A 56,582-nucleotide genomic window follows, 5' to 3' on the forward strand; every position below is an offset into this window, starting at 1 on the left:
ACTCTCGAGGTCATTCTTATTATTGCGGTGGTCATTATCATCGCCTTGCTGTTCAAGGACTGGATTATTGCACTTGTCGAGCGGTTGATGGGGCGGGCGGATGACCAAGCGGACCAGATCTTTTCATAAAGGGGAGGAGGGGAGCTTCACGCTGGAAGCTTCGGCTGTGTTCCCGCTCCTGTTCGGCGTCATCCTGCTGCTCATGCTGCTCGGCATGTATCTCTATCAGAATAATCTGCTCTATTATTCGGCATCTGCGACGGCGGAGCGGACGGCGTTCCGTTGGGACAACAGCAAGCGCGACGTCCGGTCGGGCATTGCTCCTGAGGGTGAGTATGATGGGCTGTACTGGCGGCTCGGAGACGATGCGATGCTGAAGTCGGTGTTCGGCCTGGGGAGCGGGGATGGGAATGGAGTCGTGGTGGAAGTTCCAGCTGTGAGCCAATCGTCGGACAACAACCTCCCCCAGTTGAAAATCCTCCAAAACACCGCCCCGCTCACCACCACCACCTTCCAAGGCGAAGCGGCTTATCGGCGGGCAGTGACCGCGCGTTCCATCGCGGTGAAGCTTCGCGCTCCGATGTCCATCGCGGCTCTGGAGCGGAGCATGGGAAGATCGGAGCCGCAGGCGATGGCGGCTGCCCGAATTGTCGAGCCTGCCGAATTCATACGGACGGTTGACCTGGCACGGTATTATACGGCGAAGTTCGGCTCAGCGACGAGTGCGGGTGGAGCGGCGAAGCGTTCTCAGGCGGGGGAGATTATGAACGGGAAGGGGGCTAAGTAGGCTCTGTAGTCTCTGTAGGCTATGTAGGCTGGGCTGGGTGGAATGACAAAATAGGAATAGAAGAAGGAGGGGGGCCTGTTGAAGAGAGTTAGTAGGTTGGTGTGGCGGTCAGACGGGTCTGTGACGATCTTCGCTGTTATTGTGATGGCTGCGCTCGTGCTGTTCTTCGGAGTCTTGATAGATTACGCACGTCTGGCATCCTTCCACAAGCTGTCGGAGAACGCTGCCCGTGCTGGTATTCGTTCGGTACTGTCGGCCTATGATGATCGGCTCTATGAGCGATATGGCTTGTTCGGGAGGGGAGGAACGCCGGCGGATTCGATCTACGAGCATGTGGTGAAGTCCAGTCTGGAGCATGAGGGTGGAGGGAATGGCAGTGGAGTTGGTGCTGGTGCTGGAGGAGGAGGCAGTGGCAGTGGCAGTGGCAGTGGCGGTAGCGGTAGCGGCGGTGATGGCTTCCGCGTCGTTAGGCCAAGAGTGGAGGAGGCGCATGTGAATGCGGCGGGTGTGCTTGGGTCACACCCTATATTCGAGCGTCAGCTGCTGGAGGAGATGAAGGTGAAGGCTCCCGTAGACTTCTCGCTGGAGCTGGCAGCGCGGTTCCTCCCCATGGCGGGAGCGATGAAGGAGGCTGCTGTGCAGGTGAATGTACTCGAGCAGCTTCGCGTGCTCTATGAGAAGCGCGAGCAGCATCTGCTGAAGGTATTGGAGCTGCAGCAGCTGGCTGCGGATGCAGTAGGCGGGAGCGGGATAGGCGGGGGCATACCCGTAACAGCGGCGGACCTCCAAGGGGGAGGAGACCACGCAGTAGGCATCGCGGCAGGCTACGCGGAGTATACCGGGTGGGTGAGGAGCGAGGCGGCGAGAGCTGCGGGAGCGGCTGGAGCGGCTGGTGCGCAGCAGGCAGCGGGTGCAGCGGGTGCTTCGCAGCAAGCGGGGAAGGCAGAAGCTGCGCAGCAGGCGAGGAAGGGAGCGGGGGAGATGGCGGCTGCAGCGCAGCAGGCAGGCGAGGCGAAGGGGAGGGCTGTTGCCCCCAGCTATGCCGAGGATATTGCTGCCTATGAGGAGCGGGCGCGATCGGTGGCGAACAGCCTCAGGCAGGAAGGGACAGCGGTCATGAAGCGGCATGCGAAGCTGATGGGACAAGCGGCGGATGAGCTGGAGGCTGCTCGCAAGGTGAATACACAGATGGAGCAAGTGGCAGACAGCGTTAATCAAGCGTCTGCTTCGGAGACAAGCGGATATGACCGGGCAGCAGGCAAGGCTGCTGGAGTTCCGGGGACGAAGGAGAATTCACTGCCGGGCGGGACACAAGAGCAGCTGAAGGATATTAGAGCGTCAGCTTCACGAATGCTGCTACAGGCAGGATGGTTCACTGCTTATGCACAGGAATTATCCGCTCAGACCGCTGCCTGCAGCTCGCTGGATCTTGAGCTTGGAGGGTTCCTGGCGAATGTGATGGACAGCCTTGCGAATCCTCGAGATGGATGGAATGAGACACTTACGGAAGCTGTCGCTTCCATGCGAATCGCCTATGAACAATATGAGGAGAGCTATGTGAAGCCGGGAACCGTGCTAGTGACCCGGAAGCAGAAGCTCGCGAATACGGAGCTGGACGCGAAGCGCAAGGAGCAGGAAGCGAAGGCAGGCTCGTTATGGACCCAGGCCAGGAGTATGCTGCATGGGCTGACGGCTGTGCCGCAGAGTGAGGAGCACATGAGAGTATGGCAAGACGTACAGCGTCACTTCAATGAGAGCATGGCCTTCAACCAGGCTGCGGTAGACAGTGAGCCGGACAGGCAGAGCTTCACGGATAAGGCTGAGGATGCGCATGATGCAGCTGAGGGAGCTTCTGCTGTTAGCGGCAAGCTTTTTCATGGAGTGGCAGATATGCTGGAGCAATCGAGAGATTCGGTCTACACCGGTGAGTATGCCCTGCATCGCTTCGCCTCCTTCACTCCGCAGCATCTCCGATCCTTGTTCACAGGCGGAGATCCGGGCGAGGTTACTCATGCGATAACGTTCAACAATCAAGAGGTGGAATACATCCTGTACGGATTCTATCACCCAACTGCCAATCTCGCTGCTGCCTACGGAGAGCTGTTCGCCATGAGGCTGGCAGTGAGGACGATGGAGGGACTGGTAGAGTGCCGGACGCTGGGGCATCCGCTGCTTATTCTAACAGGAGCCATTATATATGGATTGGAGCGGACGATGGAGGATCTCATTGCATTCAGTGAGAGAGGGGCTGCCCCCTTGTCTCGTTATGTGCAGGTGGATGTGACTTATGGAGATTACTTGCGGCTGTTCATCCTTATGCATGGAGGCGGCGGGGCTAGACTCTCTCGTATGATTGCGGTCATTAAGCAGAATACGGGACTGGAGCTGTCGCTCATCGAGACTGCAGTCACCGGGGAAGTCCGTACTTCGGTAGAACTGTGGTTCCTGCCAGGTGTGATGAGGTCGGTTACCCGTCTGGGAGGGCTGCAAGGAAGGGTTGTTGGAGACCGATATGAGACGACGAATACAATCGGGATGGCTTATTAAGAGGTGGTTGCGGGAGGACAGAGGCAGCATGGTGCTGGAAGCAGCTCTTGTCATGCCGCTGTTAATTATAGGCATTATCGTCTTCGTCTATATGATTAAGCTGGCGTCGGTGCAGATGGCTCTGGAGTCGGCTGCCTCTCAGACGGTCAGGCAGACCGCAGCCCACATTCGACCGATAGAGCTAGCGTTGCAAAAAACATCCACCGCCATAGGCCAGCTAGCACCTGCGCAGCAAATGCCGATGCCTATGGCAGATTGGACGGATGCTGCTGCGGAAGCGGCAGGATGGCTGCCCGCACCGGTAGGGCCAATCTTGTCCTCAGCGCTGCAAGGGAACTGGAAGCCGCTCCAGGATGCGGCGGCGACGGAGCTTGGCGCTTCCGTAGTAGAGCCGCTGCTCCGTGAGGTCGCCGACGAGCATGTGCTGGACAAGCAGCGCATGAAGCTTAGCAGGCTGCAGCTTCCCGATCTTCAGAGCAAGGAAGAGCCTTATCTCATGGTGGAGATTAGCTATGAATTCCCGCTAAGACTGCCTTGGAGGAAGGGGCCTCTCATCCTGAAGGAACGCGCAGAGGAGCGGGTGTGGGTAAGTGATGCCGCTCCTGCAGTGACGGACAGTGAGGGAGAGGGAGCTGCGGGTCTGCTGCAGATCGTCTCTATTCAACCCTCGCCCATCACGCGAGGCAGTCGAGCTACAGTCGTTGCCCGAGCAGCACCCGGGGAGACGGTATCGCTAGACGTGCTGTACAAGAGCGGGCACAGCACAGCCAAGCACCTCGGCCGTGCAACGGCAGATGCAGAGGGCTATGTGAAGTGGACATGGCTCGTGTCGGGCAACACGACGCCGGGGGTATGGGAGCTGACCGCCTCTGCCTCTGGCAAGAGCGTGTCCATGCACTTCACCGTCGAGCGCCCTCCCAAGCGGGGTGAGTGAGAGCTGACCGCCTCTGCCTCTGACAAGAGCGTGTCCATGCACATCACGGTCGAGCGCCCTCCTAAGCGGGGGGAGTGAGAGGAAGTAATAGAGGATTGCTTATTGAGCATTGGCCTGAGCTCCAGTTCACTCAGCTTGGATGAGACGTGCTTGGCTGGGAGAGAGAGCTACGGAGGTAGGGAGATAGGGAGAGAGGGAGGGGTTTGTGGGGTGGATTTTCACGAGTATGGGGGAGCGGTCCTGCTGCTAATTGCAGCTTACACGGATATTCGCGAGATGCGAATTCCTAATTCATTGACGGTCAGCTTCCTGGCTGCCGGTCTATTGCTGCAGCTCATAGCTGGCGGCTGGAGTGGAGGGTGGGAAGCAGCTATGGGCGCTGGTGCTGGATTCCTGCCTATGCTGATGCTGTATGTGCTGCGCGGGATTGGTGCTGGAGATGTGAAGCTCTTCGCTGCTCTCGGGGCATGGGTAGGCGCTGAGCTGGTGCTTCATGTCATGGTGTATTCGATTCTGTATGCCGGCTGTATCGGAGTGGCGTGGCTTGCTGTGAAGCATTCATTCGGACTAAGGCTAGCGGCTGTCATGAGTGCTTCGCTTGCTGCGTCGCTTGTTGATATAGGACCGAATCGAAGGAGCTGGAGAGATTGGATAAGGTGGGCGAGCTCGGGGACAAGATTCCCGTTCATGCTCGCGGTAGTGCCTGGGGCAGTTACGGTATGGTATGTCGTCTATTAGAGAAGGGAGCGATCGATATTGCACAAGTATAGAGTGGACTTCAGTATGAGGCATGGTCACGAGATGATCCTCGATCTGGAGGGAGGCATCAAGCGTGAAGAGCTGGATGGGCTGGAGCTGCAGATGCTGCAAGGGAAGCAAGCCCCTCATCTGCTTCCGATGGAGTGGACGGAGACGGACGGGAAGGTCACATTCCGCTACCGCTTAACCGGAGTGAGGATGCTTTCTCACAAGCTGCAGTTGCAGCCGTTGTCGATGCTCGGATTTTACACCCTGCTGCTAGCCGTGGTGGACGCGCTGGATGAGTGCAAGCACTATATGCTGAGGCCGGAGGGCTGCTTGCTTGAGGATTCGTTTATTTTCACAGGGGAGGGGCCCGGTCAGATTCGGCTTGCGTACGTTCCTATGCTTGACCTGGGAGTGAGCGGGACTGGCTCACAGGCTCATCGGCTGCTGCCCTGCGTCGTTCGTTGGTCGTCACATGTTACGAATATCGACGGGGAAGGCCTTCAGAGGCTGCTGCGCCAGCTGGACGGTACCGGACCGTGCACGTTCACAGAGCTCAGGAAGACTCTGCTGGAGTTAATCGGAGGTGGAGCAGACGGAGCGGGATTAGTATCGGCGTTAGCGGGAACAGGAGCAGGAGCAGGAGCAGGAGCAGGAGCAGGAGCAGGAGCAGGAGCAGGAGCAGGAGCAGGAGCAGGAGCAGGAGCATCAGTATCTGCATCAAGGACAGCAACATCTGCATCAGCAGCATTAGTATCTGCAGGACAGTTCTATCAGCCGCAAGCTGGCGGCTATTCGGAGCGCTATGATGGCAGACCGGCTGCATACTCGAGTGAGGCCCATCATCGGCTGCTGGACCAGCACCCGATGATGGGAGTGCCACCGCAGGTATCACGATTACAGTCGCAGGGCCAGATTCGGGGGCAGTCGCAGGCGCACATGCCGATGCAGTCGAGCTTGCAGCAGCAAGTACATATACCGGTGCAGCCGGGTGTGCAGCGGGGTGGACAGGTGTCTGAACAGCCGCAGCGTCCTTGGGAGCCGCAGGGCCAGTTGCCAGTGCAGCCACCTCTCCACTCACACATATCTGACCAGCCTCCCTATTTTTCTCCGTCCCCCGCTTCTATCGAGTCTAAGTGGTCAACACCGGTCGAGGATATGCCTGCCTATGCCGGAGGGCTGGAAGAGGGAGCGGAAGCCGATGGCAATCGCCGCATGGCGTGGATCTTGACCGCTGCCATTACGGTAGCTGTCGCAGCCGTGTGGCGGTTCATGTACTTGCCTGCCCTCAGCCGTAATGCGTTGCTCCTGTGCGCTGGCCTTACTGTGATGGGAATCATTGCGCTCATTGTCGTGTGGAAGCGTAAGGATGAAGCAGCCGAGGACAGTGACATTGAGGAGGAGCAGAATCAGAGTCAGTCCGATCCATTCATGCTAGAGTCGAGATTGCTGTCTAGACCCGTCCCACGTAACAAAAAAACTCCAAACCCCGAAGCAATTGCCGATCTTCAACAACGAGGCAATTCACCCATAGGGCACACGCACGGCTCTATTATTCATGAGTACATAGAAGATGAGCGTAATCATGAGCATGAGGCCTGGGCAGCAATGTCAGAGGTGCCTAGTTACCTATCTGAGCTGGGAAATGACAGGCATCATACAGGTGGCGGAACCAGGCCGGGGGATGCTACTGTTCTACTTCACTTGTCCAGCTCAGGGCAGGAGGAGGGAGATTTCAAGGTAGCATGGCTAGAGAGGGAGCTGGACGGGAAGGTGGAGCGACTGGAGTTGTCTGGGGGGATTTTCACCATTGGGCGGGGTTGTGAGGGGGACGGATATGTGGATCAAGCTCATGGAATTTCTCGTCTGCATCTGGAGGTAGAGCGGCGCGATGGTCGTTATTGTGCTAAGGATATGGGCTCGCGCAACGGCAGCTTCCTTAATCAAGAGATGATGATTGCCTACAAGACGTATGACTTGGAGCCTGGGGATGTGATACAGCTGGCTGGATCCAAGGGGCCTCGGTATACGTTGCACAGATAGCAGTGGCATTGCAGTGGCAGGGTCATAGAGAAGCTAATTCATTAGGAGGTATGAGTGGAATGAATGATGTGGAGAGATTCATAGAGGAACAGCGTGCTTCAGCCATTGGGCAGAGATTGGAGCTGCTGAAGAAGCCCTTATTGTCGGAGCGCAAGCTGCTAGAGACATTGGCATCTATGTTAGGAACGTTCGAGGGGTTAATTATGGAGTATGAGATTGTGAGCATTGGCGGCGCGAGGAATTATATCGACATTTACTATTATCCGCTTCGGATTGCGTTTGAGGTTTTGGGGTTTTTTTATCACGGGGAGAATCTTAGCAGGGATAAGTTCGATCAGGAGCAGGCGCGGATTCGGTCCTTGACGAGCCTTGGGCACATCTACTTCCCAATCAGCAGGGATGAGCTGGATAAGCGGCCCGATATGTGCAAGAGGGATATCTACCAGCTGCTGGGGCGGTTAAGTGCGTCTGGCGGCAGTGCCTATGAGGAGCTGAGCGTATATGAGCGGGAGGTCATCCGGTACGGACTGCGGCTTAATCGATTCTTGAAGGTCGAGGATGTCCAGTATTGCTTGCAGATGGGTTACACCTCTAGCAGGACTATACTTAATGGAATGTTGAAAAAAGAGCTCTTACTCGCTGTAAACAAAGACGCACAACGAGTTCATTACTATCAGCTATCTGAGAAAGCTATTAGATATATGATGTAGTGGCAGTGCGTACGGCGGAGTGACTTGACCCATGGCAATAGCGCCAGATTTTGGCGTTGCAGGCGAGCGGAGCGGTGTGTTGGGAGCAATAGCGCCAGATTCTGGCGTTGCAGGCGAGCGGAGCGGTGTGTTGGGAGCAATAGCGCCAGATTCTGGCGTTGCAGGCGAGCGGAGCGGTGTGTTGGGAGCAATAGCGCCAGATTCTGGCGTTGCAGGCGAGCGAAGCGGTGTCTTGGGAGCAATAGCGCCAGAATCTGGCGTTGCAGGCGAGCGAAGCGGTCTGTTGGGAGCAATAGCGCCAGATTTTGGCGTTGCAGGCGAGCGAAGCGGTGTCTTGGGAGCAATAGCGCCAGAATCTGGCGTTGCAGGCGAGCGAAGCGGTCTGTTGGGAGCAATAGCGCCAGATTTTGGCGTTGCAGGCGAGCGAAGCGGTCTGTTGGGAGCAATAGCGCCAGATTTTGGCGTTGCAGGCGAGCGGAGGGGTGTGTTGGGAGCAATAGCGCCAGATTTTGGCGTTGCAGGCGAGCGGAGGGGTGTGTTGGGAGCAATAGCGCCAGATTTTGGCGTTGCAGGCGAGCGGAGCGGTGTGTTGGGAGCAATAGCGCCAGAATCTGGCGCTGCAGGCGAGCGGAGCGGTGTGTTGGGAGCAATAGCGCCAGATTTTGGCGTTGCAGGCGAGCGGAGCGGTGTGTTGGGAGCAATAACGCCAGAATCTGGCGTTGCAGCAGCCTAGAGCAAGCCCCTTCTCCACAACACATGGAGAAGGGGCTTAACTAACATATGCTTACTTGGTAAACATCGCCTGCATGGCGGCGTTGATGGTGGGGTGGCGGAATGTGAAGCCGCTGTCCAGCGCCTTGCGAGGCAGGGCGCGCTGGCCTTCGAGGAGCAGAGCGGACAGCTCGCCGAATGCAGCCTTCATGAGGAAGCTGGGGACAGGGAACCAATGCGGGCGTCCCATGGCCTTGCCCAGCGCCCGGCCGAACTCGTCATTGGTGACCGGTGTCGGAGCAGAGGCGTTGACGGGGCCGCTCATCCTGTCCTCGTCCACACAGAACATGATGAGCCTGACCATATCCTCCAGGTGAATCCAAGAGATCCATTGCTTGCCGCTGCCAACCGGGCCGCCTCCGAATAGCCGGTAAGGCATGGCCATCTTCGGGAATGCCCCTCCCTCGCGGTCTAGCACGAGCCCCACTCGCAGCTTCACGAGCCGATCGACTGGGATGCGGTCTGCAGCAGCCTCCCACTTGCGAACGACTGAGGCGAGGAAGTCTGTCTCCACTGTCCTGCTGCTCTCATCGAAGGTCTCCGATTCCGAGAATCCATAGGCAGATATGCCTGAAGCGTTCACGACAACCTTAGGCTTAGCCTCCAACAATGCGACAGCACGAGCCAAGCCCTCGGCCGCATCCACTCGAGAGCCCAGTATCCGCGCCTTCGCTTCGTCTGTCCAACGCTGATTAATGGACTCGCCCGCGAGATTGACAATCGCATCAACCCCCGCAAGCTTGCTCGGTTCCTCCACTAATTCATGCCAAGTGACCGTCTGCACACCCCGTCTGCCTCCGCCATTCGAGTTCCGCGGAGCAGAACGGGATATAATCAACACTTCATCCCCGCGCCGCAGCAGGGAAGCCACTAATGCTCTACCTACGAACCCTGTCCCACCAGTTACCGCTATCCGCATCCTCCACACTCGCTTCCATAGTCTCTGTAACCAACATAGGGTCAGCTAGAAGCCGCAACACGCGTCGTCCAGCCAACCCCTAAGCTTCCTCTACAAGCATCAACTCGAGCTACCTACAGGCAAGTGCGCCACACCAGCCAGCTTAGCCACTGCATCCTTCAGCCACCAGCGTCTCAAGAGCAACACGTCTTGGAGCGAGAGTTTTTTTTTTGCTCAAGCAGCCTCTTAGTGCTACTTCACTTCCTTAATCTGCGTCAGCCAAGGCTGCTTAATGACACCGCTGTCGCCTTGAACTTCCTTCTCTACATATTGGAACTCCACCTGAGCACTCTCACCGAGTGCGTCGATATCCTTCTGAAGCTCTTCTTCAATCTGATAAGCGACGATGCCCTTGTCTGTCTCAATCTCAACCGAGTGGGAGTCAATCTGCCCAGTATACTTACCTTCACCATGCAGATATTTCGTTACGGTCTCGACCGGTTCAGAAGGCTCCTTGGAAGCTTCCGGCTCCGCCGTACCAGTATCTACGACGCCGATGTCTGTCGGCGCCTCACTTACTTCAGGCGTAACCTCCGCCTCGTTCCCGTTCTCTGTCACAGCTGCGTTGCCGCCGCTGCCTAGTTGTCTATTGCCGTTGTCGGCTGATCCGCCGCATCCGGCTGCTGTGAGCATGAGCGTTAACAGAATGACGCTGGCTGCTGTTGTTTTGCTTTTTCTACGAATAGTTAATCGATTCATTATGGATTCGCCTCCTGTACTCTATAACGCAGCTGGACCTATCTTGGTTACAAGTTAGTTACCCCAGCCTCCCCCGGAATAAACAGAAAACCGCGTCAGACGCGGCTTCTGCTTACATATTAACTTACTTATTGAGCAGATGCTTGTAGGGGGAATAATCGATGCCTCTCTTATCTAGAAAGCTAACCAAGCTCCGGTAATCCCGCTTAGGCGTAGCTCGTATGTAGCCTTCGATGCAGTGTTCCCTCGTCACGGCGGTGTCGCCCTTCTCAATGGCCACTTGTCCAATCTTGGCCGCGATGGAATGCTTCGCAATGTCCCGGAATGCCGTTGGAACCGGAGATACCAGCTCGTCGAGCAGCTGCTTCGCTTCCTCACTCCACATGCTGCGGCTGCGATCCACCCAATAATTCTGCCAATCGAGCTTGGACTTGCCATCGCGCATCGGTAGCACCTTCAAGAACTTACGGAACATGAAGAATCCGCCGATACACATGAACCCGACCATGACAACTGCCCAGAATACGATGAAATACATGAACCAATCAGGGGCTGAACTCATCTCTAATGTCACCTCTGCTGCCAATTATATCGTATTCCTAGATTTATTTCGACATTCCTTGTAAAATAAGGGTTGATCAACCGAAAGGGGACGTTATGCTCATGTTAAAAATCGGTTCTCATGTATCGTTTTCGGACAAGGGGTTGCTAAGTGCAACCAAGGAAGCGGTCTCGTATGGCTCCAGCTCATTCATGATCTACACCGGCGCACCGCAGAACACCAGGCGCAAGCCGATAGACACGCTATATATTGAAGAAGGTAAGGAAGCGATGGCGGCGGCGGGCATTAACGAGATCGTCGTGCATGCTCCTTACATTATTAATCTAGGCTCTTATAAGGAAGATACATTCGAGCTTGCAGTTCGTTTCCTCCAGGAGGAGATTCGCCGTACTCATCAGATCGGGGTGCGCAATATTGTGCTGCATCCAGGCGCTTATACAGATAAGGATGCCGAATATGGCATTGCCCGCATCGCCGAAGGCCTGAACGAGGTGCTGGACGGGACGCAAGAGACGGATGTGAACATTGCACTCGAGACGATGGCTGGCAAAGGGACCGAGATCGGACGTTCGTTCGAGGAGCTCGCTCAGATTATTGATAAGGTTCGTTCAAATAACCGTCTGACCGTCTGTATGGACACTTGCCATATGCATGATGCCGGTTATGATCTCGTCGGTGATCTTGATGGCGTGCTGAAGCAGTTCGACCAGACTGTCGGACTGAACCGCGTCGCGGTTGTCCATGTCAACGACAGCAAGAACGCGCGCGGAGCGGGCAAGGATCGCCACGCCCCAGTGGGCGCTGGCTATCTCGGACATGAAGCGATTCACTCGATTATTCATCATGAAGCGCTTGCTGGACGGCCTTTCATACTAGAGACGCCTTGGATTGGCAAGAGTGACAAGACTGAGCGTCCGATGTATGAAGCGGAGATTGCACTGCTGCGCGGTGACGCGAGTGAGCGGTTCGGCCAGTCGTACTTCGACCACGTCGAGCGTCTGCATCACTTCTATGGGAAGCAAGAGATTGATCCTCGCACCTTCGTGCTCTCCACTTGGGAGCTGCTGAAGAATGATGCGAAGGCGAAGAAGGCGGATCCGCGTGAACCGATGGAGCGCCTGTTCGATCTTGCTGCAGCGGGCGGCGTGTTCCCAGAAGAGTTGACGGAAGAGCAGATTAACCAACGCATTACCGGGTGGTTCGCGGGCAAGCAGCTTCTGGTTAATGCTTAGTAAATATAGACAAACTAGCCTTAGGAAGGAAGTCAATCGTCGATGCAACCACCAGTAACCTCTCCACAGCGCAGCGGCCGGGCTCGTATGCTCATCTCCTGTCCGGACCGTTCCGGCATCGTAGCTGCCGTATCGCACTTCCTGTACGAGCATGGCGCGAATATCGTACAGTCTGATCAATACACGATGGATCCGGAGGGAGGCATGTTCTTCATCCGGTTCGAATTCGACCTGGCGGACCTTGAGAAGGAGCTGCCTGTTCTTGTCGAGGACTTCGCCAGAGTGGCGGATCGCTTCGATATGAAGTGGCACATCTTCCGCGCCAGCCGCAAGAAGCGGCTCGCCATCTTCGTCTCCAAGGAAGACCATTGCCTGATGGAGCTGCTGTGGCAGTGGAAGGCAGGCGATCTGGACGCGGACATCTCCATGGTCATCTCGAATCATCCGGATATGAGGGAGATGGTGGAGTCGTTCGGCATTCCTTATCACCACATCCCTGTCACCGCAGACACGAAGCCGGAGGCGGAGCGCAAGCAGATGGAGCTCGTAGCCGACAAGGCGGACATTATCGTGCTCGCGAGGTACATGCAGATCATTCCGCCTAAGTTCATTGAGCAATTCCCTAATCGCATTATCAACATCCATCATTCCTTCCTGCCGGCGTTCGTTGGGGGCAAGCCTTATGCCCAAGCCTACAAGCGTGGGGTGAAAATCATCGGAGCAACCGCTCACTACGTAACCGAAGAGCTCGACGGCGGTCCGATCATTGAGCAGGACGTGCAGCGGGTGAGCCATCGCGACAATGTTGATGATCTGAAGCGAATCGGCCGGACGATCGAGCGTGTGGTGCTTGCGCGCGCAGTGAAGTGGCATATTGAAGACCGTGTCATTGTTCATCAGAACAAGACGGTTGTTTTCAATTAGGGACGGGAATGGTACAATGTTCAGAGCCATTGCGCTACAACTCGCGCTGATTCTTTAGTATAGAGAGAGAGAAATTTGCAAGCCCTAGAACGGCAAGGCAAGAATGGATATTAGGAGGAATATTAGTCATGGCAGTTACACAGAAGTCAATTGATCAACTCTCCATTGACACGATCCGCACACTAGCGATCGATGCAATCGAGAAGGCCAAGTCGGGTCACCCAGGTATGCCGATGGGTGCGGCTCCGATGGGTTACCAGCTTTTTGCGAAGAATATGAACCACAATCCTTCCAACCCAACCTGGGTGAACCGGGATCGCTTCGTCCTGTCTGCTGGACACGGCTCGATGCTGCTCTACAGCTTGCTGCACCTGTCTGGATACGATCTTCCGATGGAGGAGCTTAAGAACTTCCGTCAGTGGGGTTCCCTCACTCCAGGTCATCCGGAATTCGGCCACACGGCTGGTGTTGATGCGACGACTGGTCCGCTTGGACAAGGGGTTGCAATGGCGGTAGGTATGGCGATTGCGGAAGCTCATCTTGCGGCTACATATAACCGTGAAGGCTTCAATGTGGTTGATCATTACGTATACTCAATCTGCGGCGACGGCGACTTGATGGAAGGTATCTCCCATGAAGCGGCTTCTATGGCTGGTCATATGAAGCTGGGCAAGCTCGTTGTGCTGTATGATTCCAATGATATCTCGCTCGATGGCGAGCTGAACCTGAGCTTCTCCGAGAGCGTGCAGAAGCGCTTCGAAGGCTACGGCTGGCAAGTGCTTCGCGTCGAAGACGGCAACGATCTGGATGCGCTGGCGAAGGCAGTAGCTTCTGCTCAGAAGGAATCCGACAAGCCGACGCTTATCGAAGTCAAGACGGTTATCGGCTACGGCAGCCCGAACAAGGGCGGCAAGGGCGGACATGCTGGACCTCACGGTTCACCGCTTGGTGCGGATGAGACGGTACTGACGAAGCAATTCTACGGCTGGGAGCATGAAGCATTCACGGTTCCTGCTGAAGTACGTGCACACTTCGATGAAGTGAAGAAGAATGGCGAAGCGGCGAATGACAAGTGGAATGCGCTGTTCGCTGAATATAAGAAGGCTAACCCTGAGCTTGCAGCTCAGTTCGAGACAGCTATCTCCGGCGACCTGCCTGAGGGCTGGGACAAGGATCTTCCTGCTTATACAACGGAAGACAAGCCTTTGTCCACTCGCGTAGCTTCAGGTAATGCTCTGAATGGACTAGCAGCTGGCGTGCCGAACCTGTTCGGCGGTTCTGCTGACCTAGAGAGCTCGACGATGACGCATCTGAAGGGCTTGCCAGTGTTCAAGCCAGGCAGCTACGACGGCCGCAACATCTACTTCGGCGTACGGGAATTCGGTATGGCTGCAGCGATGAACGGGATTGCGCTTCACACAGGAATCAAGGTATTCGGAGGCACGTTCTTCGTCTTCACGGACTACCTGCGTCCTGCGATTCGTCTGGCTGCACTGATGGGTCTGCCAGTGACCTATGTGCTTACGCATGACAGTATTGCGGTTGGTGAAGATGGTCCAACGCATGAACCAATCGAGCAGTTGGCTTCGATCCGAATCATTCCAGGTCTGACTGTCATTCGTCCTGCAGACGGTAATGAGACTTCTGCAGCTTGGGCATATGCAGTAGAGAACAAGAGCAACCCGGTTGCACTCGTCCTCACTCGTCAGAACCTGCCGATCCTAGCTGGTACCGTAACTGGTGCACGTGAAGGCATTCGCAAGGGTGCTTATGTCGTATCTGAAGCTGAGGGCGGCAAGGCTGCGGCTCAGATTATTGCGACAGGCTCCGAGGTTCAACTGGCGGTTGCGGCTCAAGCAGCTCTAGCTGCAGAAGGTATTGCCGTGCGCGTCATCTCCATGCCGAGCATGGATCTGTTCGAGAAGCAATCGAAGGAATACAGAGATTCCATCGTGCTTCCTGATGTGAAGGCTCGCCTCGCTATTGAGATGGCTAGCTCATTCGGCTGGGAACGTTACGTTGGCGACAACGGCGCAGTGCTCGGCATCGACAAGTTCGGAGCTTCAGCTCCTGGCGACCGTGTCATCAAGGAGTACGGCTTCACCGTTGAGAACGTAGTGGCTAAGGTGAAGGCACTTCTGTAACAGCGGACTTTGACCTCCGGCTGTAACATTGAGTTGGCTGGAAGAGCAATCAGACTGGTTGCTCATTGAGTTAGTTGTGTGGAATAGATTAGCTGCAGTTGGTGGAAGTACAACAGGCGCCGCTCCTTGGGGCGGTGTTTGTTGTATATACATATATACACTTACTCGTAGGGGGAACTTAGGGATATGTCACAATTCGATAATGTATCTGTAGTGAAGCAAGCCAATGTGTACTTCGACGGCAAGGTAACGAGCCGCACGGTGCAATTCGCAGACGGAACGAAGAAGACGCTGGGCATTATGCTGCCAGGCGACTATGAATTCGGTACCGATTGCGTAGAGATTATGGAGATTCTAGCGGGCGAGTTGAAGGTGCTTCTGCCTGGTGAGACCGAGTGGTTGAACATCAACGGCACTGGCGAGTTCACGGTTCCAGCGAACACCAAGTTCAAGCTTCAGATTTCCACAGTAACGGACTACTGCTGCTCATACCTGTAATAATTGCTTGTCGAATAGCACTCTTTCGTATATTTATGCGAAAGAGTGTTTTTTGTTTGGAGCGGGAATTATAGATGTCGTCATCTGTTGTTAAGTTATTCATATTAACTCACCCGTCAGGGCTAGGGCTAGGACTAGGACTAGTACGGGTTGATACCTCTCATTTTTCCTTTTGTTCACTATCCCCTTCGCTCAGGAACAGGATTTCCCGGACAATCAACTCGCTAGGTGTTTTTTTTCACCGCTCAAGCAGTCCTTGATATAGATTAAAAAATTCCAACACCAATATGTCTATGTATATTAACCAGTAACCGAGCAAAGAAATTAGGCAGCCTTAACCCCAATATTATTTGATCCGTTTTCTCTCCTATAATCTCTAACAACAAAATCCTTGTAAGTAGGACATTTATGAACCATGCAAGCCTGAACTAAGGTGCTGAATGAGGATGCAAGCTGTGCAAATCTGTTAAATCTAAAGCAATATTCATGGAGGTAGGCTTGCAGATGCTTGCCGCCGATTCCGTGGAATCTCCTGTTCATCCATTGGAAGGAGTCCGATGCATAGTGGTATAGAAGAGGTACTCTTTTAAGTACTCCGTATCTGGGTACCATAGTAACCATGGTTGCAGAAGGCTCCATGTGTCGTTCTCTGAAATCAGCAATACCATACCTCGTCGGTATAGTCCCTCTCAGATCGGAGGCTGCTAACTGGAGAAGCTTAAGATGCATGAGACGGTCCTCTTCCTGATCGATATGACTAGCTCCAATCATAACGGGATGCTCATGAGGGACGCGGTCTAAGGTCGGCTTGAACCTCTGATATCCGTAAACGTGATAATCCATTCGCACCTGACCCGCGAGTTGCTGCCCTTCCTCTACCTGGGACATGGCGTCCCGAAGCTTATGCAGCATGAGCCAAGCTGTCTTGTAGGTGACTTCAATCACATCCGCGAGACGTACTGCGTTAACGCTCTCCGGCTGGGAGACGAGATACATCGTGTGGATCCACTTCTTCAGTGAGGTGCGGCTATTGTGCATAACGGTCCCAGCGGTCAGCGAATTCTGATGACCGCAAGAAGCACATTCGTATAGGGGGAGTCGGCGAGTCCGGATGGTATAGGCTTGAGAATGGTAGCACTTCATGCACTTGAAGCCATTAGGCCACTTCTGCTCGAATAACCAGGTGCAGCAGACCTCTTCATTATGAAAAAACTGATTAAATGCGTCAAAGCTCATCATCTCAAAATGAATGTCCAGTGCTGATAAACCTCCTCTTTTAGGAACATTTGTTCTTACTTAATATTAGCAAACATACGTTCTTATTTCAATAGAAAAATATAAAAAATGTAAAATTCTGAGTGAGCGGGATAGCGGTGCAAAGGTAGAAAAAAGAGCAGCTACAAGCCCTGAACGAAGGGGATAGTGGAGCAAAGAGAAAGAAAGGCATGTTGCCATGAACGAAGGGATAGTGGAGTAAAGAGAAAAAAAGGCATGTTGCCCTGAACGAAGGGGATAGTGGAGCAAAGGAGTGTGAAAGCCGGCCTGAATGCCGCTCGCATCGGATATCCATACATGCAAAAAGACCGGGGAACCCTCCCGGTCTTAGAGCTACCCTTGCTGCTTGCATGGGGTCGAGCTATCCGGCGTATGTCGGTGAGGTCGGCTTCTCGAGCGGTAAGCGCTACGCATCGGCGAGGTCGGCTTCTCGAGCGGTAAGCGCTACGCATCAGCGAAGCCGGCTTCTCGCTCGGCAAGCGCTGCGTACCAGCGACGCATGCTTCTCGCGAGGCTAGCGCAGTGCACTAGCCTCGCGAGGCTAATCCACCGCACCGGCGAGGGAGTGTTGCTGCGGGCTGCGTGGCGCGAGGCACGAGTGCTAATGCGGCGCTTAAGCCGAACGCTCGTCGGCCAGAGCCTGCGCATCCTGCAGTGAGCCGAGTGAAGTCTGCTCGCTGCGCGGCACGGTGCGGGTGCTGCTGCGGCGGCCGTCGATGCTGACGGGCACGTCCCCGTCAACCGTGACGCGGCGAACGATACGCTGCTGGTCGCCGTAGTCGTTAATCGCGTAGTGCTGCGTAGCGCGATTGTCCCAGATGGCGACATCGCCGGCTTCCCAGCGCCAGCGTGCGGTATTCTCCAGACGGGTGACATGTCCTTGCAGGAGATTGAAGAGCTGGGCGGAATCCGCAGCGGACAAGCCGACGAACTTGCGGAGGAAGTGACCCAGCACCAAGGTGCGCTCGCCTGTCTCCGGATGAACACGCACCACAGGATGCTCTGTCTCATATATGGTGGAGGCGAACACGTCGCGATGGCGCTTCACATCCTCCTCGGATACCTTCTGCCTATAGGAGGCGTAGTCGTAGTTGTTCGTATGAACGGCCCATAGACGGTCGGCAAGCTGACGCAGTTCCTCAGGCAGATTATCGTACGCAGCAGCTGTATTCGCCCACACGGTATCACCGCCAGACTCCGGAACAATGACTGCCCTTAAGATTGAGGCTTGCGGATAGGCATCGACGAAGGTGACATCGGTATGCCAGGAGTCTGCTCGGCCGCCATGGTCGGAGTTCAGCTCCAGAATGTACTCGGTACCTCCCTTGATTGGTACTGTTGGATGTGCCACCGGCGCACCGAAGAGGCCAGCGAGCGCTTCCTGCGCGGCGTCGTCCAAGTGCTGCTGTCCGCGAAAGAAGATCACCTTATGTTCAAGAAGCGCCTCGCGAATGGACTTCACCGTATCGGAATCCAGATCCGATGCCAATCTCACTCCTGTAATCTCTGCACCAATTCTGCCTGCAATCCTACGCACTTCTACTTGCGCTGCCGTCTGATTCGCTTCTGCACTCATGTGTAACGCCTCCTAATAGTTTTGATTGTACTCAGGGAACAACAAAAGCCGGAGCATAGCCCAAAGGCATCTGTCCCGGCTTCCAGTTATCTGGTCAGCTTCAGTATATCCAAGTAAATCGGTGTGAATGGTTTTGATTCTAGCGCATAGACTGGATTAGAGTCAAGAGGGCGTTTAGACCTAAGTTTTAGTTAAGAATAGATCTGAGGTAGGCCTGTATACAGCGCTGAGTTAAGTCTACATATAAGGCTATTTTGTCGAGATTTATCGATTCACCACCCTCTGAAAATAACGCTTGACGCCACTTAAAAAGCCGTGATAATATTCAAAACACACTAATCCAATCGGAATAAACTAATTGGAATTAGGAAATCCAAATACGACCGGACCACCGGAGACGAGGACTGCACCTTGCAGAAACTTTGTCTCCTTTTTGTGTTCAACCGGCGATCCAGGGGAGAGAGAAGCTTATGACCACTCTATTCAACTTAACAAGAACAACGGTGCGGGCAACAACTCTGCTATCCATCTTATTAATTGGTGCAGTCATCCTATTAGCAGGCTGCGGCCAAGAGGAGACGGGGGGAGGCAATAAGTCGGGATCGTCAGCAGCGAAGGACGGGAGCAAGGATACGGCGGCATCGTCAGCAACGAAGGACGGGAGCAAGGATACGGCGGCATCGTCAGCAACGAAGGAAGACGGCAAAGGTGCATCGGGTGCAGCAGAGAAGGAAGACGGCAGCGGGACAGCAGCTGCAGCAGCTCCCGCAGGAGGAGAGCCAGAAGTGCTTGAACTGAAGTATCAAGGATGGACGGGTTCGGTTACAATCGCCGAGCTTGCAGAGAATCTGGGCTATCTTGCACCAATTAAGCTGAAGTGGATTGGCAATACGATTAGCGGCCCGCAAGATATTCAAGCGGCAGCAACGGGAGACGTCGACTTCGGGGGAGCCTTCAACGGAGCAGTCGTGAAGCTTGTTGCGTCTAATGCACCTATTACCCCGGTTGTCTCTTATTACGGAACCAACGACAAGCGTTGGAATGGCTTCTTCGTCCTTGAGGACAGCCCGATCAAGACAGCTAAGGACTTGATTGGTAAGAAAGTCGGCATGAACACACTCGGTGCCCACGGGGAAATCGTACTGAAAAACTGGCTTCAGAAGGAAGGGCTAACGAAGAACGAGATTAAGGATGTAACGCTAGTAGCACTGCCGCCAGTTAATCTAGAGCAGTCGCTGCGCGGTGGTCAGATCGACGTTGCTGTTATTGGAGATATCGTCAAGGATAAGGCGTTAGAGCGCGGAGGCATTCGCAGTCTGGCTTCTGATTATGATCTGTTCGGGGCCTTCAATGCTGGTACTTATGTGATTCGCAAGGAATTCATTAAGGAGAATCCGAACACAACGCGGAAGTTCGTAGAAGGTGTTGCTAAGGCAATTGAATGGCTGAAGGAGACGCCAGTAGAGGAGTCCAGAGCCCTGTTCGAAAAAATCATTAACGAACGCGGCCGGAAAGAAGATGCCTCAGCTGTCAAATACTTTAAAAGCTCAGGCGTAGCCGGCAAAGGCGGCTTAATCTCCGATCAAGACTTCCAAATCTGGATCGATTGGCTGGAGAACGAGGGCCAGCTCGAGAAAGGCAAGCTGAAACCGTCCGAGTTCTATACGAATGAATTCAATCCATTCTTCGAGAAAAAGTAGCATGACCCACGATTAGGAGGCGATGCCGTATGGCAGGGAACAGCACTAAAATAAGCTTTCAACAGGTCAATAAGGTGTTCAAGGTTAGGAGTACGGGCTGGCTGCGCAAGACTGAGACAGAATTCACGGCGCTGAAGGACATAACCTTCGATGTGAATACAGGAGAGTTCGTCGTTATCGTTGGCCCAAGCGGCTGCGGGAAGTCGACGCTGCTTGACCTGCTGGCTGGGCTGACTAAGCCGACCTCCGGACAAATTCTTATTGATGGGAAGCAGATTGCCGGCCCTGCCTTGGATCGTGGCATTGTTTTCCAACAGTATGCCTTATTCCCGTGGAAGACCGCGAAGGGCAACATCGAGTTCGGGCTAGAAGCGAAGGGGATTACCGGCAAGGAGAAGGTGGATAAGGCGAGAGAATATCTGGCCTTGGTAGGCCTCAGCGGCTTCGAGGACCGATATCCTCACGAGCTGTCGGGAGGGATGAAGCAGCGGGTGGCGATTGCAAGAAGCCTGGCCTATGACCCGGATGTGCTGCTCATGGATGAGCCGTTCGCCGCACTAGATGCCCAGACGAGGGAGACGCTGCAAGGTGAGCTCGTGCGAATCTGGGAGCAGACGAAGAAGACGATTGTGTTCATCACTCACGGTATTGATGAAGCGATCTACTTGGGACAGCGAGTGGCTGTGATGACGTCTAAGCCAGGACGAATTAAGCAGATTATTGACATCCCTCCTAATCTAAGAGGAGCTGGGGAGTCGCTCAGGGCGGAGCCGGAGTTCGGTCGTATTCGGGGTGAGATCTGGGGACTGCTGCGTGATGAGGTGGTTAGAGCGGAAGAGAATGAACGTGAGCAAGCACTGCGGGCGGCCGCAGCCAAGTCTAAGCATGAAGGAGCTGTATAACGATGGCTAGTCTAGAGAAGAGTATTGTCCTGCCCGTTCATGATTCCGCTGAGCTGAACAAGTCGCGCCTGGATCTGCTCACGATTCCTGTCAATATTGCTGCCCAAGTATTGAAGCGAATCATCATTATCGCAGCGCTGCTTGGTCTATGGGAAGTTGCTCCTAGAATTGGTCTGGTTGAACAGGCGTTCCTGCCGTCATTCTCAGTGGTGCTGGCGTCTTGGTGGCAGCTGCTGTTAAGCGGAGACCTGTGGGATCATACACAAGCCAGCTTGGTGAGGTCCTTCGCTGGATTCGGGCTTGCACTAGTCATTGCCATTCCGCTAGGTCTGCTGATCGGCTGGTATAAGAGGCTGTCCGATCTGCTGAATCCGCTGCTGGAGCTATTCCGTAATACGGCTGCGCTCGCTCTGCTTCCTATGTTCGTCCTTATCCTCGGAATCGGAGAGACGTCGAAGATCGCACTGGTCGTATACGCGTGCTCATTCCCTATCTTGATTAATACGATAAGCGCGGTTCGTTACGTCGATCCGCTGCTCATCAAGTCGGCTAAGTCGATGGGCCTGTCCCCCTTCCGCTTATTCCAGAAGGTTATCCTTCCTGCAGCTGTACCGCCGATCTTCACAGGCATACGGATGGCTGGAGCGAGCTCTATCCTCGTCCTCGTTGCGGCTGAGATGGTAGGAGCGAAGGCCGGTCTTGGCTACCTCATTAACTATGCGCAATTCAGCTTCATGGTGCCGGAGATGTATGCAGGCATCATTACGATATCGGCGCTCGGCCTGCTGGTGAATCATATTCTGGTATCGCTGGAGCGCTACTTCACCGCCTGGAAGCCTAGCTCGACGGAATGACGTATAGGGCTGAGGGGAGCTTGACGGCAAGCTTAAGTGCAAATGCAAGTTCAAGTGCATGTGCAAGTGCATGTGCAAGCTATTACCACAATCAGTCTCTGGTGTCAGTCGCAGTGGTTAGGCAGCTGTTCAGGTAATAGAGCAGGGATAAGTTGGATCATTACCTTTTACACTAGGAGGGTTATATAATGAGCAATCAAGCGCAGCAGCGTGAACGTCAGTTAAGTCTTGGTCTATTCCTAATGACACCCGGTCATCATGTGGCGGCATGGCGTCACCCCGATGCAGCCGCATCGGATGTGCTGAACTTCAAGTGGTATCGCAAGCTGGTAGAGGATGCTGAGCGCGCGAAGTTCGATATGGTATTCCTGGCAGATGGTCTGGCCGTCTCTGAGAAATATCCGGAGGCGGTGGAACAGACTGTATCGGTGCGGCCGGAGCCGCTGACACTGCTGTCCGCCTTGTCGGCGGTCACGGACAAGATCGGGCTGGCTGCGACGGTATCCACGACTTACAACGAGCCGTTCCACGTGGCTCGGAAGTTCGCTTCCTTGGATCATCTATCTGAGGGCAGGGCAGCATGGAATGTCGTGACTTCAGCGAATGTGTCCGAGGCGTTGAACTTCGGTCAAGACAACCATCTGCTGCATGATCTGAGGTATGACCGAGCGGAGGAATTCTTGAATGTGGTGAAGGGGCTGTGGGACAGCTGGGATGATGATGCCTTCCTGTATGACAAGGATGCGGCCAAGTTCGCGGATAAGACGAAGTCTCATACGCTGAATCACAAGGGCAAGTGGTTCTCGGTACGCGGACCGCTGAACGTGGCTAGACCTGTGCAGGGCTACCCGGTCGTTATCCAGGCGGGTTCCTCTGAACCGGGGAAGGAGCTGGCTGCCCGCACAGCGGAAGTCATCTTCACCGCTTGGCAGACGCTGGAGGAAGCCCAGCGCTTCTACAGCGATGTGAAGGGGCGTCTGGCCAAGTATGGGCGAAGCCCGGATGAGCTGAAGATTATGCCAGGTGTGTTCCCCATTATCGGCCGGACTGAGGAGGAAGCGCTGGAGAAGAAGGCGCTGTTCGAGCAGCTCATTCCTGAGCAGGCTGGAGTGAGCCTGCTGTCGCAGATGATCAGCGTTGACCTGACGCCGTATCCGCTGGATGGTCCGCTGCCGGAGCTGCCTGAGCTTGCGCAGGTGAACGGTGGGAAGAGTCGGTTCACGCTGCTGAAGGATCTGGCGGAGCGCGAGGGACTAACCATTCGCAAGCTGTATCAGCGAATTGCCGGTGCCCGCGGTCACCGCGAGATCTGGGGAACTCCGGTGCAGATTGCCGATCAGCTGGAGGAGTGGTTCGTCAGCGGCGCAGCCGACGGCTTCAACATCATGCCGCCTTACTTGCCGGGCGGCCTGAATGACTTCGCTGAGCTCGTCATTCCAGAGCTGCAGCGCAGAGGGCTGTTCCGTACGAAGTACAGCGGAAGCACGCTCCGCGACCATCTTGGCCTGAAGCGGCCGGTCAATCCTCGTACGAGGGTGGCGGCTCTGAGCGAGGGGTAAGGCGGTTTTGATTGAACAGCAAGGCAGGATCGTTCCTGGGAACGATCCTGCTTTGTTGTTATTTTTTTATTAATATCAACTGCTGGTTGGGGCTGTATGGTCTAGGTTGAGATTCATAGTCTTAGCCCTCCGATTATAGACAACCCGGGATAGGACGACGCTAATCTCATAGAGCAGGACGAGGGGGACGAACACCATCAGATGCGAGATGAATTCAGGAGGAGAGATCAAGCTCGCAACGACGACTAGAATAACGTAGGCGAACCTGCGCATGCGGCTCAGCCCTCGCGGATTAAGCAGCCCAATGCGGGTTAAGAACATAACGATGATAGGCAGCTCGAAGGCGACCGCCAGCGGCAACACGATACTAAGCATGAATCCGAAGTATTGGGCAATGCCATAGGTCTCCACGAGGTTCATGCTGTGCGCGATGCGAGAGGTGAAGGAGAAGCTCATCGGGAAGACGACGAAGTAAGCGAAGGATAAGCCGGTCAGGAAGGAGATGACGCTGTAGGGAATGTATCTCAGAGTGGCCGATTGCTCCTCCTTGCTTAACCCATGCTTGACGAACAGCCACAGCTGATATAAGGCGAAGGGCAGGGTAATAGCGGCAGCGATGACGAAGGCAATCGACATATACATACGAAGAGCATCCCACGGAGAGAACACATTCCAGGTGATGGCGGTTGCCGGCGGTACGCTCTTCAAGTAATTGAGCAGCTCTGGAGATAGGAATAAGGCGGCGATCATAGCCAGCACGAAGAGGGTGAGCGTGAACAGAATGCGTCTCCGCAGCTCCGTAATATGGTCGATAAGCGGCATGGTAAGGGGAAGATGCTTCATGATTGCATCATCTTCCGAAGCTCGAAGGTATGATAGCCGTCCTTCAGCTTCATATGTATGTCCTTAATGAGCTCCACATCCTCTAACGAATATTTGCGCGCGCGCCCCTTCGAACGATGAGGGAAGACAAGCTCGCGTTCCTCGTAGTAACGAATCTGCCTCTCGGTTAGTCCTGTCAATTCCTTCACTGTCCCAATCGTTATGACCTTGTTCGTCATAGGCTGTCGCCTCCTCGTGTCATGATATCTAACATTAACAGAGGCTCTATGAATCAACAATGGTCATATATGACTATGATTATACTCTAGTTTTTTCCATATTTATGAATGTGGATGACTAATTTCCTATCTATGTCGTTGTACTCGAATAGATATCTAGTAATTAAGGGGCTGTTTATAGATATTGCTCTAGCAATAGAAATAATTTATGTTAGAAAAACTCACACATTAATAGAGTCAGCTGTATTCCCTGTGCTACAGTCTCGTTGTAGAGATGTTCAACCGACTTGTACCTGGGGAAAAAAAGGAGCTGAGGGAAGTGGACACGAAGGAAATGCCGAAGGAAATGTCCAGAAGACAGTTCATTACAACAGTAGGTAAACTGGGCGGGACCGCAGCCGTTTTCAGTGTAATGGGCACAATGGGGCTGCTGTCGCCGGAGACGGTGAAGGCCGCTGATTACACGCCGCCGGGAAGGAATGATCTGGCAGGAACGAAGCGGAATGGTAAAAAAATCATTATCTTAGGGGCTGGTGTAGCAGGAATGACCGCTGCCTATGAGCTGGGACTGGCAGGCTATGACTGTACCATCCTAGAAGCGAGAGCCAGATCGGGCGGTCGTATCTGGTCCGTACGCAGAGGGACATCTGTGGCAGATGTTGGAGGGATGAAGCAGGTTGCGAGGTTCGATGACGGGATGTACTTCAATGCGGGTCCGATGCGAATTCCTCAGTTCCATGTGACGATGGAGTACTGTCGCAAGTTCGGCATTGAGATGGAGCCGTTCAACAACGTTAATGAACAAGGCTTCTATTATAACGAGAATGTTGGAGCGCTATCCGGCAAGAGGGTTAGGAAGCGGGAAGCGAAGGCCGACGTTCGCGGATATGTTGCGGAGATGCTGGCCAAGGCGGTGAATCAGAGCTCACTCGACTTGCCGCTCAGTCCGGAAGAGAAGGAGAAGCTGGTGAACTACCTGAGAGTGGAAGGGGATCTGAATAAGGACCTGTTCTACAAGGGATCTTCGAGGGGCGGTTACAAGGAAGAGCCTGGCTCCCGGCTGGATGCCGGTGTGATCAGGGATCCTTTTGACATGAAGGCGATTATCGGGTCTGGCTTCGGGAACTTCTTCAGCGGGGAGTACGGCTATGATCAGCAGATGATGATGTTCCATCCGGTTGGCGGCATTGATGCGATTGCGAAGGCGTTCGAGAAGAAGGTCGGCCATCATATCAAGTTCGGCTCTGAGGTGATGGAGATTAAGCAATCGGATTCCGGTGTGACGGTTGTGTACAAGAATCTGGATACGGGGGACGTGAAGGAAGCTTCAGGCGATTACTGTATCTGTACGATTCCATTGTCGGTGCTGAAGGACGTGAAGAGCGACTTCTCTCCCGAGATGAAGAAGGCGATCTCCAGCATTAACTATGCCTCTGCGGGCAAGATTGGTCTGCAGTTCAAGAGGCGCTTCTGGGAAGAAGATGAGCATATATACGGAGGCAGCTCCTTAACGAACATGGATATTTCCTCGATATACTATCCTCCTACGAAGTATTTTGCGAAGAAGGGGCTCTTGCTCGGGTATTATGCCTTCGGGTCGAATGCGGACAAGCTAGGCGCGATGAGCTACCTGGAGAGGGAGCGGCATGCGCTGATGCAGGGGGCGAAGATTCATCCACAGTACCATCAGGAGTTCGAATCGTCATTCTCCGTCGACTGGAAGCGGGTGAAGTACAATCTCGGGGGCTGGGTGTCCTATTCGGCGGATGACCGCAAGACGTATTACCCGACGCTCTGCAAGCCGGACAGGAGAGTGTATCTGGCAGGGGAGCATATTAGCTACATTACGGCTTGGATGGCCGGGGGCATTGAGTCGGCTCGCTCTGTCGTAACGGATATTCATCAGAGAGTAATGAAGGAATAATTCATTCGCGGGAGGCGTGATTGGTTATGGTGAAGGTGAAGTTAAGCAAGACAAGAGTCGTATTGGGAACGGCATTAGCATCCTGCTTCGTCTGTGCGAGTGTGCTCTATGCAGCCCAGGCCGGTACACCTAATAAGTATCCTCTCAAGCCTATTCATGAAGTCGAGTTCTACGGTAATCCGGCGTCCTCTATATCTAGTGCAGTTGCTGTACCTGCGGGGACGGCGACCTTCTCCACCAGCGGCACCGTTCCTCCACTCTTGAACAAGGAGGGCAAGACGGTGTATGAGCGCTATGGGGATACGCAGAAGCAAGGGGAAGGCGTGCTGAAGGAGATCGAGCGGCAACTGACGGAGCAGGGGCTAGGGATGAAGGACGTCATCTATCTGCGAGTCTATGTGGTAAGTGATGCGGCGAAGGGCGGCAAGTTCGACTATCAAGGCTGGTTCAGCGCGTATGGCAAGTTCTTCGGCACGAAGGACAATCCGGTGAAGCCTGCTCGCTCGACCGTCGGTGTCGGCGGGCTGGTTAGCCCGGACTGGCTCATCGAGATTGAAGCGGTGGCCGCTTATCCGAATAAGCATGGGCAGGATTAGGCGCTGAGTTGGAGCAGACTGGGAGAAGAGCTGGGAGAGGGCAGGGAGAGGACAGGGAGAGGACAGGGAGAGGGCAGGGAGTAGAGCAGGATTAGGGCGTCCTCCAGTCCCCCCTGTTGCTTGTTGGATGGATAGGTGCAGCCGCAGTGGTGCAAGCAAGAGGTGCTGCCGGAAGCAAGGGCATACAGGCGGGCAGTCAAGGAGCAAGCATGGGGCGAATTGGCCGCTGTGCAGCTAGGATAAGTGATAATGAGAGGGAGATGAATCTATCATGTTGCAAAATATCGGCTTCCCAGGACTAATGATGATTCTAGTCGTTGTATTAATCGTGTTCGGACCATCTAAGCTCCCGGAGCTTGGCCGCGCCGTTGGGCGGACGCTGCATGAGTTCAAGGCCTCGGCGAAGGAGCTCGTCTCCGACGGGAAGGAAGAGGCTTCGGAGAAGCAGGGGTAGGGGGGGAGGAGCGGTCAAGGGGATGAGTAATCAGTACGGGAAACCCGTAACCGGACCCCGTGACCCGTGACCCGTGACCCGTAATCGGACACCCGGACACCCGGACACCGGACACCCGGACACCCGTAATCGTACAACGGACACCCGTAGCCCGAAACCGTGATCGCAAACCATAAATTAAAATTTGTACCAGCAACCAGAAAATAGGTTGATAGTTTGATAGCAGTTTGCTATATTGTAGTAAATTATTAGTTTGATACAGCGTGAAGCACACGCCATTTAACTCCTACACGGTAGGGGCTAAGTGGCGTTTTTTGTTTTCACCATACTAAGGAGGAGAACGTTATGTTCGAGAATGAGTTCGAGAAGTTCCTGGAGAAGCAGAAGAGTTCGGCTAAGGGGATGCGATTGGAGCTGCTGAACAAGGATATGACGGGGGAGAAGAAGATGCTGAAGGAAGCATTGTACCCGGTGTTCAGGAGCTTCGATGGAATGATATTGGAGCATGAGGTGATTAGTTCAACAGGCGTGAAGATCTACGTAGATGTATTCTACGAACCGCTGAAGCTGGCATTTGAATGTGAGGGATTTGCTGTGCATGGCGAGAATATAACGCGCGAGCGGTTCGCTTTTGAGAAGATGCGGGTACGGACGCTTGTCATCATGGGATACAAGTATGTTCCGTTCACCTGGGATGAGCTCGACAAGAAGCCAGACGCCTGCCGCCGCGCCGTGTATGAGTTGATTGGGAGGTATGGCGGGGCTAAGGAAAAACAGAGTGAAAAGCTGACTCTGCAAGAAAGAGAATTGTTGCTCAGCTTCATTCAGCTTAACCGCCCCGTCAAAGCTTCAGATGCTTGTCAATGTCTAGGAATACGGCGTAAAGCGGGTAGTAACTTGCTTAGAAAGATGGCAGCAAGGGACCTGCTTGTAGCTGCTGAAACGAATAGAGCGAGAGTTCATTCATATTTACTGCATGAACGTATATGGGACTTAATCTAATACGGTTGGTAATTCGCGTGGAGTGTGTGTAAGGGTCGTGAGGACCCTTGCAGGAGGGGATTAGGTGGTTGGATGTGTCTGTAAGGGTCGTGAGGACCCTTACAGGGGGGAATTAGGTGGTTAGAGGTGTGTGTAAGGGTCGTGAGGACCCTTGCAGGAGGGAATTAGGTGGTTGGGGTTGTCTGTAAGGGTCGTGAGGACCCTTGCAGAAGGGAATTAGGTGGTTGGAGGTGTCTGTAAGGGTCGTGAGGACCCTTGCAGAAGGGGATTAGGTGGTTGGAGGTGTCTGTAAGGGTCGTGAGGACCCTAAATTAAGAGGCACGAGACTGAGCAGCTATAGCCAGCTGTTGGTCTCGTGCCTCTGTTAGCTAGTGTGTTGGTCTCGTGCCTCTGTTGTTAGTGAGTCGGTCCTTGACCGCCGCTTAGCTTGCGGCCTATCCATTGCTCATAGGCCTGAGCAACGCTGGCCATGTCCAGCTCGCGAAGGCCGAGCGCGTCGCCGACTTGGAACAGGCTCTTGGACGCCTCCAGCATCGGCGTCGGAACCTGCAAGGAGTCGGACAGCGCTGATGCGAGACGTAGGTCCTTGAGCATAAGTCCCAGCGAGAACTGGACATCGTAGTTACCGCTCAGCAGCTTGTCTGCCTTGAGCTCAGCTGTGCGGCTCGCGGCTCCGCCGGATTGCACCAGCTCTAGGAAGGCGCTGCCGTCAATTCCACCGCTTGCAGCAATAGCCATTCCTTCTGCCAGCGCAGTCATGTTAATGCCAACTATTGTGTTGTGTGCAAGCTTCGCTACTGCCCCGCTGCCACTTGCACCCATTGGGATGACCTTACGGCCCATAGCCAGCAGTACGTCCTCTACTGAAGCAACAGCAGTAGAGTCGCCTCCGACCATGAAGACGAGCGTTCCGCCTTCCGCCGCGGGCTTGCTGCCCGTCACCGGAGCATCCAGGAAGGTTGCTCCCTCAGCAACGGCTTGTGCAGACAACTCCTGTACAAGAGCAGGCGAGATGGTACTGCTATCAATCAAGATGGAGCCTGCGCGCACACCTTCGAATATCCCATTCTCACCAAAGTAAACTTCACGAACAGCCTCATCATTACTAATAATCGTAATAATAACATCGGAAGCCTCTGCTGCCGCCGCTGGACTCTCCGCTTGCTTGGCGCCTAACGCGGCCAGTTGTTCCGCCTTTCCAGGGGTACGATTATATACGGTAACCTCGAATCCCTTCTTCAGCAGATTAGAAGCCATGCCGAAGCCCATCACGCCAAGACCGATAAAGCTAACTTTACGCATCGCATTACCCTCCAACTCATCTCTTTATTTATGACTACATTTTAGCACAAAAAGCTTGGGAGGAGAGAGGATAGGGGAGAGTTGTGCTCGTAGGCTAGGGTACGGAGAGGGGGAAGTTACTAGTCGGCCAAAGGAGAGTTGAGGAGTAGGGCAGCAGTTGTGAAACATAGTCGGCTACCAGGTAAGTTGAGGAGACAAGGGCAGCAGTTGTGAAACATAGTCGGCTACCAGGTAAGTTGAGGAGACAAGGGCAGCAGTTGTGAGACATAGTTGGCGATAGGGAGAGTTGAGGAGTAGGGCAGCAGTTGTGAGGCGAAGTCGGCGATAGGTGAGTCGAGGAGAGGGCAGTAGTTGTAAGGCACAGGCAGCGACAGGTCGAGGCGAGGCTGGCTGTGACGAGTGGCAATGGGAAGCGCAAGTCTGAGCGCCGCGCGATCCATAAGCAGAAGCTATGGGGATTATAGATAAAAGCGATGGCAGACGAGGCGCGGCTAGTCGGTTGTTCCCTTGTTTTATGAAGCGGAATCCGATATCCTAGAGGCTAGGTTAACACGCTCGATCATGAATACATAAGTGGTCATTCAAGCTTCATCACCCATTCTAAGGAGGCTTCTATCTACATGAGTGCAACTGTTAAGTTCGATTACACGAAGGCGCTGACCTTCCTCGGCCAGCATGAGATTGACAATCTGACGGATGCCGTGCGCCTCGCGCATGATCAGCTCCACAACGGGACAGGCGCAGGTTCAGACTACCTGGGCTGGATCGACCTGCCGAACAACTACGACAAGGAAGAGTTCGCACGTATTCAGAAGGCTGCGGACAAGATCAAGTCGGACTCCGAGGTGCTCATTGTCATCGGAATCGGCGGCTCCTACCTGGGAGCGCGCGCTGCGATCGAGATGCTGTCGAATTCCTTCTATAATATTCAGTCCAAGGAGGACCGCAAGACTCCTCAGGTGCTTTTTGCCGGGAACAACATCTCCTCGACCTATGTCACGCATCTGCTGAAGCTTATTGAAGGCCGCGACTGGTCCATCAACGTCATCTCCAAGTCCGGAACGACGACTGAGCCGGCGATTGCGTTCCGCGTCTTCCGCGAAGCGCTGGAGAAGAAGTACGGCAAGGAAGAGGCGCGCAAGCGCATCTATGCAACAACCGATCAGGAGAAGGGTGCCTTGAAAAAACTCGCATCCGAAGAAGGCTACGACTCCTTCATTATCCCTGATGATGTAGGCGGACGTTACTCCGTCCTGACGGCAGTAGGCTTGCTTCCGATTGCAGCAGCCGGCATTGACATCGAGTCGATGATGAAGGGCGCAGCGGACGCTTCCCAAGAGTACAGCAATCCGAACCTAGCAGAGAACGGCGCTTACCAGTACGCTGCTGCACGCAATGCACTCTACCGCAAAGGTAAGACAACGGAGATTCTCGTCAACTACGAGCCGGCTCTTCACTTCGTATCGGAGTGGTGGAAGCAGCTGTACGGCGAGAGCGAAGGCAAGGACTTCAAGGGAATCTTCCCGGCTGCCGTTGACTTCTCAACCGACCTTCACTCCATGGGCCAATTCGTCCAAGAGGGCAACCGCAACATCTTCGAGACGGTCATTCAAGTGAATGAAGTGTCTGAGCATATTACGATCGGGCATGACCCCGCTGACCTGGACGGCCTGAACTTCCTGACGGGCAAGACGATGGACTTCGTGAACAAGAAGGCGTTCGAAGGTACACTGCTCGCTCACACGGACGGCCAAGTGCCGAACTTCATCGTGAACATTAAGGATATGTCCCCTTATACATTCGGCTATCTGGTGTACTTCTTCGAGAAGGCATGCGGCATCAGCGGCTACCTGCTCGGCGTGAATCCATTCGACCAGCCTGGTGTCGAAGCGTACAAGAAGAATATGTTCGCTCTGCTGGGCAAGCCTGGCTATGAGAAGGAGAAGGCCGAGCTGGAAGCTCGTCTGTAATCGACCTTGAATCTGGCACGTTACCGGACGGTTCGGCAGCAGGGAAGTCAAGAGATTACGATTAAGCGGTCCCGATTCATCGGCTATGCGAAGCCAGTGCAGAGTGAGGAAGAGGCTGTCGCCTTCATCGAGGAGATGAAGCGGCAGCATCGGGATGCTACCCATAACTGCTCGGCCTATATCATAGGGGAGCGGGATCAGTGGCAGAAGGCTTCGGATGACGGGGAACCAAGCGGCACAGCGGGGAAGCCTATTCTCGAGGTCATTAAGCATAAGGGTCTGAAGAACGTCGCGGTTGTCGTGACGAGGTACTTCGGCGGCATCATGCTCGGTGCAGGCGGACTCGTTCGTGCCTATACGGACGGGGCTGTCGCAGGCATCGAGGCTGCTGGGGAGATCGAGTATGTGCTCCACAGAGAGGTAGTGGTCGATGTGGATTACACCTGGTACGGCAAGCTGGAGAATGAACTTCACTCACGCGGTGTGCGTGTGGGCGGGACAGACTTCACGGATCGCGTCGTGCTGACTTGTCTGCCGGTGGCGGGCGAAGCGCAGTCGTTCATCGATTGGATGACCGATGTGACGCAAGGCCAGGCGGCAATCACCGAAGGCGAGACTAGGTACTATATCGATGGGGAATAGACGAACGAGCTTTGGCCAACATACCGGCCAGAGCTTTTCTTTTTTTTGAATATAAGAAATCGTGATTCGCATCATCATCAAATGTTAATTAACCATTGACGATAGGAGGTAATGTCTGCTACATTTATAATACCAAGTAACCTAATAGGAATTATGATCGGTCTAAGGTTAAGCCAAGCAATGCATCGACCTACGGCACGAGCCGAGGCCTGGAGGTATTAGACACCGTGAATCTCATGTTACGCAATCGAATGTGGAGCTTCGGCTTCCGCAGCGCTATTATGCTCTACTTCATCATTCTTATTGTGCTCCCAATCATTGGCATCTATTCACAATCGATTACGCTGGGTGTCGGTCCATTCTGGGAGAGCATCACGAATCCGCTCGCTTGGAAGTCTGTCCTGCTGACCCTTCGGTTAGCGATCGTGGCCACCTTGCTTAACATGCTTCTCGGTACGATGATTGGCTGGGTGCTTATTCGCTACCGGTTCCCCGGCAGGCGGATCCTGAACAGTCTAGTTGACTTGCCCTTCGCGCTTCCAACAGCGGTTGGAGGACTGATGATATTGCTGCTGCTAGGCCCGAACAGCTTCGTCGGCAATCTGGCCGAGGAGTTCGGGATTGAGATTGTATTCCACGAGCCTGCTATTGTCATTGCTATGCTGTTCGTCACCTTCCCCTTCGTCATCCGTGCCATCCAGCCCTTGCTGGAGGAGCTAGACAAGTCGGAGGAGGAGGCTGCTTACACGCTGGGTGCATCCCGGAAGCTTACCTTCCTGCGTGTGATACTCCCGTCGATGATGCCAGGCATACTGAGCGGGGCGATGCTAGCCTTCTCTCGCGCACTTGCAGAGTTCGGCGCCGTCGTACTGGTTGCAGGCAATATTCCGGGCAAGACGTTAATTGCATCTGTATACATCTTCGGAGAGATTGAGAGTGACAATCCGCAAGGAGCGGCTGCAGTATCCGTATTGCTGCTGACGCTGTCCTTCCTCATCTTGTTCACCGTGAACCTCATTCAATCGAGGAGGGTGCAAGCGTGAAGAAGCTGTGGATTACTCTAACCTATCTAGTATTTGTACTTCTATTAATAGCACCTCTTGTCAAGATATTCACCGGAGCATGGGAGGACGGCTGGAGCGGACTAGTTGATGGTCTGACGACACCGGAGGCACTTCATGCCTTGATGATGACAGGGCTGATCGTTATTGTGGTGACGGCTGTCAACACGCTGTTCGGAGTGATGCTAGCGCTCTATCTCGTTCGTGCCAAGTGGATGGGGGCTGGGCTGAAGCGGCTGCTTAACAGCATCGTGGATCTGCCGTTCGCCGTCTCTCCTGTCATCGGTGGACTGATGATTGTGCTCATCCTCGGACCGAATACGGTGCTGGGCTCCTTGCTGGAGGATGGCGGAGTCAAGGTCGTCTATGCCCTTCCCGGCATGATACTTGCAACGCTGTTCGTCACCTTCCCGCTCATGATTCGCGAAGTGATGCCTGTGCTGCAGGAGATTGGAGCTCAGCAGGAGGAAGCGGCGTCTACGCTTGGAGCGTATTCCTGGTATACATTCTGGCATGTCACGTGGCCAGCGATTCGGTGGGGCGTCATCTACGGTGTCGTCCTGACGGTTGCCCGCTCCTTGGGTGAGTTCGGTGCGGTGCTCGTCGTGTCAGGCAACATTATGAACAAGACGCAGACAGCGACGACCAAGGTGTATCAAGATGTGGAGAATTTCAATGTTGTTGCGGCTAATGGAGTAGCGCTCGTGCTTGCTGCTTTCTCGGTAGGCCTGCTGCTGCTCATGGAATGGGCGAAGAAACGAAAGGAAGTGCATTAACGATGCATATCGAGGTCCGGAACCTGAACAAGAGCTTTGGTGATTTCCATGCGGTGCAGGACGTTAGCTTCCAGATTGAGAAGGGTCATCTCATCGGCCTACTCGGACCAAGCGGCGGTGGTAAAACGTCCATCCTGCGCATGCTGGCCGGTTTAGAATCGCCTTCTTCTGGCGATATTCTGTTCCACGGCAAGCGAGTGAATGATTTGCCTCCGCAGGAGCGGGGAATTGGATTTGTTTTCCAGAATTATGCCTTGTTCAAGCACATGACGGTCTATGATAATATAGCGTTCGGACTTAAGGTGAAGAAGCAGTCGAAGGAGCAGATCCGTGAGCGGGTCACCACTCTGGTGGAGTTGACGGGCCTGAAGGGGTTCGAGCATCGTTACGCTCATCAGCTATCCGGTGGACAGAGGCAGCGCGTGGCCTTCGCTCGTGCGCTCGCACCTGAGCCGCAGCTGCTGCTCCTTGATGAGCCGTTCGCTGCGATTGATGCGAAGATTCGGACGGAGCTTCGGACGTGGCTGAAGGAGATGATCGAGCGCGTAGGAATCACCTCGATCTTCGTGACGCATGACCAAGATGAGGCGATAGAGGTTGCCGATGAGATTATGATTATTAGCAAGGGGAGACTGGAGCAGAAGGGCTCTCCGTGGGATATCTACAAGAACCCGCAGACGCCATTCGTAGCCAGCTTCATCGGAGAATCTACGATTGTAGAGGATATTAGTCTACTGCGAGGCTTCGAGGATGCTTCGGAATGGCCGGGCACGAAGGCGCTCATTCGCCCTGAATATATTGAGATTGGCAAGCCGGGTGAGATTAGGCTCGCATCGGCCACGATGGACGCCAGGGTGAAGCATCTTCACTTCCGCGGAAGTGAATGGATGGTTGAGCTTGAGGCAGGCAGCGCAGGAACGAAGCTGATTACGTATCGTTCACTGGAGAAGGAAGTGCTTCATCCAGGCGAGGAAGTCAGTGTGCTTGTACACCGCGCGTATCTATTCAACGATAATGACAGCTGGGTCATGGAGAACAAGCTTAAGGTAGACCCGATGCCGATTCATATCTAACAGCAGGGATGTGCACTCATTCATATGATAGCTAATAGGACAATACGCTGGCGGAAGGCCCTCGTCGTCGTCTTGGCTGCAGCGCTGCTGCTGAGTATTACGGCAGGGTGCAGCAACGGGGCGAACGAAGAAGGGACTCCCTCCAGCTCTACCGGACCAACCGGAGATGTCACGCTGGTCATAGGCGCTTATTCGGTGGTGAAGGACGCCTTCGCCGAGCTGCTCCCGAAGTTCCAGGCTTATTGGGAGCAGCAGTCGGGGCAGAAGGTTGTTTTCCAGGAATCCTATGAAGCCTCTGGTACCCAAGCTCGTGCGATAGCGGGCGGGTTCGAAGCGGATGTAGCGATACTGGCTATGGAAGGCGACATGAACAAGGTTGCGGACGCGGAGTTCATCACCCATGATTGGAAGGCGCTCCCTCACTCCGGAATGGTGACCCGCTCGATAGTAGTGATGGGCACTCGTGCGGGCAATCCCCTTGGCATTAAGGATTGGCAGGACCTCACCCGTAAGGGGGTTAAGGTGCTCTATCCGAATCCGAAGACTTCGGGCGGAGCCCAGTGGGATATTAATGCGATGTACGGAGCCGGGTTGAAAAGGTCAGAGCAAGAGACCGGTGCGAAGGATCCCGCCGCAGCGAAGGCGTTCCTGAAGGCGATTCACAACAATGTGGAATCGCTTGATAAGAGCGGCCGGGCCTCAATGGCAGCGTTCGAGTACGGGGTTGGTGACGTCATAGTCACCTACGAGAACGAGCTGCTCGCCCGGATTAAGAAGGGCATTGATTATGACATCGTCGTGCCTGAGGATACGATATTGATAGAGAATCCCGCTGCTGTCGTCGATCGGAACGTGGATAAGCATGGCACGCGTGAAGTGGCGGAGGCCTTCATCGCTTATCTGCAGAGTGACGAAGCGCAGCGGCTGCTGGCGGACCATGGGTTCCGGCCGGTGAACGAAGCGGTCGCTGCAGAGCTTGGCGACAAGTACACCGTGCCGCCAGGGCTGTTCGATATTGGATATCTCGGCGGATGGAAGCAAGTGAAGAAGGAGCTCTACTCGCCCAAGGGCATCTGGTATCAGGTGCTTGCAGACTTGTAGCGGAGCAGGGCTAGACGAAGTGAAGAACAGGCAGCAGAGGCGTAATCAAGCCTCTGCTGCCTGTTCTGTTGTGTGCCGGCTCTAGCGAGCGTATACGCGCGGTGGGGCTGGTTAGTGTGTGCGCGTACGCGGGGCAGGTTAGTATGCGTGGTGCTGGTGAGCGTGGACGGGGCTGGTAAGTGTGCGAGGAGCTGGTTAGCGTGCACGGGGCTGGTAAGTGTGCGAGGAGCTGGTTAGCGTGTGAGGGCAGCATCGGCATCGGAGCTTAGGCGCCGCCGATGGCGCGCGACGATGGGACGCGGGTGCGGCTGGCACTTAACGAGGAAAATCCTCGTTAAACCCTCCAATCGCCTATGACCAGACTGACTTAACACGGATTATCCGTGTTAAAGTGTCTCCGCACCTCCAACTAACTAGCTTCTAGGGCACTTAACGAGGAAAATCCTCGTTAAACCCTCCAATCGCCTATGACCAGACTGACTTAACACGGATTATCCGTGTTAAAGTGTCTCCGCACCTCCAACTAACTAGCTTCTAGGGGACTTAACGAGGAAAATCCTCGTTAAACCCGCCAATCGCCTATGACCAGACTGACTTAACACGGATTATCCGTGTTAAAGTGTCTCCGCACCTCCAACTAACTAGCTTCTAGGGCACTTAACGAGGAAAATCCTCGTTAAACCCTCCAATCGCCTAGGACTAGACTGGCTTAACACGGTTCATCCGTGTTAAAGTGTCTACGCAACTCCAACTAACTAGCTTCTAGGGGACTTAACGAGGAAAATCCTCGTTAAACCCGCCAATCGCCTATGACCAGACTGACTTAACACGGATTATCCGTGTTAAAGTGTCTCCGCACCTCCAACTAACTAGCTTCTAGGGGGCTTAACGAGGAAAATCCTCGTTAAACCCTCCAATCGCCTATGACCAGACTGACTTAACACGGATTATCCGTGTTAAAGTGTCTCCGCACCTCCAACTAACTAGCTTCTAGGGCACTTAACGAGGAAAATCCTCGTTAAATCCTCCAATCGCCTATGACCAGACTGACTTAACACGGATTATCCGTGTTAAAGTGTCTCCGCAACTCAATCGCAAGCGCATTGCGCAGCGCGAAGCGCTTAAGCACGCGGCTGCGAAAGCCGCTTACTCAGCGGCTTCGAGCACGAACTTCTCGATGACGAGGCGGACGCCTTCGTCATTGTTGGAGGCCGTCACGTAGTCGGCCACGTCCTTGAGGGCCTGGATGGCATTGCCCATGGCAACGCCGAGCCCGGCAGCCTCGATCATCTCATGATCATTCCACGCATCGCCTAGGGCAATGGTCTGGTCGATCGAGCAGCCGATGTGCTCGGCCATGAACCGCAGGGCATGGCCCTTGGTCCCTTCCTTGTGCATGAACTCCAAGTAATGCGCCTTGGACTTCGTAATATGGACGCGGTCGCCGATGAGCGGACGAAGCTGGTCTGCTAGTTCATCGAGGTAGGCGGGGTCGTCGATGATGAGCATTTTCGTAAGAGGCTGTTCAATCAGCTTGTCGAAGTCAGGCTCCACTACATAGGGGATGTTGGACAGTCTGGAGTAATCTCGAATCTTGTCATTGTCTTCCTTCACATACAGAATATCATCGACATACAGCTGCAGATGGAGCTCATGGACGTCACAGAACGATCTTAGTTCCTTCGCCGCATCGGTTGGGACATTGCGCTCATACAGAATTCGACCATCCAGCAGCGTCTTCACGAGAGAGCCCTGGTACGTAATGATTGGTACGTTCAGATTAATCTGCTTCGCAATCTTCTGGGCGGAAGCGAACATACGGCCGGTAGCCAGCGTCACAGTCACGCCTTGTGCAATCGCAGCCTCCATGGCGCGCTTCGTTCCCTCAGTAACAATCAAGTCATCCGTGAGCAGGGTGTCATCTACATCAATAGCAATCAGCTTGTAAGTCATGTCGCAGGTTCCTCTCCATTCTCTCTTCTCTTCATATCTTCAGATCTATCTGTAAGCTAGGTTGATTGTAGCTCACACCTCACCTATGGTTCAAGCCTATATTCCTCTGGATCCTCAGTAACCCTATGAGTTCCTATGATCACTCTGGATCCTCCTGAATCCCTCTTCATCCCTCTTAATCCCTCTCAGCCCGTCCATATTTGCTCCTGCCCCCTCGGTTAGGGTACATTGAATAGGCGAAGCTAACGGAACGGAGAGATGTGTAAGTGAGAATATGGGCAAGCGAGGCGGCGAAGCGCCGCATGGTATCGATAGGAATGATAGCAGCGATTGTCATCGCAGCACTAGGCTTCTTGGGCGGCAAGTGGTGGATGGAGCAGCGTTACCCGATGCTGAAGGAGCCGGTCTGGCAGCAATTCAATGCGTCTTATCATGAGATTATGAATGATTATCTGGAAGGCGCGAAGCCGCAGGATCTCATTAACGGAGCGGCCGTAGGCATGGTGGAATCATTGGAAGACCCTTACTCCAACTATCTGGTTGGTGAGCAAGGTGAAGCTTATACCCAAGGATACGAAGGCCGTATCTTCGGCGTTGGGGCAGAGGTGAGGCTGGAGGATGGCCAGTATATGATTACATCGCTGACGAAGGGTGCCCCCGCTGAGCGAGGCGGATTAATGCCGGAGGACGTCATCCTCGAAGTTGACGGTACGCCGCTTAAGGACAAGACCTTCCAGGATCTCATCGGCATGCTGCGCGGGGAGGAAGGGACGAAGGTGAAGCTGAAGCTGGCGCGCGCTGGTCAGGAGGAGCCTTATGAAGTGACCTTGAAGCGGGAAGAGATTCCGATTCATACGGTCACACACGAGATGCTGGAGGACGGTATTGGACATATCACCATCTCCAGATTCGGGGAGCAGACGGCCGAGGAGTTCGATGAGGCAATTGCTGCTCTGCGCAAGCAAGGGCTGAAGGGGCTGCTGCTTGATATGAGATCCAATCCAGGCGGACTGCTGAAGCCGACGATTGCGATTGCAGACAAGCTCATTCCGAAGGACAAGGTCATTCTGCAGGTTGTGTACAAGAATGAACGGCAGGTCATTACGTACAAGTCGAAGCAGAGAGAGAAGTGGGAGCTGCCGATCACCGTCCTTGTCAACGGGCAGTCAGCCAGCGCGAGTGAGGTATTAACGGCTGCGCTCAAGGAATCGGCTGGTGCCAAGGTGATAGGGGAGACAACCTACGGCAAGGGAATTGTCCAAGCCTTCAACCAGTTCAAGGATGGCTCTGTCCTAAGCTTGACGGAAGCGGAGTGGAAGACGCCTGGGGGAACATGGATTCATAAGAAGGGCGTAGTTCCCGATATCAAGGTTACCCTGCCGGCATATGCGAGCCTTCGTCCGCTTCCATCAGGCACACCGCTCAAGCAAGGCAGCTTCGGCGAGGATGTGAAGACGCTCCAGACGATGCTTGGGGTGCTTGGCTATCCATCCGGTCCGCAAGAGGGATTGTTCGATGATACGACGACTGCAGCGCTTAAGAGGTTCCAACGGGATGAAGGATTAACTGCGAACGGAGTGCTTAATGATAAGACCTCCTACGTACTTCTGAGTCAGCTGCGCGAGCAGTTGAAGAAGGACGACTCCCAGCTCAAGAGGGGCGAAGAGGAGCTCAAGAGCTTAATTAAGGGATAACAGAATATATGTGTCAAAAAAAAAAGCAGCCCCAAACGTCTCCATAACAAGACCGTTCGGGGCTGCTCTTATATTAGCTCACTATAGTGGCGTAGACGACTAGACGCTGTTCGTGTGTTGACTTGCTCCGATTATACTTGCCTGTGCAAGTGATAAGAATGAGCTGAGGGGTTGCAGATACTCCGAATATCTCATCTACAGGAGCCTCGTCATAGGGATAGGATTCCGAGCGGTCAACCTTGAAGGTCAGCTCTTCACCATTCGCCCCTGTCACCTTGACCAGATCACCAGCGGAGAGCTTGCGAAGGTTATAGAAGACAGCAGGTCCCGTCTTATTATCCACATGTCCGGACAGCACTGCCCTTCCCGGGGCACCGGGGTTAGTGCCGAGTGAATACCACCCCACCTTAGCATCATCGCTCGGTACATCCATCCGTCCTTGCTTGTCTAACCCAACTGGAAGGATGTCTGCGCTCACCTTAATGGACGTAATCTCTACTCGTACAGGCTCGATTCCGTTCTGAGCTGCAGTCGTAGTGGTCTTCAGAGGAGCGGTAGCAGGAGGAGCCTGGTCAGATGATGATGATGATGGAGCAGCCGGAGCAGCCGAAGCAGAAGGGACAGGAGCAGTTGCCTGATTAGGCACCTGCTCCTGTTCTTGTCCTTGCCCTTGTTCTTCACCTGCTCCACACGCCGAAGTCACAAGGACGAGGCAGCTAAGCAGCATGACCAAGGTAAGCTTACGCATGACTTATGATTGCTCAGCGCGGCGCTTGATCAGGATCAGTGCCCCGCCTGCAAGTGCTGCAATTGCGCCAAGTGCCCAAGGTGTATAGCCTGTGCCTGTTGTCTCACTAGCTCCGCCCATACCTGACTTCGGCATCTCAGCCGGCATTGGCGTGCTGTCTGTCAACAGCCATGCCTCAAGAGCTGGGGTACCTCCAGCCAGACCAACTGCGAACGCTGTATATACTGTACCGGGCTTCAGTTCAACGCCTGGAATAGCCAGCGCTACATCAGCTGTGCCGGCAGGACGAGCTTCTAGATCATACTTGGCAGGATCAACTTCCAAGTAGGCCGAAGCAGACTTGAAGGCTGCATTAGGTACGAGTACATCTCCGCCCTTGAGAGCGAGATCAACGTTCGGTGCATCTGGGGAGGCATGAACGAAGCGGATTTTGCTCTTGCCCTCTGATGCAGACAGATCGTCATTCAACACTAACAGCTCGATGGCTGCCACTTTATTGACTGCAGCTACTGTTACTTTTTTGCCAGCCTCAACGGGCAGAGTAGCACTTAGGACAGGGTCGCCTTCCCCATTCTTGCCAGCTGCGAACACTTTTACATCATAGCTGCCTGGAGCAAGGCTCAAGTAATCAGAAGCCGCTTTGTAGGGAACATCCTTCAGCACGGCATCGCCGTTCACATATACATCGACGTTAGGAGCATCAGGTGAAGCGTGTACAATTCGTACCCATCCTTTCGCTTCCGCAGCAGAGGCTGCGCTGCCGAACATCCCTAGCAACATAGTAATACCTAGCAGAATCAACAATAATGGCTTGCGTTTCATCATTTGTAACTCCTCCTCGTTTGGGTATGTATAATGATTGTATAACCTCGCACCTCTATATAACCACAACCCTGTACATGGTGTCAATAGTTTGTATTATGTTTGTATAGTGAAAAAATTGTGAAGCCTTTCTCCAGGTACGCGTAACCCTCCCACGTGAGCTATTCCACCTTGACATCTATATTGATAATCATTATCATCATATGTAGATGAAGCATTATGAAGCATTCGAGGTGCTCATGTGAAGAAGATTAAGAAGATCAAATATTGTACGAAGAACTTCAAAAATGACCTGAAGCCCGTCTACAAGGCGATGAAGGAGCGTTATCCGCACATTAAGCACAAGAAGACCGGCTGCCTGGGTGAGTGCAAGACATGCAAGCATGAATGCTTCGTTATGGTCAAGTCAGGCGCAATCTGTGCGAAATCTCCGGATCAATTGTACAAGCAGCTGAAGCAATTAATCGGTTAGAGACAGCGTTCACATGTTAATAATATAAGAGACAGTCGGCGACCGTGTTGTCGCCGTCTTTTTTGTGTTAAAATAACGCTATGATGTTGATCAATGGAGGAGGTAACGGAGTATGAATGATTCTTTGGTGGAAGCTCTGAACGACCAGATGAATTTCGAATTTTATTCTTCTCATGTGTATCTGGCTATGGCGGCCTATTGCTCGGGAGAGAGTCTAGACGGGTTCGCGAACTTCTTCATCGTGCAGGCGGAGGAAGAGCGGTTCCATGCGATGAAGATCTACAAGTTCCTGAATGACCGCGGGAAGCGGGCTACATTAGCCGGAATGAATACCCCTCTGAATGACTACAAGTCGATTCTCGATACGTTCGAGCATGGGTATGCGCATGAGCAGCTGAACACGAAGAAGTTCTATCACCTGTCAGATCTGGCTATGAATGATCGCGAGCATGCGACCATCCACTTCTTGAAGTGGTTCATTGACGAGCAGGTGGAGGAGGAAGCGCTGTTCGACTCCATTATTAATAAGCTGAAGCGTATTGATAAGGACAGCAACGCGTTCTTCATGCTGGACACGGAGTTCTCGCAGCGCAGCTTCACGCCTCCGGTAGCGTAATTACTTTTCTGGTTTCGCAAAAGAAAGGGATAAACACCAGCGTAAACAGCTGTGTTTATCCCTTTCTTTTTTTACAAGTTGAATATGGGGTGCTAGCCCTGGTCTGTCAGGATAAGCGGACCATCTGAGGTGATGGCTATTGTGTGCTCATACTGCGCCGACAGCTTGCCATCGAACGTCCTGGCTGTCCATCCATCCTGGTCAATCGTCATATGATACGTGCCTTCATTAATCATGGGCTCAATGGTGAGGACCATGCCCTCCTTCAGGCGGAAGCCTCGGCCAGGCTGTCCTGTATGGTTGAAGCTGGGCTCCTCATGCAGGTTGCGCCCTACACAGTGGCCGAGCAGCTCTCGAACGACCGAATAGCCGTTGCTCTCCGCATGAGATTGAACGGCATGCATGACATCCCCGATCCGGTTGCCCGGCAGAGCCTTCTCAATGCCTAGATAGAGGCATTCCTTCGTCACACGCATGAGTCTCTGTGCTGCTTCCGAGACCGTACCGACTGCATAGCACCAGGCCGAGTCGCCAATCCAGCCGTCTGCCTTCGCTACAATGTCCAGCTTGAGGATATCCCCACTCTTAAGAGGAGCTCGGCTTGGGAATCCGTGTGCAATGACATCATTCACAGATGCGCAGGTGGCAGCAGGGAAGCCCTTGTAGCCCTTCGTCACCTGCTCGCCGCCGAGCCTCCTAATATGATCTTCAACGAGGTCGTTCAGGAGCTGGGTAGTAACACCGGGACGAATCATCCTGGCGATCTCCTTGTGACATGCTGCTACGATCTGACTGGCCTTGCGCATCTGCTGAATGTCCTGCGGAGTTCTTAAGATTGCCATGCTGCAGTTCCCTCCGATCTGACCTATGTTCCCACTCTGCGAACGTACCAGAGCAACGCTCGCAGCTACTAGCACGCGTTGAGGCGATATGTGCTGGCTCAGTGGGCCGGGAGCATATTGCTTACTATTAGCTTACGCGTAATCGCAGGCAGTATTCGACTTCCTCTAGAGGGGGACAGGTCCATGACCGGGGCATCTAGCAGACTGGACTCATGCCCTAACTTCCTTGCGTCCGCGAGTCATCTCGGACTGGCATAGCGGACATCTCTTGGTCCTTGCTTGATCCCCATCTCGAGAGGTGACCCGCTGCCAGGTCGGACAATTGCTTCCCGAGCAGAGCCAGACGTCTATGGTCTGGGTAGAACCAGCTTGGGGAGTGTGGGACACATGGGGCCGAGCGCTGCTGGCCGCTGTCCTCGTCGCTTCGCCAGCGTTCGCAAGGCCTTGTGACACTCTCACCGTTCCCCCGGCCGCGGGCTTGGCAGAGAGGAGGGAATCTGCCGCAGCCGCCGCTCCGCGAACAGCGCTTGAGTGAGCAGCATGATGGGCGGAACGTGCTGCTGTGCTCGAGGCAGATGCAGAGCCCATTCCGCTGCGGCTGCCAGCCTCATTCCTGCCGGCGATGTAGCCGCTGCTCGCGCCGCCAGCTCTGCTGCCCGCGGCATAGCTCCTGCTCTTGCTCGCGCCATAACCGGCGCCGCTGCCGGCAGTACCCGCGGCATAGCTCCCGCTGCCCCCGCCGCTCCTGGAACCGCCGCCTGGCGGGCTCTCTTCCCCGCGATACGCGGTCAGCAGGAAGCGGGACACCTCGGTCTTCTTGCCGCGGTAGTAGGCAGGCGAGGAGATGTACAGCTCCTCCTTCGCCCTCGTAATCGCGACATACGCGAGGCGCCGCTCCTCCTCCAGAGCGGCCAGGCCCGCTTGCTCGCCGGCCTGAGCGGCGCGGCGGTCGCTCAGCTTCTCCGCCTCCAGCGCAGAGCTGTGGGGCAGTATGCCCTCGGATGCCCCGATCAGGAAGACGACGGGGAATTCCAGCCCCTTGGACTTGTGAATCGTCATGAGCGAGACCGCATTCGTCTCCCCCGAGTTCTTGCGCTGCTCCATCTCTTCATGCTTCTTCGCCAGCTCGTCGATGAAGGAGAGGAAGGGCTCAATCTGGTCGAAGCGCCGCGCGGCGGATTCCACCTCATCGAGCATCTCCTTCAGCATATCCTTGTGCTGCGTCAGCTCATGTCGTCCTCCAGCTTCCAGGAACTGGTCGTAGAAGCTCCGCCGCAGCTCCTGAATGGCGGCGGTGGGGCGCATAGGCGTAATGGTCTGTATGAGCTTGATTCGCTCCCGAACCTTCTCCTGTTGATATTCCTTCACCTCAGGATAGCTGACTAGATGAATCAAGGGCCACTTCTTCGCCTGGACCTTCTCCTGATGCCAGATGTAGGCCATAGCCCGTTCCCTAGGCAGATACAACGTGGGGAGGACTCCTTCAATCGCATCGAAGCTGCGCCGGTTCACCGTTAGCCGCAGGTAGTCGAGTACAGGCTTAATGACCCAATGGTCGTAGAAAAGCTCGCCGTTCCCATAATCAATGAACGGAATCTCGCGATAGACGAGCTGCTCGAACACCGCACGGCTAGACGACGCGGAACGGTACAGAATCGCGAAGCTCTCGTAGGGCCTGCTTCCGTCCTTGACTCCTTCCTGAATCGCTTCAATGACAAGCTCCGCTTCGTCATCCGTATTCTTAGGCGTGATATATTGAGGGGATTGGCTGCTCATTCTGGTTGCTTGCAGCGTCTTCCGCTTGCGAAGCTTGTTATGCTCGATGACGGCATTGCCAAGTCCTACTATGCTTGCGGAGGATCGATAGTTAATGTCGAGAGTGACCGTCTTCGCACCAGGATACTGCTGATCGAACTGCAGAATATATTCATTCTTAGCCCCGTTGAAGGAATAGATCGTCTGGTCATCATCGCCGACAACCATCAGGTTGCGATGCTGCATCGCGAGCATGCGGATCAGCTCGTACTGCACCATATTCGTATCCTGGAATTCATCGACCATGATATAACGGAATCGCTTCTGCAGAGCATTCAGCAGAGTCTCATCCCGCTTCAGCAGCTTGTAGGCTTCCAGCAGAATGTCGTCGAAGTCGATGCGGTCCAGCTCCTGCTTCCACTCCTCGTAGCGCAGGAAGATCTGCTTCAGCTCCTGCTCGCCGGGCGTCCTCTCGGGAAGCTCGCTCACCTCCAGCATCTGCATCTTGTAGGAAGAGAGCAGCGCAAGCAGCGTCTCTGGCTGGTAAGCCTCATACAGACCTAGTTCACGAAGCAGCTTCTTCAGGAAAATATGCTGGAACCGCGTCTCGCTCAGTATGCCTTGCGAATATCCTCTAGAACGCAGAAGCTGCAGGCAGAACGAGTGGAACGTCCTGGCTTCAACCGCACGGGCTTCATCCGAGCGGACACCGGGGAGCTTCCCTACACGCTCGCGCATCTCCTCCGCAGCCTTCTTGGAGAAGGTAATAAGCAGGACGGAGCGCGGGGACACCCCTCTAACGCGCAGCAAATACCCTGTCCGGCAGACGAGGACAGAGGTCTTGCCAGAGCCGGCTCCAGCTAGGGTGAGCAGAGGGCCGTCGCCATGGCGCACGGCTTCAATCTGAGGCTGGTTCAGCAGCGTGCCGTGCTCTTCCAGACTTCGGAAGTAGGCGGCATCCCGCTCCTCTTCATGGACTAATTCGCGGCTGGTTCGTACGCTTGCTTGAGAGGCCTGGAGAACCTTATAGTCTCGCAAGCCAAGCGGTAACTTATAGAATAGAGTATGCAAGGGGAATCACCTTCGGGTATCTCTCTAGTATTGTAACACTCACACTTGCTCGCGCAGCGGATTGCCGAACACCTTAGGAATCGGTGTCTCGAAGCGCATAAGCTCGCCGGATGTCGGATGGAGGAAGGCGAGGACGCGAGCGTGCAGCCCTAGTCTTCCGATGACCTTGGATCTCGCGCCATACTTCTTGTCCCCTACGATCGGGTGGCCGATATCCTCCATATGGACGCGAATCTGATTCTTACGACCTGTCTCCAGATGAATCTCCAGCAAGGAGAAGGCGCTGTTCGCCTTGAGCAACTTATAGTGGGTAATCGCTTGTTGGCCGTCATTCGGAAGGTGGCTGGAGTACATCTTCAGCGTCTTGCTCTCCTTCAGCCAAGAAGTGATGGTCCCTTCCTCGCGCTTCACCTTGCCCTCCACTAAGGCAACATATGTGCGCTCACGCACCGTCTCCTGCCAGGCATTCTGCATCGCCTGCTGCACTTCTTCGCTCTTGGCGAACATCATCAGTCCTGATGTGTCGCGGTCCAGTCGATGTAGGACATAGATTCGGCTCTTCGGATCGGCTGCGCGGACGTGGGCCATGAGCTGGCGGTATGCGGTAATCTGCGTATCCTCTCCATTCCCGGCAATGGACAGCAGTCCCGCATCCTTGTTAATGACGATCAGATCATTGTCCTCATGGACGATGGTCATACCCGCTAGCGGCGGCGTCTCAACGGGCTTGCCTTCGTGCAGCGCGATGATCTGGCCAGGCTGAAGCGGATGATTGTACAGCTTAACGACCTGGTCATTCACGGTAATCTGGCCGCGTGCCAGCATGGACTTCAGTGCATTGCGTCCTATAGTAGAAGCTTCGAGCAGATAGGCTAGAAGCTCGGATGATGTGCTGACGGTGAACTTGCGAATGCGTGTGCTTCGCCCTGCGGCAGCAGGGGCTGACCCGCTCCGCTTCGGGCGTGAGCGATTCGACCCTTGACTAGGTCCATGGCTCTTGTTCTTCATATTGGAGTTCCTCCTACAACGTACTTCCTCCCACTATACCATGGAAGCCGGATAATTACCTATTCTGCCGCCCTGCAGTTCCTTCCAAGCCTCTATCAAGCCTTCTCCTTGCCGCTCTAGCAGCTCTTCTAATTCGATAGACAAACTAGATGCCCTGATGGTAGGATGTTAGAGGTATAATTGTTCTGGGAAACTAGGAAGGATATGGGGGAAACAAGAGAGTGAGTATGAAACGAACACACAAGCTGCTTAGTCCGCTGCTGGCTGCTGCATTATGCCTGTCACCGCTGGCGGTTGCGCTGCCTTCTGCTCAAGCAGTATCAGCTGCAGCTGTGAAGGTACAGGAAGTAGACGTATATGTCGACGGTAACAAGCTGAAGCTTGCTCCGCGTGCGTTCAAGGAGAACGGCGTGACCTATGTGCCGATGAGACCGATCTTCACTGCTCTCGAGGCTGATGTCACTTGGGAGGCGAAGACACAGACGGTCATCGGACAGAAGGAATATACGACAGTTGCTCTTCAGGTTGGCAAGAAGGAAGCGACTATTAATGGCCGCAAGGTCAAGCTTGACGCTGCAGCGAAGATTAAGAATGGCAACACCTTCGTTCCGATTCGGTTCGTCGCTGAATCGCTCTATGCGGATGTGAAGTGGGATGCGAAGGCGAAGGCCGTACGGATTACTTCCATTGAGGAGATTGAGGAAGGTAACTACGAGGAGTGGTTGAATCAGCTGGAATCGAGAGAGAAGCTGACGCCTCGGGCCATCGTGGAGCAGAACGACGAGAGTGTTGTCCTCATCCATACGGACGTCGCTCAGGGGAGCGGAGTTGTCGTTGGCGACCATTACATATTAACCAACTACCATGTGATGGAGGAAGCCGCATCAGGTGAAGCGTACACGATCCATGGAGATCGGCTTACGATTAAGGGAGTAGCCGCTCATAATGAGAATGCAGACTTAGCTATTATTCAGACCGAAGAGGTCATTGATGCTCCTGCGATTAAGGTGGATTATCCATTAGGTGTGGGCAAGGGAGACAAGGTAGTTGCGATCGGCAGTCCGCTCGGCCTGCAGAATACCGTATCAGACGGGCTTGTCAGCAACGTTATCTATGAGATGGGCGTTAGCTATATTCAGACGAGCGCTCCGATCGATCACGGCAGCTCAGGCGGAGCCCTGTTCGACGAATATGGCGCACTCATCGGTATTACTAGCGCAGGATATGATTCCCAGGCGGATCTGAACTTCGCGGTCTCGACGGTTCATGCGGTGAGGCTGATGAGCATGCTGCCCGAGAAGCTGAGCAGCAAGGTGAAGTTCCTGCCGCGCACATTGCCTGATACGCTCGCAGGTGTATCCAATGATGACATTGCGAAGCTGATGGACAAGGAATTCTCGGAGCTGCAGACGACGCAGGGACTGGCAGAATTCACCGATTGGACGGTTACTCGGGACACAGCGGGTTGGATTGTTCTCCAGACGGAGTTAGATCCGATCTTCTATATGTATTATGGAAGTGCCGCTGCGAGCGAGCTGCGACTATGGGCGGTGGAGCTCGGGCATAAGCTGCATCGGATGCTGCCAGATGATCGGATTCAGGTGCTTGTCAACTTCAACCGTACCTACGAGTTCGAGCCGCGAGGCTTCGCGGCAAGTGAAGTGACTGCACTAGGGAACGATGAATGGCAGGTTCACTTCCCGATCATTGATATGCAGCTGAAGGATCAGTTGTACATCAATCTGAGAGATTAAGGAACGTTTTGGGAAGAGCTTTCCATGTCGGCAGCAGGCTGACGGGGGAGCTCTTCTTTTTTGCCGCGAAGTTCGGTACAATAGGTGTCAGCTTAACTATAGTTAGTGAGGGTAATCAGCATGCACGTTGTCTTAACGACCTTGAACGCCAAGTATATTCACACCTCTCTCGCTCTGCGCTGCCTGAAGGCATTCAGTGAGAAGGACTTCGATATCGAGATTACAGAGTATACGATTAAGGATCCGGCGATGAATATCGTGGCCGATCTCTACTCGCGCCAGCCCGATGTGATCGGCTTCTCCTGCTATATCTGGAATATGGAAGAGACGATTACCGTTATCAGCATGCTTCGGAAGATCAACCCGAACCTCCGTATTATCCTCGGCGGACCGGAAGTCAGCTACGATACCGTCTATTGGATGGAGCGGCTGCCTGATGTGGACTTCATCGTTATGGGGGAAGGGGAGGAGACGTTCCATCATCTGCTCTCGGAGATTGCGGGCGATGGGAAGTACCATATGGTATTCGGGACAGCCTATCGGAAGCAGCAGGGGGATGGGAGTGAGATCATTGTCAATCCCGGGCGGCCGAAGCTGAATCTGAATGAGCTGCCTTCCCCGCATCGGTTCCAGGAGGATGTCGCCAGCCTGGGCAGCCGTGTCATCTACTTCGAGACGAGCCGGGGCTGTCCGTTCTCCTGCTCCTTCTGCCTGTCCTCGATAGAGGTAGGGGTGCGTTACTTCGATATGGAGCGGACGAAGTCCGATATCCTGTATCTGATCGACCACGGAGCGAAGCTCATCAAGTTCGTCGACCGCACCTTCAACATTAAGCGTGATTATGCGCTGGAGATCTTCAAGTTCCTGATTGAGAACCATAGGGGCACGGTGTTCCAATTCGAGATTACGGCCGATATTATGCGCCCTGAGGTGCTGGACTATCTGGCCGAGTATGCGCCGCCGGGCATCTTCCGGTTCGAGATTGGCGTACAGTCGACGAATGATATTACGAATCTGGCCGTTCAGCGCAGGCAGAACTTCGCGAAGCTCACTCGCACCGTCCTGAAGGTGAAGGAATCCGGCAAGATCGATCAGCATCTTGACTTGATTGCCGGCCTGCCTCATGAGGACTACAACACGTTCAAGAATACGTTCAATGACGTATTCGCACTGCGTCCGGAGGAGCTTCAGCTCGGCTTCCTTAAGATGCTGCGCGGTACTGGGATGCGGGCCGATGCGGAGAAGCACGGCTACATCTACATGGATCACTCACCATATGAGATTCTTGGCAATGATCTGCTGCCATTCTCCGATATCGTGCGGATCAAGCGGGTAGAGGATGTGCTGGAGAAGTACTGGAATGCGCACCGAATGGATCACACCCTGCTGTATCTGGTGGAGCGGGTATTCCCGTCACCCTTCGAATTCTTCCAGTCGTTCGGCGACTATTGGGAGAAGCAGGGCTGGCAGAAGATCGGCCATCAGCTCGAGGATCTGTTCTCCAGGCTGTGGGCATTCCTGCGGGAGTACAAGGCGGGCTGCTCGGAAGAGACTGGAGCCGAAGGCGCTGCCGCTGGTGAGAAGGGAATTGACCTCGACGTCATTCTCGGCCTGATGAAGTTCGATTACTTCCTGGGGCATAACTACAAGCCTCGCAAGATCTGGTGGGACTTCACGATGGACAAGCAGGAGTGGAGCAGCTGGATGAAGCAGCTGGCAGCTAGTCCAGCTCAGGTATCCGCCGAATTCGCCGCGCTCGGCTTGTCGGAGAAGGAGCTTCACAAGCATGCTGTCATTGAGAAGCTGCCATTCGATCTGAAGGAATTCCTGGCCTCGGGTCAGGTGCTTCGCAGCTCAGGTACGCTGCTCGCGGTGCTCTATGCGCTGGACGGCTCGGCAGGGAAGCCGGTCCCTAAGCCATATATGCTGAAGCTGCAGGAGCAGGCTAGCAGCGTCTTATAACGAATTCACACTTATACACAATAACCCCCAGTCGGTATCTGGCGCTGCAACAGCGCCCCGGCTGGGGGTTATTGTGATGTTCATTCATGCATAATGACTCTCAGTTCCGTCAAGCCAAGCTGTAGTCATTGACTACGAGTAGCAATTAGATAAGTTCTAAGGAAGTACGCTGCGGATAACCGTCATGTGGCCATCCAGCTCATAGGAGCCCAGATTGGCAGGGAGGAGGAAGCACTCTCCGGCCTTCGTCGTTAGTGTGCCGCCATCCCAGCTTACCGTTCCTGTACCCTCGGCAATGACGAGAATCTCGAAGCTGTCCTCGCTTGTGCGCAGTGCCCATGGCTCACGTACGTTGCCCTTCGTCACGTCGAAGTACGGGGACTCGGCAATCTGCAGCCATTCATTCGCGCCCAGCTTATCTGTTGTCATGCGGGTAGCACCGGCGCCTTCATAAGCGATGACGTTCAATGAATCCTCCACATGCAGCTCGCGCAGCTGTCCATCGAGACCAGGACGATTATAATCGTAGAGACGGTAGGTCGTGTCTGAATTCTGTTGAATCTCAGCGACTACAACACCGGCGCAGAGCGCATGCACAGTGCCTGCAGGGATGTAGAAGGCATCACCAGCCTGAACAGGTACCTCCTGCAGTCCCTCCATGATTCGTCCCTCTTGAATGAGCTGATCGAGCGATTCGCGGTTCACGCCGTCCTTCAGGCCGTATATAATCTTCGCGTCCGGCTTCGCATCGAGGATATACCACATCTCGGTCTTGCCCAGCTCCCCGGCAGGAAGCCCCTCGTAATGATCATTGGGATGGACTTGGATTGACAAGTCATCATTGCAATCCAGCAGCTTAATGAGGAGCGGGAAGCGGCCGTTCTTCTCGGAGAAGCCCTTGGAGCCGAACAGCTCCTTGCCATATTGCTCGCGGATCTCATCCAGACCTAGGCCGGCTAGCTCCCCGTTCTTCACCTTCGTCGTTCCGTTCGGGTGATCGCCAATCATCCAGCCTTCGCCTATGGAGCCTTCGGGAAGCTGAAGACCGAATTGCTCAAGCGCTCTTCCTCCCCATACTCTCTCCTTCATCTCTGGCTGGAACTGCAGCGGGTATGGCTTAACGGTATTCGTCATCTCTTAACACTCCTTAGTCTATGTATCTCTTATTCTAATTCTTCCCTGGCTGGAACAGCTCTAGCAGCTCGCCGTCTGGACCGTAGAAGAAGAAGTAGCGGGCGCCGTTAGGCAGCGTCGTAATCTCGGTGTCTCTCAGCGGAACCTCGAGAGAGAGGATGCGCTTGAACTCGGCTTCAATGTCATCTACGGTGAAGGCGGCATGATGAACCTTGCCTTCTGCAGGAAGCGAGCTGTTGTAGCCTTCAATGAGCTCGATCTCCGTCTCTTCATGACCGGGGAAGGCTAGGAATCCAAGACGGATAATGCCATTGCTGTGCAGCATCGTGTGCTTATGCTCCAGACCCAATACCTCTGTGTAGAAGCTAATGGATCGATCCAGATTCTCCACCATGATGCCAAGATGCTCAATCTTCTTCACTGCCATTCGAATCATCCTCCTAAGTATGAGTGCTCGTGTTACCTAATTAATCAGGCTGCCGCTTCTTCTCGACCGCTACTAGATAAGGTGCGGTCTGCCGCTGCAGCTGGCGATAGACGACTGCTTGTCCAGCGACTCGGGGCAGGCTGCAAGCCCAGCCCTCTACCGCGGCCGCCTCCTCGTTCCCGCCAGGGTGACCCGGGTACAGCACACAGGTCACGATGCCTCCTGGGCGCAGGATCGCTAAGGCCGCATCAAGCGCAGCCAGCGTGGAGCTTGGCTGAGTGATGAGCGACGCATCTCCACCAGGCAAGTAGCCCAGGTTGAACATAATCGCAGCTGCCCGGCCGATATGATCGGCATCGACCAGCTTGTCCATCTCTTCATGGCTGTGCAGCAGCAATCTGAGGCTCGGAAGCTTGTCCTCGGCGGATAGCGCTGATAATCTAGCTTCCGTCGCTTCGAGAGCTTGCTGCTGCACATCGAAGGCGTAGACCGTCCCGCGGGGACCGACCAGCTGAGCGAGCGCCAGCGTATCGACCCCGTTGCCGGCTGTAGCGTCAATAACAACATCGCCCGGCTGCGTCCGCTCTGCAATCCAGCGATGCGCCATGCTTAAGACAGAGAGGAAGCCCATCCTAGCGCTTCTCCCACAGCTTGCCCTGCCATGTATTGCGGCGGGCGAGCTCTGCGTCGATGGCGTTCAGCACTTCCCACTTCTTCAGGCTCCACATCGGCCCGATGAGCAGATCGCGCGGAGCATCTCCCGTGAGCCGGTGCACAATCATCTCCGGCGGGAGGAATTCCAGCGTATCGGCTATGAGCCCGATATACTCATCCTGCTCGAGGAAGCGAAGGAGGCCGGCTTCGTACTGCTTGACCATCGGTGTCTTGCGCATTAGGTGCAGCAGATGGATCTTGATGCCCTGCACATCCAACTGGGCTACGGCACGGCCGGTATCCAGCATCATCTCATGCGTCTCCTGGGGGAGCCCGTAGATGATGTGCGCACATACGCGAATGCCTCGAGCTCTAAGCCGCTCCACCGCATCCACGTAGCAGGCGGTATCATGGGCGCGATTAATGAGCTCCGAGGTAGATTCGTGAACCGTCTGCAAGCCCATCTCCACCCATAGATACGTGCGCTCATTCAGCTCTGCCAAGTAATCCACGACATCATCAGGCAGACAGTCCGGGCGGGTAGCGATAGACAAGCCTACAACCCCTGGCTGCTGCAGAATGACTTCATAGTACTCGCGAAGCTCTTCTACGGGAGCATACGTATTGGTATAGGCTTGGAAGTAGCCGATATAGGAAGCTTCCGGCCACTTCTGATGCTGGCGGTCACGAATGTTGTTGAACTGGGTGACGAGGTCATCCCGCCGGCTGCCGGCGAAGTCGCCGGATCCTCTGGCGCTGCAGAATGTGCAGCCGCCCTTCGCAATGCTTCCGTCGCGGTTGGGGCAAGTGAATCCGGCATCCAGCATGACCTTGAACACTTTACCGCCGAATTGCTGCCTCATCTCGTAGTTCCATGTATGAAATCTCTTATCCGCCCAGAGCATCGGCTGCTCATGGGACGGCTGCTGCAATACTGTCATGTCATTCTCCTTCATCCGGCTATAGCTATTGTGTGATGCTGCCTATGCCGTAGTCCGTGCACAGCCCCTGAGGCTGCCACTACTGTTGCTTCTCTATTCTAGCGAAAAAAAGAACGAAGCGCCATTGACAATTCACTGTCCAATGACACTCCGATCTACTTAGGGACCCGCTGCAGCAAGGTTACGTCTCATACACACTCAGTCGGCTCAGCCATTACGAAGGCTTAGCGGCCAGCTCTTCAATCACTGCCGTTCCCCGGTATCCAACCTTAGCCTTCACCCGCAGATTACCGGCTTCCTGCTCCAATATCTTGCCAGTATATTCCGGTACATAATACTTCTCTAATCCGTATCGGATATGAAGGCTGTCGTCATCGCTGTATTCCACACGTCCCTTCAGCACGGAGGCGTGGGAGTCGCTCTGCTTCGGATAATGGCCGGATGCTGCTGATGCCTTATAGACTCCTGCAGCATCCTTCCGAATGGTTACATAGATGATATCTCCTCGCTCGGGGAGATCCCCCTTCGAGTCCCATAAGGAATGGTCAAGCGTATTGATCTCATAGCTGAGGATTACATAGTCTCCATAGAGGAGATCTCGAGGGTCGACCGGCACGGTGTCGAGGACAATCTCCTTGCCGTACCAATGAACGGCATAATGCGTGAGAGCATAGCCTCCAAGGAACAGCAGCTGCGCCGCTGCGAGCAGTCCGAGCAGCAGCTTCCGTCTGCGATTAGCGAGGTTCGATTGGGTCATGATTGGAATCCTCCTCCTTGTAATCTGTCCCTGACAGCACTTGCTGCTTGCGGCGGTTCAGCAGCCAGCTGAGGATGAGCAGCAGCGCTCCTCCGATTAGGAAGAAGATAGACTTATCCATGAAGCCCCAGGTCAGCTTGCTGTAGGCGGTCATTGTGCTCGTCAAGAACAGCAGGGTGCCGAGATTAATCTTAAGCCGCCATTCCTCCGCATAGCCCCGCCACAGCAGGTAGAGAGAGAAGATGAACAGCGTCAGCAGATACAGCACATCGATTCCCGCCTGGAGATAGAGGAAGGGGAGTGCGAGAATCCAGTCCAAGGAAGAGGCGGTTCTGCCTTGCCTTCTCTTGCCAACTGTGGAGAAGACGAACAGAAGGAGCAGAGCAAGCAGGTAGTACAGAGGTGGAGCGGCAATCTCGCCGAACAGAGAACTGCCTGTTGCTTCCCAGAATGCTGCGATGAACAGATTGAACAGGAAGGCAGCGACCAGTGGAACCGCCTGGAAGGGATAGATGCTTCGCCTCTCCTTCATCCAGTCCATGATGGAATAGAGTGCCCATATGGGAATGAATATCCAGGCGAAGGCGATGCCTTGCACCGCGGTGAACAGGATGAGCTGAATGAGCAGCCCAGCAGCCAACAGCCAGGCTAGCAAGGAGTCCTTATAGCGCAGCCAGTAATAACCGAAGCCGCCAATAACGGCCGCTAGGCTGATATAGTTGTAATCATTCAATTCCACCGAGCTGTACCACTGGGATACGGTGAATAGCACCAGGCTGATGAGGAACAGGTAACGGCTTCTGTACAGATAAGTTAGCAGCAGTCCGAATCCGCCCCATAAGGTGAAGCTCAGCTGGCTGTAGGCAGCCAGGTGGAACATCTGGGTGATTAGTATGCTGCCGGCTCCGAAGGTCATGAGGCCTAGGGAGAGGAGGGCGATACCTAGACGGTGGGACCCCCGGTCGTACAGGGCAGCTCCTCCGGTGTAGAAGAGGGTGAGGAAGACTGCGATAATAACTAGCCTCCAGCCTTCAGCGATGCCTTGCCAATTCGCAGCGATGAAGCTCAGAATGCCAAGTGCCACGAGAATGCTCCCTAGAATCGGAACAAGTCCGACAGCCCGCTTATGCTCGGGATAGAGACTGAGCAGCTTATGAAGCTGTTGATCTGTAATGATGCCTTGCTTCTGCCACGACGGCCCTTCTTGTTCCAGCCACTTTCTGCTCATGCAGTTCGCCTCTTTCTATGCGTGTTGCTTATACTTCCCATTATAGAGCTATGGCATAAGGAGAATAGTACTAACTTTGCGTAGTACCGGGCATTCAACGCTGGAAAATTATTTTTTTGTGTAAGCGTTTTAGGCTTGCAATACCTAACATGATGTGTTAAATTAAAAGTGCGACAAATCAATAAAAAAACCTAACATACCTTATTTGCACCTTAACGTCATAGTACGTCGATTAACTGGGAAAACTGTAAAAAAAATCGATGAGGTGATTGCAGATGAACAGCACGGTTAAAATCCCGCATGGGGATGACAAATTAAACGTTGAGCTTACGGTTAAGGAAGTTATGGCATTGGCAGGAATTC

52 protein-coding genes and 1 pseudogene (2 of these 53 cut by a window edge) are annotated in these 56,582 nt (G+C 54.3%); 32 read left to right on the forward strand and 21 right to left on the reverse strand.

Annotated features, from left to right (window positions below; all coding sequences use genetic code 11):
* The 8 genes from ACFO9Q_RS08455 to ACFO9Q_RS08490 all read left to right on the forward strand — a co-directional run.
* Positions 1-129 carry the 3' portion of a Flp1 family type IVb pilin gene (locus ACFO9Q_RS08455; protein WP_379180747.1) on the forward strand. 93 nt of this gene lie to the left of the window's left edge, so the window shows 129 of its 222 coding nt (coding positions 94-222); the start codon falls outside the window, past its left edge; the stop codon is at positions 127-129.
* Positions 101-787: a TadE/TadG family type IV pilus assembly protein gene (locus tag ACFO9Q_RS08460; RefSeq protein WP_379180749.1), complete on the forward strand. Its 687-nt coding sequence runs from the start codon at positions 101-103 to the stop codon at positions 785-787. The genes ACFO9Q_RS08455 and ACFO9Q_RS08460 overlap by 29 nt, the downstream gene beginning before the upstream one ends.
* Positions 788-865: 78 nt before the next feature.
* Positions 866-3,334 (forward strand): TadE/TadG family type IV pilus assembly protein, encoded by a 2,469-nt coding sequence (locus tag ACFO9Q_RS08465; RefSeq protein ID WP_379180751.1) that lies wholly within the window; start codon positions 866-868, stop codon positions 3,332-3,334.
* A 28-nt stretch (positions 3,335-3,362) separates the two neighbouring features.
* The gene (locus ACFO9Q_RS08470; protein WP_379180753.1) at positions 3,363-4,268 is read left to right on the forward strand and encodes a hypothetical protein; all 906 of its coding nucleotides are present in this window, start codon (positions 3,363-3,365) and stop codon (positions 4,266-4,268) included.
* Between the two features lie 210 nt (positions 4,269-4,478).
* On the forward strand, positions 4,479-5,006 hold the full coding sequence (locus tag ACFO9Q_RS08475) for an A24 family peptidase (RefSeq protein WP_379180755.1): 528 nt from the start codon (positions 4,479-4,481) through the stop codon (positions 5,004-5,006).
* A gap of 18 nt (positions 5,007-5,024) precedes the next feature.
* Positions 5,025-7,055: a DUF6382 domain-containing protein gene (locus ACFO9Q_RS08480; RefSeq protein WP_379180757.1), complete on the forward strand. Its 2,031-nt coding sequence runs from the start codon at positions 5,025-5,027 to the stop codon at positions 7,053-7,055.
* A 59-nt stretch (positions 7,056-7,114) separates the two neighbouring features.
* The gene (locus ACFO9Q_RS08485; protein ID WP_379180759.1) at positions 7,115-7,765 is read left to right on the forward strand and encodes a hypothetical protein; all 651 of its coding nucleotides are present in this window, start codon (positions 7,115-7,117) and stop codon (positions 7,763-7,765) included.
* A 31-nt stretch (positions 7,766-7,796) separates the two neighbouring features.
* Positions 7,797-8,498: a hypothetical protein gene (locus ACFO9Q_RS08490; protein WP_379180761.1), complete on the forward strand. Its 702-nt coding sequence runs from the start codon at positions 7,797-7,799 to the stop codon at positions 8,496-8,498.
* Between the two features lie 51 nt (positions 8,499-8,549).
* On the opposite strand, the gene ACFO9Q_RS08495 is transcribed toward ACFO9Q_RS08490, so the two are convergent.
* The 3 genes from ACFO9Q_RS08495 to ACFO9Q_RS08505 form a co-directional block, all read right to left on the reverse strand.
* A complete protein-coding gene (locus tag ACFO9Q_RS08495; RefSeq protein WP_379180763.1) occupies positions 8,550-9,455 on the reverse strand; it encodes a TIGR01777 family oxidoreductase in 906 nt (301 codons plus the stop codon).
* 231 nt (positions 9,456-9,686) lie between these two features.
* The gene (locus ACFO9Q_RS08500; RefSeq protein WP_379180765.1) at positions 9,687-10,193 is read right to left on the reverse strand and encodes a hypothetical protein; all 507 of its coding nucleotides are present in this window, start codon (positions 10,191-10,193) and stop codon (positions 9,687-9,689) included.
* A gap of 124 nt (positions 10,194-10,317) precedes the next feature.
* Positions 10,318-10,755 carry a DUF2621 domain-containing protein gene (locus ACFO9Q_RS08505; RefSeq protein WP_379180767.1) on the reverse strand — a complete coding sequence of 146 codons (438 nt, stop codon included), beginning with the start codon at positions 10,753-10,755 and terminating at the stop codon, positions 10,318-10,320.
* A 101-nt stretch (positions 10,756-10,856) separates the two neighbouring features.
* Here ACFO9Q_RS08505 and ACFO9Q_RS08510 point away from each other — a divergent pair, with 101 nt between their 5' ends.
* The 4 genes from ACFO9Q_RS08510 (at position 10,857) to ACFO9Q_RS08525 (ending at position 15,553) form a co-directional block, all read left to right on the forward strand.
* The gene (locus tag ACFO9Q_RS08510) at positions 10,857-11,987 is read left to right on the forward strand and encodes a deoxyribonuclease IV (RefSeq protein WP_379180769.1); all 1,131 of its coding nucleotides are present in this window, start codon (positions 10,857-10,859) and stop codon (positions 11,985-11,987) included.
* A gap of 42 nt (positions 11,988-12,029) precedes the next feature.
* Entirely contained in the window at positions 12,030-12,911 is an 882-nt protein-coding gene (gene purU, locus ACFO9Q_RS08515) for a formyltetrahydrofolate deformylase (protein ID WP_379180771.1), read from the forward strand.
* Positions 12,912-13,039: 128 nt separating this feature from the next.
* Positions 13,040-15,055 carry a transketolase gene (gene tkt, locus ACFO9Q_RS08520; RefSeq protein ID WP_379180773.1) on the forward strand — a complete coding sequence of 672 codons (2,016 nt, stop codon included), beginning with the start codon at positions 13,040-13,042 and terminating at the stop codon, positions 15,053-15,055.
* 186 nt (positions 15,056-15,241) lie between these two features.
* Positions 15,242-15,553 (forward strand): pyrimidine/purine nucleoside phosphorylase, encoded by a 312-nt coding sequence (locus ACFO9Q_RS08525; protein WP_379180775.1) that lies wholly within the window; start codon positions 15,242-15,244, stop codon positions 15,551-15,553.
* Between the two features lie 324 nt (positions 15,554-15,877).
* Here the strand turns inward: ACFO9Q_RS08525 and ACFO9Q_RS08530 are convergent, their stop codons facing one another.
* From ACFO9Q_RS08530 to ACFO9Q_RS08540, 3 genes and pseudogenes are all read right to left on the reverse strand, one after another.
* On the reverse strand, positions 15,878-16,549 hold the full coding sequence (locus tag ACFO9Q_RS08530; RefSeq protein ID WP_379181305.1) for a hypothetical protein: 672 nt from the start codon (positions 16,547-16,549) through the stop codon (positions 15,878-15,880).
* 78 nt (positions 16,550-16,627) lie between these two features.
* Positions 16,628-16,792 (reverse strand): annotated as a pseudogene (locus ACFO9Q_RS08535) (transposase); the annotation flags it as partial.
* 649 nt (positions 16,793-17,441) lie between these two features.
* Positions 17,442-18,404, reverse strand: coding sequence for a TauD/TfdA dioxygenase family protein (locus ACFO9Q_RS08540; RefSeq protein ID WP_379180777.1), 963 nt, complete (start codon positions 18,402-18,404; stop codon positions 17,442-17,444).
* A 470-nt stretch (positions 18,405-18,874) separates the two neighbouring features.
* Between ACFO9Q_RS08540 and ACFO9Q_RS08545 the strand changes: the two genes are divergently transcribed.
* From ACFO9Q_RS08545 to ACFO9Q_RS08560, 4 genes are all read left to right on the forward strand, one after another.
* Positions 18,875-20,104, forward strand: a complete 1,230-nt coding sequence (locus ACFO9Q_RS08545; RefSeq protein ID WP_379180779.1) for an ABC transporter substrate-binding protein — start codon at positions 18,875-18,877, stop codon at positions 20,102-20,104.
* Positions 20,105-20,133: 29 nt separating this feature from the next.
* Positions 20,134-21,006, forward strand: a complete 873-nt coding sequence (locus tag ACFO9Q_RS08550) for an ABC transporter ATP-binding protein (RefSeq protein ID WP_379180781.1) — start codon at positions 20,134-20,136, stop codon at positions 21,004-21,006.
* Between the two features lie 2 nt (positions 21,007-21,008).
* Positions 21,009-21,860: an ABC transporter permease gene (locus tag ACFO9Q_RS08555; protein WP_379180783.1), complete on the forward strand. Its 852-nt coding sequence runs from the start codon at positions 21,009-21,011 to the stop codon at positions 21,858-21,860.
* A 188-nt stretch (positions 21,861-22,048) separates the two neighbouring features.
* Positions 22,049-23,419 carry an LLM class flavin-dependent oxidoreductase gene (locus ACFO9Q_RS08560; protein WP_379180785.1) on the forward strand — a complete coding sequence of 457 codons (1,371 nt, stop codon included), beginning with the start codon at positions 22,049-22,051 and terminating at the stop codon, positions 23,417-23,419.
* Between the two features lie 75 nt (positions 23,420-23,494).
* Here the strand turns inward: ACFO9Q_RS08560 and tatC are convergent, their stop codons facing one another.
* Positions 23,495-24,262, reverse strand: coding sequence for a twin-arginine translocase subunit TatC (gene tatC / locus ACFO9Q_RS08565; RefSeq protein WP_379180787.1), 768 nt, complete (start codon positions 24,260-24,262; stop codon positions 23,495-23,497).
* Positions 24,259-24,480: a MerR family transcriptional regulator gene (locus ACFO9Q_RS08570; RefSeq protein ID WP_379180789.1), complete on the reverse strand. Its 222-nt coding sequence runs from the start codon at positions 24,478-24,480 to the stop codon at positions 24,259-24,261. Before ACFO9Q_RS08570 ends, tatC begins: the two co-directional genes overlap by 4 nt.
* Before the next feature lie 319 nt (positions 24,481-24,799).
* Between ACFO9Q_RS08570 and ACFO9Q_RS08575 the strand changes: the two genes are divergently transcribed.
* The 4 genes from ACFO9Q_RS08575 to ACFO9Q_RS08590 all read left to right on the forward strand — a co-directional run bounded on the left by ACFO9Q_RS08575 (position 24,800) and on the right by ACFO9Q_RS08590 (position 28,456).
* Positions 24,800-26,404 (forward strand): flavin monoamine oxidase family protein, encoded by a 1,605-nt coding sequence (locus ACFO9Q_RS08575; RefSeq protein ID WP_379180791.1) that lies wholly within the window; start codon positions 24,800-24,802, stop codon positions 26,402-26,404.
* Positions 26,405-26,430: 26 nt separating this feature from the next.
* Positions 26,431-27,000, forward strand: coding sequence for a RidA family protein (locus tag ACFO9Q_RS08580; RefSeq protein ID WP_379180793.1), 570 nt, complete (start codon positions 26,431-26,433; stop codon positions 26,998-27,000).
* Between the two features lie 271 nt (positions 27,001-27,271).
* Positions 27,272-27,454, forward strand: coding sequence for a twin-arginine translocase TatA/TatE family subunit (locus ACFO9Q_RS08585; RefSeq protein ID WP_379180795.1), 183 nt, complete (start codon positions 27,272-27,274; stop codon positions 27,452-27,454).
* A 345-nt stretch (positions 27,455-27,799) separates the two neighbouring features.
* Entirely contained in the window at positions 27,800-28,456 is a 657-nt protein-coding gene (locus tag ACFO9Q_RS08590; protein WP_379180797.1) for a hypothetical protein, read from the forward strand.
* A gap of 396 nt (positions 28,457-28,852) precedes the next feature.
* Here the strand turns inward: ACFO9Q_RS08590 and ACFO9Q_RS08595 are convergent, their stop codons facing one another.
* Entirely contained in the window at positions 28,853-29,758 is a 906-nt protein-coding gene (locus ACFO9Q_RS08595) for an NAD(P)-dependent oxidoreductase (protein ID WP_379180799.1), read from the reverse strand.
* A 620-nt stretch (positions 29,759-30,378) separates the two neighbouring features.
* Between ACFO9Q_RS08595 and ACFO9Q_RS08600 the strand changes: the two genes are divergently transcribed.
* The 6 genes from ACFO9Q_RS08600 (at position 30,379) to ACFO9Q_RS08625 (ending at position 36,381) form a co-directional block, all read left to right on the forward strand.
* On the forward strand, positions 30,379-31,728 hold the full coding sequence (locus ACFO9Q_RS08600) for a glucose-6-phosphate isomerase (protein ID WP_379180801.1): 1,350 nt from the start codon (positions 30,379-30,381) through the stop codon (positions 31,726-31,728).
* A gap of 6 nt (positions 31,729-31,734) precedes the next feature.
* Complete coding sequence (locus ACFO9Q_RS08605) at positions 31,735-32,370, forward strand: YigZ family protein (RefSeq protein WP_379180803.1); 636 nt, start codon at positions 31,735-31,737, stop codon at positions 32,368-32,370.
* A gap of 236 nt (positions 32,371-32,606) precedes the next feature.
* Entirely contained in the window at positions 32,607-33,413 is an 807-nt protein-coding gene (cysT, locus tag ACFO9Q_RS08610) for a sulfate ABC transporter permease subunit CysT (RefSeq protein ID WP_379181283.1), read from the forward strand.
* Positions 33,410-34,207, forward strand: a complete 798-nt coding sequence (locus ACFO9Q_RS08615) for a sulfate ABC transporter permease subunit (RefSeq protein WP_379180805.1) — start codon at positions 33,410-33,412, stop codon at positions 34,205-34,207. The genes cysT and ACFO9Q_RS08615 overlap by 4 nt, the downstream gene beginning before the upstream one ends.
* Before the next feature lie 2 nt (positions 34,208-34,209).
* A complete protein-coding gene (locus tag ACFO9Q_RS08620; protein WP_379180807.1) occupies positions 34,210-35,280 on the forward strand; it encodes a sulfate/molybdate ABC transporter ATP-binding protein in 1,071 nt (356 codons plus the stop codon).
* Between the two features lie 24 nt (positions 35,281-35,304).
* Entirely contained in the window at positions 35,305-36,381 is a 1,077-nt protein-coding gene (locus tag ACFO9Q_RS08625; RefSeq protein ID WP_379180809.1) for a sulfate ABC transporter substrate-binding protein, read from the forward strand.
* Between the two features lie 1,146 nt (positions 36,382-37,527).
* On the opposite strand, the gene ACFO9Q_RS08630 is transcribed toward ACFO9Q_RS08625, so the two are convergent.
* Entirely contained in the window at positions 37,528-38,334 is an 807-nt protein-coding gene (locus tag ACFO9Q_RS08630) for a Cof-type HAD-IIB family hydrolase (RefSeq protein ID WP_379180811.1), read from the reverse strand.
* 266 nt (positions 38,335-38,600) lie between these two features.
* On the opposite strand from ACFO9Q_RS08630, the gene ACFO9Q_RS08635 reads away from it, so the two are divergent.
* Positions 38,601-40,028, forward strand: coding sequence for a S41 family peptidase (locus tag ACFO9Q_RS08635; RefSeq protein WP_379180813.1), 1,428 nt, complete (start codon positions 38,601-38,603; stop codon positions 40,026-40,028).
* Between the two features lie 73 nt (positions 40,029-40,101).
* Here the strand turns inward: ACFO9Q_RS08635 and ACFO9Q_RS08640 are convergent, their stop codons facing one another.
* Both ACFO9Q_RS08640 and ACFO9Q_RS08645 read right to left on the reverse strand, forming a co-directional pair.
* Positions 40,102-40,776 (reverse strand): class F sortase, encoded by a 675-nt coding sequence (locus ACFO9Q_RS08640; RefSeq protein WP_379180815.1) that lies wholly within the window; start codon positions 40,774-40,776, stop codon positions 40,102-40,104.
* A 3-nt stretch (positions 40,777-40,779) separates the two neighbouring features.
* A complete protein-coding gene (locus ACFO9Q_RS08645) occupies positions 40,780-41,601 on the reverse strand; it encodes a DUF4397 domain-containing protein (RefSeq protein WP_379180817.1) in 822 nt (273 codons plus the stop codon).
* A gap of 238 nt (positions 41,602-41,839) precedes the next feature.
* Between ACFO9Q_RS08645 and ACFO9Q_RS08650 the strand changes: the two genes are divergently transcribed.
* A complete protein-coding gene (locus ACFO9Q_RS08650; protein WP_379180819.1) occupies positions 41,840-42,070 on the forward strand; it encodes a DUF1450 domain-containing protein in 231 nt (76 codons plus the stop codon).
* A gap of 112 nt (positions 42,071-42,182) precedes the next feature.
* Entirely contained in the window at positions 42,183-42,686 is a 504-nt protein-coding gene (locus tag ACFO9Q_RS08655) for a ferritin (protein ID WP_379180821.1), read from the forward strand.
* A gap of 92 nt (positions 42,687-42,778) precedes the next feature.
* On the opposite strand, the gene map is transcribed toward ACFO9Q_RS08655, so the two are convergent.
* From map to ACFO9Q_RS08670, 3 genes are all read right to left on the reverse strand, one after another.
* Entirely contained in the window at positions 42,779-43,528 is a 750-nt protein-coding gene (gene map, locus ACFO9Q_RS08660; protein WP_379180823.1) for a type I methionyl aminopeptidase, read from the reverse strand.
* Positions 43,529-43,738: 210 nt separating this feature from the next.
* Positions 43,739-46,354, reverse strand: a complete 2,616-nt coding sequence (locus ACFO9Q_RS08665) for a UvrD-helicase domain-containing protein (protein ID WP_379180825.1) — start codon at positions 46,352-46,354, stop codon at positions 43,739-43,741.
* Positions 46,355-46,393: 39 nt separating this feature from the next.
* Positions 46,394-47,362, reverse strand: coding sequence for an RluA family pseudouridine synthase (locus ACFO9Q_RS08670; protein ID WP_379180828.1), 969 nt, complete (start codon positions 47,360-47,362; stop codon positions 46,394-46,396).
* Positions 47,363-47,589: 227 nt separating this feature from the next.
* Here ACFO9Q_RS08670 and ACFO9Q_RS08675 point away from each other — a divergent pair, with 227 nt between their 5' ends.
* A complete protein-coding gene (locus ACFO9Q_RS08675; RefSeq protein WP_379180829.1) occupies positions 47,590-49,116 on the forward strand; it encodes a stalk domain-containing protein in 1,527 nt (508 codons plus the stop codon).
* A 120-nt stretch (positions 49,117-49,236) separates the two neighbouring features.
* On the forward strand, positions 49,237-51,078 hold the full coding sequence (locus tag ACFO9Q_RS08680) for a B12-binding domain-containing radical SAM protein (protein WP_379180831.1): 1,842 nt from the start codon (positions 49,237-49,239) through the stop codon (positions 51,076-51,078).
* 156 nt (positions 51,079-51,234) lie between these two features.
* Here ACFO9Q_RS08680 and ACFO9Q_RS08685 read toward each other — a convergent pair whose 3' ends face one another.
* The 6 genes from ACFO9Q_RS08685 to ACFO9Q_RS08710 form a co-directional block, all read right to left on the reverse strand.
* Positions 51,235-52,212, reverse strand: a complete 978-nt coding sequence (locus tag ACFO9Q_RS08685; protein WP_379180833.1) for a type I phosphomannose isomerase catalytic subunit — start codon at positions 52,210-52,212, stop codon at positions 51,235-51,237.
* A 34-nt stretch (positions 52,213-52,246) separates the two neighbouring features.
* Entirely contained in the window at positions 52,247-52,639 is a 393-nt protein-coding gene (locus tag ACFO9Q_RS08690; RefSeq protein ID WP_379180835.1) for a VOC family protein, read from the reverse strand.
* A 40-nt stretch (positions 52,640-52,679) separates the two neighbouring features.
* Positions 52,680-53,270, reverse strand: a complete 591-nt coding sequence (locus tag ACFO9Q_RS08695) for a class I SAM-dependent methyltransferase (protein ID WP_379180837.1) — start codon at positions 53,268-53,270, stop codon at positions 52,680-52,682.
* A gap of 1 nt (position 53,271) precedes the next feature.
* A complete protein-coding gene (locus tag ACFO9Q_RS08700) occupies positions 53,272-54,234 on the reverse strand; it encodes a TIGR01212 family radical SAM protein (protein WP_379180839.1) in 963 nt (320 codons plus the stop codon).
* Positions 54,235-54,448: 214 nt separating this feature from the next.
* Positions 54,449-54,991, reverse strand: coding sequence for a GDYXXLXY domain-containing protein (locus tag ACFO9Q_RS08705; protein WP_379180841.1), 543 nt, complete (start codon positions 54,989-54,991; stop codon positions 54,449-54,451).
* Positions 54,969-56,219: a DUF2157 domain-containing protein gene (locus tag ACFO9Q_RS08710; protein ID WP_379180843.1), complete on the reverse strand. Its 1,251-nt coding sequence runs from the start codon at positions 56,217-56,219 to the stop codon at positions 54,969-54,971. Before ACFO9Q_RS08710 ends, ACFO9Q_RS08705 begins: the two co-directional genes overlap by 23 nt.
* Positions 56,220-56,494: 275 nt before the next feature.
* On the opposite strand from ACFO9Q_RS08710, the gene ACFO9Q_RS08715 reads away from it, so the two are divergent.
* On the forward strand, positions 56,495-56,582 hold the 5' end (the start) of the coding sequence (locus ACFO9Q_RS08715) for a hypothetical protein (RefSeq protein WP_379180845.1). 122 nt of this gene lie beyond the right edge of the window; the window shows 88 of its 210 coding nt (coding positions 1-88); its start codon is at positions 56,495-56,497; the stop codon falls past the right edge of the window.

It is taken from the genome of Paenibacillus sp. GCM10023252 (assembly GCF_042653305.1).
Taxonomy (GTDB): domain Bacteria; phylum Bacillota; class Bacilli; order Paenibacillales; family Paenibacillaceae; genus Pristimantibacillus.

What these genes read in the sequence shown, in the direction of transcription:
- ACFO9Q_RS08460 (WP_379180749.1), top strand. Translation starts at nt 101, where the DNA reads ATGACCAAGCGGACCAGATCTTTTCATAAAGGGGAGGAGGGGAGCTTC.
- ACFO9Q_RS08470 (WP_379180753.1), top strand. Translation starts at nt 3,363, where the DNA reads ATGGTGCTGGAAGCAGCTCTTGTCATGCCGCTGTTAATTATAGGCATT.
- ACFO9Q_RS08485 (WP_379180759.1), top strand. Translation starts at nt 7,115, where the DNA reads ATGAATGATGTGGAGAGATTCATAGAGGAACAGCGTGCTTCAGCCATT.
- ACFO9Q_RS08490 (WP_379180761.1), top strand. Translation starts at nt 7,797, where the DNA reads ATGGCAATAGCGCCAGATTTTGGCGTTGCAGGCGAGCGGAGCGGTGTG.
- ACFO9Q_RS08495 (WP_379180763.1), bottom strand. Translation starts at nt 9,455, where the DNA reads ATGCGGATAGCGGTAACTGGTGGGACAGGGTTCGTAGGTAGAGCATTA.
- ACFO9Q_RS08500 (WP_379180765.1), bottom strand. Translation starts at nt 10,193, where the DNA reads ATGAATCGATTAACTATTCGTAGAAAAAGCAAAACAACAGCAGCCAGC.
- ACFO9Q_RS08505 (WP_379180767.1), bottom strand. Translation starts at nt 10,755, where the DNA reads ATGAGTTCAGCCCCTGATTGGTTCATGTATTTCATCGTATTCTGGGCA.
- ACFO9Q_RS08510 (WP_379180769.1), top strand. Translation starts at nt 10,857, where the DNA reads ATGTTAAAAATCGGTTCTCATGTATCGTTTTCGGACAAGGGGTTGCTA.
- purU (WP_379180771.1), top strand. Translation starts at nt 12,030, where the DNA reads ATGCAACCACCAGTAACCTCTCCACAGCGCAGCGGCCGGGCTCGTATG.
- tkt (WP_379180773.1), top strand. Translation starts at nt 13,040, where the DNA reads ATGGCAGTTACACAGAAGTCAATTGATCAACTCTCCATTGACACGATC.
- ACFO9Q_RS08525 (WP_379180775.1), top strand. Translation starts at nt 15,242, where the DNA reads ATGTCACAATTCGATAATGTATCTGTAGTGAAGCAAGCCAATGTGTAC.
- ACFO9Q_RS08530 (WP_379181305.1), bottom strand. Translation starts at nt 16,549, where the DNA reads ATGTATCTCGTCTCCCAGCCGGAGAGCGTTAACGCAGTACGTCTCGCG.
- ACFO9Q_RS08540 (WP_379180777.1), bottom strand. Translation starts at nt 18,404, where the DNA reads ATGAGTGCAGAAGCGAATCAGACGGCAGCGCAAGTAGAAGTGCGTAGG.
- ACFO9Q_RS08545 (WP_379180779.1), top strand. Translation starts at nt 18,875, where the DNA reads ATGACCACTCTATTCAACTTAACAAGAACAACGGTGCGGGCAACAACT.
- ACFO9Q_RS08550 (WP_379180781.1), top strand. Translation starts at nt 20,134, where the DNA reads ATGGCAGGGAACAGCACTAAAATAAGCTTTCAACAGGTCAATAAGGTG.
- ACFO9Q_RS08555 (WP_379180783.1), top strand. Translation starts at nt 21,009, where the DNA reads ATGGCTAGTCTAGAGAAGAGTATTGTCCTGCCCGTTCATGATTCCGCT.
- ACFO9Q_RS08560 (WP_379180785.1), top strand. Translation starts at nt 22,049, where the DNA reads ATGAGCAATCAAGCGCAGCAGCGTGAACGTCAGTTAAGTCTTGGTCTA.
- tatC (WP_379180787.1), bottom strand. Translation starts at nt 24,262, where the DNA reads ATGAAGCATCTTCCCCTTACCATGCCGCTTATCGACCATATTACGGAG.
- ACFO9Q_RS08570 (WP_379180789.1), bottom strand. Translation starts at nt 24,480, where the DNA reads ATGACGAACAAGGTCATAACGATTGGGACAGTGAAGGAATTGACAGGA.
- ACFO9Q_RS08580 (WP_379180793.1), top strand. Translation starts at nt 26,431, where the DNA reads ATGGTGAAGGTGAAGTTAAGCAAGACAAGAGTCGTATTGGGAACGGCA.
- ACFO9Q_RS08585 (WP_379180795.1), top strand. Translation starts at nt 27,272, where the DNA reads ATGTTGCAAAATATCGGCTTCCCAGGACTAATGATGATTCTAGTCGTT.
- ACFO9Q_RS08590 (WP_379180797.1), top strand. Translation starts at nt 27,800, where the DNA reads ATGTTCGAGAATGAGTTCGAGAAGTTCCTGGAGAAGCAGAAGAGTTCG.
- ACFO9Q_RS08595 (WP_379180799.1), bottom strand. Translation starts at nt 29,758, where the DNA reads ATGCGTAAAGTTAGCTTTATCGGTCTTGGCGTGATGGGCTTCGGCATG.
- ACFO9Q_RS08600 (WP_379180801.1), top strand. Translation starts at nt 30,379, where the DNA reads ATGAGTGCAACTGTTAAGTTCGATTACACGAAGGCGCTGACCTTCCTC.
- cysT (WP_379181283.1), top strand. Translation starts at nt 32,607, where the DNA reads ATGTTACGCAATCGAATGTGGAGCTTCGGCTTCCGCAGCGCTATTATG.
- ACFO9Q_RS08620 (WP_379180807.1), top strand. Translation starts at nt 34,210, where the DNA reads ATGCATATCGAGGTCCGGAACCTGAACAAGAGCTTTGGTGATTTCCAT.
- ACFO9Q_RS08625 (WP_379180809.1), top strand. Translation starts at nt 35,305, where the DNA reads ATGATAGCTAATAGGACAATACGCTGGCGGAAGGCCCTCGTCGTCGTC.
- ACFO9Q_RS08630 (WP_379180811.1), bottom strand. Translation starts at nt 38,334, where the DNA reads ATGACTTACAAGCTGATTGCTATTGATGTAGATGACACCCTGCTCACG.
- ACFO9Q_RS08640 (WP_379180815.1), bottom strand. Translation starts at nt 40,776, where the DNA reads ATGCGTAAGCTTACCTTGGTCATGCTGCTTAGCTGCCTCGTCCTTGTG.
- ACFO9Q_RS08645 (WP_379180817.1), bottom strand. Translation starts at nt 41,601, where the DNA reads ATGATGAAACGCAAGCCATTATTGTTGATTCTGCTAGGTATTACTATG.
- ACFO9Q_RS08655 (WP_379180821.1), top strand. Translation starts at nt 42,183, where the DNA reads ATGAATGATTCTTTGGTGGAAGCTCTGAACGACCAGATGAATTTCGAA.
- map (WP_379180823.1), bottom strand. Translation starts at nt 43,528, where the DNA reads ATGGCAATCTTAAGAACTCCGCAGGACATTCAGCAGATGCGCAAGGCC.
- ACFO9Q_RS08670 (WP_379180828.1), bottom strand. Translation starts at nt 47,362, where the DNA reads ATGAAGAACAAGAGCCATGGACCTAGTCAAGGGTCGAATCGCTCACGC.
- ACFO9Q_RS08675 (WP_379180829.1), top strand. Translation starts at nt 47,590, where the DNA reads ATGAAACGAACACACAAGCTGCTTAGTCCGCTGCTGGCTGCTGCATTA.
- ACFO9Q_RS08680 (WP_379180831.1), top strand. Translation starts at nt 49,237, where the DNA reads ATGCACGTTGTCTTAACGACCTTGAACGCCAAGTATATTCACACCTCT.
- ACFO9Q_RS08685 (WP_379180833.1), bottom strand. Translation starts at nt 52,212, where the DNA reads ATGACGAATACCGTTAAGCCATACCCGCTGCAGTTCCAGCCAGAGATG.
- ACFO9Q_RS08690 (WP_379180835.1), bottom strand. Translation starts at nt 52,639, where the DNA reads ATGGCAGTGAAGAAGATTGAGCATCTTGGCATCATGGTGGAGAATCTG.
- ACFO9Q_RS08695 (WP_379180837.1), bottom strand. Translation starts at nt 53,270, where the DNA reads ATGGGCTTCCTCTCTGTCTTAAGCATGGCGCATCGCTGGATTGCAGAG.
- ACFO9Q_RS08700 (WP_379180839.1), bottom strand. Translation starts at nt 54,234, where the DNA reads ATGACAGTATTGCAGCAGCCGTCCCATGAGCAGCCGATGCTCTGGGCG.
- ACFO9Q_RS08705 (WP_379180841.1), bottom strand. Translation starts at nt 54,991, where the DNA reads ATGACCCAATCGAACCTCGCTAATCGCAGACGGAAGCTGCTGCTCGGA.
- ACFO9Q_RS08710 (WP_379180843.1), bottom strand. Translation starts at nt 56,219, where the DNA reads ATGAGCAGAAAGTGGCTGGAACAAGAAGGGCCGTCGTGGCAGAAGCAA.